We start from the raw sequence: 56,924 nt of genomic DNA, 5'->3' as shown, positions 1-56,924 counted from the left end.
GACCATCGTCCAAGACCTGGAGGAACATATGCATAACATCTGGATGGGCTTTCTCTACTTCATCCAAGAGAATAAGAGAATATGGATTACGGCGGACTTTTTCAGTTAATTGCCCAGCCTCATCATAGCCAACATAACCTGGAGGGGCACCGACCAACTTAGCAACGCTATGTTTTTCCATGTATTCACTCATGTCAAAGCGAATCATGCTGTCAGCAGAACCAAAAAGTTCAATGGCTAGTTGTTTGGAAAGTTCTGTCTTACCGACACCAGTTGGTCCAACAAAGAGGAAACTTCCAATTGGACGATTAGGGGTCCCAAGTCCGACACGATTACGGCGAATAGCCTTGGCAATCTTATCGACAGCATCGTCTTGTCCAATAACATGAGACTTGAGATCCTCGGCTAGATGGATGAGTTGAGATTGTTCTTTCTCTTTCAAATCGCCAACAGGAATGTTGGTTTTCTGCTCGATAATGTGCTCAATGGTTTTCTCACTGATGATAGGAGTATCTTGGTCTGTGACCTTTTTCTTTTGCATTTCCTTATACTTGGCAATCTGGTCGCGGAAATAGGCAGCCTTCTCAAAATCTTCCTCTCGTGTAGCTTGAGATTTGAGATTTTCAGCTTCAATCAAGCGCTGATCAATCACTTTAGGATCTACAAAATTCAAGGTTAAGTTCATCTTAGAACCTGCTTCATCTAGGAGGTCAATGGCCTTGTCAGGTAAGAAGCGATCTTGGATGTAGCGATTGGAAAGAGTTGCAGCTGCTTCAATTGCAGCATCAGTATATTGAACGTGGTGGTAGTCTTCGTATTTCTTTTGAATTCCTTTGAGGATAGTGATTGTTTCTTCTACGGTTGGTTCATCGACCTTAACAGGTTGCATACGACGCTCTAGGGCAGCATCTTTTTCAATGATACGGTATTCATTGAGGGTAGTGGCACCGACCAGTTGCAGTTCCCCACGAGCAAGGGCTGGCTTGAGGATATTTCCTGCGTCCATATTGCCATCGCCCGCAGACCCCGCACCAACAATTTCATGGATTTCATCGATAAAGAGGATAATATCCTCACGTTTGCGAATTTCTTCCATGAGTTTTTGCATGCGTTCTTCAAATTGTCCACGGATACCCGTTCCTTGAACTAAGCTAACTACATCCAAACGGATGACTTGTTTGCCTTGGAGTTTATGTGGAACATCGCCATCAACAATTTTCTGAGCTAGACCTTCGACAACGGCAGTTTTTCCGACACCAGGTTCACCGATAAGAACAGGATTATTCTTGGTTCTACGATTGAGAATCTCGATGACACGGATAATCTCATCGTCGCGTCCAATAACGGGGTCAATATCGCCACGACGAGCAATCTCAGTTACATTGATACCAAATTCTTCTAGCAGGCCTTTTTCTTGGCTAGGAGGCGGAGTTTGGGCAGGTCCACGATTTTGGGAGCCATAACCGCCGTTTCCACCGTAGCCTCCACCTGATTGGGTTGGGGGAGTTGGAGGAGTATTGTTAGAAGGTCTGAAATTGTTTAGGTCGTTGAAGAAATCGCCGAAAGGATCAAAGTCACGATTGTTCAAATCCGTCATACCTTTAAAGAGACTGTTGTTAGGATCAGTCTTGATAATCTTGTAGCAGTTTTGACAGAGGTCAATTTGTTTTTGTTTTCCATTGAGATTGGTGTAAAGATGAATTGTTGAGTCGTTGATTTTACAGTTTTGACAAAGCATACATCTACCTCATTTCTTTCTTTAGGCTGACCTGTTTAAAGGTCAAAAATAGTCAAATTTCTATACTCTCATTATAACAGGATTGGGGTGTAAAGCAAGTAAAAAGATTGCAGCTTTGAGAAGTTGTTACAATGAAAATTTTTGAGAATTTGAGTTATAAAAAAATCCTATTTGTGAGACAAAAAGGATTTTGGTTAGACATGCAGGGGCAATCCCGGCTTGTTTTAGATTAGTAGAGAAGTTCGTAAATCTCCATTGCAATCAAGTCAATGCTGTCAAACGTATAAGTTTCGCGAGCTTCGACATCACGAAGGGTAAAGATTGAGCCGTTTTCTTCGTCGTGGCTGTATGCAACTTCTGCAACAACAACTCCTTCGCGTTCAAAATTACGTTTTAAATTTCCACCGTCTTTTGTCATTGCTTCAAGGCGGTTGATGATTCTAACCAAATGTGATTCCATTTTGATTCTCCTTCATTTCTTATCGTTACTATTTTACCATAAAGGAGGTCAACTTGCCTAGAAAAAACTAAGATTTCTCGCTAATTCTACTAGCTTAAAGGTTTTTTGAATAAATTAGACAAAAGATTTGAATTTTAATACAATACATGTTATAATCATACAGTATTCTATTTTAGAAAGCAGTGTGACTATGAATTTTTCTTTTTTACCTAAGTATTTACCTTATTTTAACTATGGGGCTGTTGTGACGGTTCTCATTTCTATCTGTGTTGTCTTTTTGGGAACTATTTTGGGTGTTGTCTTGGCTTTTGGGCAACGTTCAAAGTTTAAACCGCTTGTTTGGCTCGCCAACTTGTACGTTTGGATTTTCCGTGGGACACCGATGATGGTTCAGATTATGATTGCCTTTGCTCTTATGCATATCAATGCTCCGACTATTCAGGTTGGGATTTTGGGTGTTGATCTTTCTCGTTTGATTCCAGGGATTCTGATTATCTCTATGAACAGTGGTGCTTATGTTTCTGAGACTGTTCGTGCTGGGATTAATGCGGTTCCAAAAGGTCAGCTAGAGGCGGCCTATTCTTTAGGAATTCGTCCTAAAAATGCTATGCGTTATGTGATTTTGCCACAAGCAATCAAAAATATTTTGCCAGCATTGGGGAACGAATTTATCACCATTATCAAGGACAGCTCCCTCTTATCAGCTATCGGTGTTATGGAGTTGTGGAACGGGGCTACAACAGTTTCTACAACAACCTATCTACCTTTAACACCACTTTTATTTGCAGCCTTTTACTACTTGATTATGACCTCTATTTTGACAGTAGCCTTGAAAGCTTTTGAAAAACGTATGGGACAAGGAGATAAGAAATAATGACAGAAACCTTGATAAAAATTGAAAATTTACATAAATCATTTGGAAAGAATGAAGTATTGAAGGGCATCAACCTCGAGATTAAAAGAGGAGAAGTTGTCGTTATCATCGGTCCTTCAGGGAGCGGGAAATCTACCTTGCTTCGCTCTATGAATTTGTTGGAAGAAGCGACCAAGGGGAAGGTTATCTTTGAGGGAGTCGATATTACGGACAAGAAGAATGACCTGTTTGCCATGCGTGAGAAGATGGGCATGGTTTTCCAACAATTTAATCTCTTTCCTAATATGACTGTGATGGAAAATATCACCTTGTCTCCTATCAAGACCAAAGGTGAAAGTAAGGAAGTTGCAGAGAAGAGAGCTCAGGAACTTTTGGAAAAAGTTGGTTTACCAGATAAGGCAACTGCTTATCCACAGAGTTTGTCAGGTGGTCAGCAACAGCGGATTGCCATCGCGCGTGGTTTAGCTATGGAACCAGATGTTTTGCTCTTTGACGAGCCAACTTCAGCCCTGGACCCTGAAATGGTAGGTGAGGTGTTGGCTGTTATGCAAGACTTAGCCAAGTCAGGAATGACCATGGTTATCGTAACACATGAAATGGGATTTGCTCGTGAGGTGGCAGACCGTGTCATCTTTATGGCAGACGGTGTGGTTGTTGAAGATGGAACACCTGAACAGATTTTTGAACAAACCCAAGAACAACGGACTAAAGACTTCTTGAGTAAGGTTTTATAAGTTAGTTTTGTGGAGCTATTTGTAGCTAACTTTACATATAAAGTATAGATTAATGAAAAGCTCGACTAGAGCTTTTTCTTATAGTTTGAAACTATAGGATAGCCTAGGAAAGAAGTGTTAGAGGGGATTAGCAGTTTTTGGTATAATGGAAGATATTTGAAAGAAAAGAGAAGTGATATGACACAGATTATTGATGGGAAGGCTTTAGCGGCCAAATTGCAGGGGCAGTTGGCTGAAAAGACTGCAAGATTAAAGGAAGAAACAGTTCTAGTGCCTGGTTTGGTAGTGATTTTGGTTGGGGACAATCCAGCCAGCCAAGTCTACGTTCGTAACAAGGAGAGGTCAGCCCTTGCGGCTGGATTCCATAGTGAAGTTGTGCGAGTTCCAGATACCATTACTCAAGAGGAATTGTTAGACTTGATTGCCAAATACAATCAAGATTCAGCTTGGCATGGGATATTGGTCCAGTTACCATTACCAAAACATATCGATGAAGAGGCAGTTTTATTAGCCATTGACCCAGAAAAGGATGTGGATGGTTTCCATCCTCTAAACATGGGACGTCTTTGGTCTGGCCATCCAGTTATGATTCCTTCGACACCTGCAGGAATTATGGAAATGTTCCATGAATATGGGATTGACTTGGAAGGTAAAAATGCGGTCGTCATCGGTCGTTCAAACATTGTTGGAAAACCTATGGCTCAACTTCTTTTGGCCAAGAATGCTACAGTGACTTTGACCCATTCACGTACTCATAATCTTGCCAAGGTAGCTGCTAAAGCAGATATTCTTGTAGTAGCAATCGGTCGTTCCAAGTTTGTGACTCCTGACTTTGTCAAACCAGGTGCGGTAGTCATTGACGTTGGGATGAATCGTGATGAAAATGGTAAGCTCTGTGGGGATGTGGATTATGAGGCAGTTGCCCCACTTGCTAGCCATATTACGCCAGTTCCTGGAGGTGTAGGTCCTATGACCATTACTATGCTGATGGAGCAAACTTATCAAGCAGCGATTCGGACATTGGACAAGTACTAGGAAAATGAAATTCGTATTTGACTTGGATGGGACGCTGTCTTTTGACTATATGACCATAGATGAAGAGATTAGGCAGGTTCTTTTAAAGGCTGAAGATTATGGACATGAGGTTGTATTTGCCTCAGCTCGCTCTTATCAGGATTGTTTGGGCTTATTAGGTTTCGAGCTTAGTCAGCGCTTGGTCATAGGTTTGAATGGTGGTGTAGCCTATTATCTGGGAAAAGCTATCTATGAAAGGAATCTCGATGTTAGGATTTATCAGACGCTAGTGGATTATTGCCAGACCTATAATCTCCCTTTCTTTGTAGATGATTGTTTTGACTATAGTGGTCAGATTCTAGAGAAGATTCCATTTATCTCCAGTGTGGATCCCCTAAAGGTAGCTCGTCATCAGAAGCTTGAGGACTTGGGCACTCCGATTAAGTTAGTTGTTTATATGGGAGATCATGAGACTTTGCTTGATGATTTGCTTACTCAGCTAGAAAGATTGGGGCAGGCTCATCTGTCCTATCATGCTCATGAAAAGTGCCTTTATATCAATCCTTTGGATATTCATAAGGCGACAACTGTTGAAAAATTATGTGGAGAGAATGTTATTGCTTTTGGAAATGACCAAAACGACATTGAACTGTTTAAAAGGTCTCTTTATTCAGTTCAGATAGGAGATTTTTCTGGTCTTACTCCATATGCAGATGAAACGTTAGAGATAAAGGAAGCTCCTTCTCCGACAGTAGCAGCCAAAATCTTACAGACTTTTACGGAATTTAAGGGAAAATAGTAGAAAAGGAGGTATGCGCCTCCTTTTTGTTGTATAATAAATGCGAGAGGAAAAAAGATGAAAGTGATTAATCAAACCTTACTAGAAAAAGTCATTATTGAACGTTCTCGTACCAGTCATAAAGGAGACTATGGCCGTCTGCTGTTACTGGGTGGGACTTATCCTTATGGTGGTGCCATCATTATGGCTGCTTTAGCAGCTGTAAAAAGCGGTGCAGGATTGGTGACTGTTGGAACAGATAGGGAAAATATCCCAGCTTTGCACAGTCATTTACCTGAGGCTATGGCCTTTTCTCTTCAAGACCAGCAATTATTAAAAGAGCAATTGGAGAAGGCAGAAGTTGTCTTGCTGGGGCCTGGTTTACGAGACGATACGTTTGGAGAAAATCTTGTAAAACAGGTCTTTGCTAGCTTAAAAAAGAATCAGATTTTGATTGTAGATGGAGGGGCCTTAACCATCCTTGCTAGGACAAGTTTGTCGTTTCCATCTAACCAGCTTATCCTAACTCCCCACCAAAAAGAATGGGAAAAGCTGTCTGGTATTGCTATTGAAAAGCAAAACGAAGATACAACATCTAGTGCCCTGACTTCTTTCCCTCAAGGCATAATTTTGGTGGAGAAAGGTCCAACTACTCGTATTTGGCAAGTTGGCCAGTCTGATTATTACCAGTTACAGGTTGGCGGTCCCTATCAGGCGACTGGTGGTATGGGAGATACACTAGCTGGAATGATTGCAGGATTTGCAGGACAATTTCGACAGGCCAGTCTCTACGAACGTGTAGCAGTAGCAACTCATCTTCATTCGGCCGCAGCCCAAGAACTATCTCAAGAACATTATGTGGTCTTGCCGACGGAAATCAGTAGCCGTCTTCCCAAAATAATGAAAAAAATATCTCAAAAAGGCACCTGATAGTTCGGGCGCCTTTATATCTTTTATAAAAATCCTTTAATCTTTCCAACGAGGCCATCTAGACCTTCAGAACCAGAAATCAACTGCTGAGCTTGAGAGAAGTATTCTCCAAGCTGTTCTTGATTTTCTGCAACAAATGCTTTTGCAGCTTCGAAATCTTTTGTTTCGATTAATTCTTTTACTTGGTTAAACAAATCTAATGGGTTCATCTTATTTCTCCTTTTCTGTACTTAACTATTTAATCATCTTTATGATAAAAAATCAACTGTTGCTGCTTTTGGCTAGGACCTGTTTTTATCTACAAGTTCTCATAACTAAGATTCTAACTACCAAATCAAGGTGGACATAAAAATAAAAATGTTCGGGTTTTTCTAGTGTATCCATGAAATAAAAACGGATACATGTTATAATAAAAGTAGCTCTTTAATGGAGGTGTTTGAGTGGAAAATCTGAAGAAAATGGCAGGTATCAAGGCTGCTGAGTTTGTCAAGGATGGCATGGTAGTCGGACTTGGAACGGGTTCTACTGCCTATTATTTTGTCGAAGAAATCGGTCGTCGTATCAAGGAAGAAGGGTTGCAGATTACAGCTGTAACGACTTCTAGTGTGACTAGTAAACAGGCTGAAGGGCTTAATATCCCACTCAAGTCTATTGACCAAGTAGACTTTGTCGATGTGACAGTCGACGGGGCGGATGAAGTGGATAGTCAGTTTAATGGAATCAAAGGCGGTGGTGGTGCCCTCCTGATGGAGAAGGTTGTTGCAACGCCCTCAAAAGAATATATTTGGGTAGTGGATGAAAGCAAGCTGGTCGAGAAACTAGGTGCTTTTAAATTGCCTGTAGAAGTGGTTCAGTATGGCGCGGAACAGGTCTTTCGTCGTTTTGAACGAGCTGGCTACAAACCAAGTTTCCGTGAAAAAGACGGCCAACGTTTTGTGACCGATATGCAGAATTTTATCATTGACCTTGCCTTGGATGTCATTGAAGATCCAATTGCTTTCGGACAAGAATTGGACCATGTCGTTGGTGTTGTAGAGCACGGCTTATTCAACCAAATGGTGGATAAGGTCATCGTTGCTGGACGAGACGGGGTTCAGATTTTAACTTCAACAAAAGCAAGATAACTAAAATAATAAGGAGATACACTATGTCAAAATTTAATCGTATTCACTTGGTGGTATTAGATTCTGTAGGAATCGGTGCTGCACCAGATGCCAATAACTTTGTCAATGCAGGAGTTCCAGATGGTGCTTCTGACACATTAGGACACATTTCAAAAGCAGTTGGTTTGAATGTCCCAAACATGGCTAAAATTGGTCTGGGAAATATTCCTCGTGAAACTCCTCTTAAGACTGTACCTGCAGAAAGCAATCCAACTGGATATGCAACAAAATTAGAGGAAGTATCCCTTGGTAAGGATACCATGACTGGACACTGGGAAATCATGGGACTCAACATTACTGAGCCTTTCGATACTTTCTGGAATGGATTCCCAGAAGAAATCCTGACAAAAATCGAAGAATTTTCAGGACGTAAGGTCATTCGTGAAGCCAACAAACCTTACTCAGGAACAGCTGTTATCGATGACTTTGGACCACGTCAGATGGAAACTGGGGAGTTGATTATCTATACTTCGGCTGATCCTGTTTTGCAGATTGCTGCCCACGAAGACATCATTCCTTTGGATGAACTATACCGTATCTGTGAATACGCTCGTTCGATAACCCTTGAGCGCCCTGCTCTTCTAGGTCGTATCATTGCCCGTCCTTATGTTGGTGAGCCTGGAAACTTCACTCGTACAGCAAACCGTCGTGACTTAGCCGTTTCTCCATTTGCACCGACTGTTTTGGATAAATTGAATGAAGCTGGTATCGATACTTACGCTGTTGGTAAAATCAATGATATCTTTAACGGTGCTGGTATCAACCATGACATGGGCCACAACAAATCAAACAGCCATGGAATTGATACACTATTGAAGACCATGGGCCTTGCTGAATTTGAAAAAGGATTCTCATTCACAAACTTGGTTGACTTTGATGCCCTTTACGGCCACCGTCGTAATGCTCACGGTTACCGTGATTGTTTGCATGAGTTTGATGAACGCTTGCCTGAAATTATCGCAGCTATGAGAGAGAACGACCTTCTATTGATTACTGCGGACCATGGAAATGATCCAACCTATGCAGGAACAGATCACACTCGTGAATATATTCCATTGTTGGCCTATAGCCCTGCCTTTAAAGGAAATGGTCTCATTCCTGTCGGATATTTTGCAGATATCTCAGCGACTGTTGCCGATAACTTTGATGTGGAAACTGCCATGATTGGGGAAAGTTTCTTAGATAAATTGGTATAAGATGACGCGTTATGCTTTGCTGGTTAGAGGCATCAATGTTGGTGGCAAAAATAAAGTTGTCATGGCGCAACTTCGTCAAGAATTGACAGAGTTGGGACTGGAAAAAGTTGAAAGCTACATCAACAGTGGCAATATTTTCTTTACTTCGACAGACTCAAAATCCCAATTGATTGAAAAGTTAGAGGTTTTCTGTGGAACTCGTTATCCATTTATTCAGAGATTTTCTTTACTGAGTCAGGAAGATTATGAAGAAGAGCTGAAGAATCTGCCAGATTGGTGGACCAAAGATTTGGCACGAAAGGATGTCCTCTTTTACACGGAGGGATTGGATGTGGCTAAAGTCATTGAGACAGTTGAAAGTTTGGAATTGAAAGATGAAATCGTTCATTTTGGAAGACTTGGGATTTTCTGGGGGAAATTCTCTGAGGAATCCTACTATGCAACTGCCTATCATAAGTACTTGCTCAAGATGCCTTTTTATCGCAACATCACTATTCGCAATGCCAAAACTTTTGACAAAATCGGTCAAATGCTAAAAAATAATAAAGGAGAACACAATGACATTTTTAGATAAAATCAAGGAAACAGCTGCTTTCCTGAAAGACAAGGGAATCCAAGCACCTGAGTTTGGTTTAATCCTTGGATCAGGACTTGGAGAATTGGCAGAAGAAATCGAAAATCCAGTTGTAGTAGATTATGCAGACATTCCAAACTGGGGCCGCTCAACAGTAGTCGGACACGCTGGGAAATTGGTATATGGAGAACTTGCAGGTCGCAAGGTCTTGGCTCTTCAAGGTCGTTTCCATTTCTATGAAGGAAATCCTCTTGAAGTCGTGACTTTCCCAGTACGTGTGATGAAAGTTCTTGGATGCGAAGGTGTCATTGTAACCAATGCAGCTGGCGGTATTGGATTTGGTCCTGGTACCTTGATGGCTATCTCAGACCATATCAATATGACGGGGCAAAATCCATTGATGGGTGAAAACTTGGATGATTTTGGTCCTCGTTTCCCAGATATGTCTAAGGCCTACACACCAGAATACCGTGCTACTGCCCATGAAGTGGCTAAGAAACTTGGTATCAAGCTTGACGAAGGTGTTTATATCGGTGTTACTGGTCCGACTTATGAAACCCCAGCAGAAATTCGTGCCTATAAGACACTGGGAGCAGATGCAGTTGGTATGTCGACTGTTCCTGAAGTTATTGTTGCAGCCCACTCTGGCTTGAAAGTTCTCGGTATTTCATGTATTACTAACCATGCTGCAGGCTTCCAAGAAGAACTCAACCACGAAGAAGTTGTAGAAGTGACAGAACGTGTTAAAGGCGACTTCAAAGGCTTGCTTAAAGCGATTCTTGCTGAATTGTAATCATGTTAATTGAATTGAGGAGTATTTTTCGAAAAATCCCTTATAATTTTAGATTATTCATAGCAGTAATTCTTCAAGGAATAGTTTCGGGTTTATCTGGTATAGTTCTCCATTATCTTTTAGAGATGGTGGAGGAGCTAGTTTTTGTTCAGTCAGAGCATCATAGTGGATTTTTGACAGATGGAGTTTCCTCCTCACGGATAGGACTAAGTTTAATAATCGTGGGTCTTAGCTCATCCTTGATCTGGTATTTCTTGCAAAAAGGGTCGAAGATTTATTCCATCAAAGCTCAGATGAAGGATGAGACTTCACAATACAAGCTTCATTTTCTAAAACAGCTATTTCATTCAATTTGGCAGATTATTGCAGTTGGAGGGGGAGCGCCTATTGGCAAAGAAGCTGCACCACGAGAGATTGGGACTCTATTTGCAGGAAAAATTGGAAAAATATGTATACTGTCTATGAAGGATCGTATCTTTCTCCTTGCTTGTGGTGCTGGTGCTGGTTTAGCGGCTGTTTATCAGGTTCCATTAACAAGTGTCTTCTTTGTTTTTGAAACCCTAGGAATTGCTCTATCTATTAAACGATTTGTCTTAGTCGGTTTGACTACCTATGTCTCAACCTATATAGCAGGCTGGGTTATTTCAGATCAGGCTCTCTACCAGATTCCAGCTATCACATGGTCATTAAAGGAAATATGGATTATTCCCTTATTACTTCTTTTCTTAACTCCACTAGCTTGTCTTTTTGGTCGCTTAAGTAAGGCAGCGTCTTCAAACAGAATAAAAGATAAACGAATACTTCTAACATTGCCCTCAGCTTTTCTTTTTCTTGTTGGTCTTGCAAGTTCCTTTCCACATCTACTTGGAAATGGACGGATGATGGCTCAGGAAATTTTAAATGGTAGCAGTGGTCAAACAGTGCTTCTCATGTTTTTCCTAAAAGCAGTGGTCGTTCTTATTATCCTTTGGGCAGGGGCCTATGGTGGTACTCTTACACCATCTTTTGCCTTGGGGATAGCTGGAGCTGCCCTCTTGGGCATGATTCTAGGTTTGGACAGTCAGCCAACCGTTTTACTTTTGGGATCGGTTTGCTTTTTGTCTGTGACCTTGAGGGCGCCCATTTCTGCAACAGGATTAGTTATAGGTTTCACTGGGCTAGGTATAGATTCTCTTCCGTATCTCTTAGTAACAGCTGTTTTAGCCTATGAATTTGCAAAAATGTTAGACCACTTTCCTTGGGCTAGCATACTGAGTCAGAAGTCAAAGAATAAAGTAATTAGGTAGGAAATTCCCATTTCTTCTAGTCAATGATTTGATTTAAAAGATTAAAAAAACTCTCAATTTATTTATAACTGTTTTAAATAAAAATGAAGTAGGCCTATTGGAATCTTGATTGAATCCGATTTTTCCTAGTTATGAAATATAAAAATAAAAAAAAGAAAGGTAGAGCGTGTGTTTTGATTTGAACACGAGCGGAAAACTTTTCTAAAAACTCAGAAGAGAAGGGGAATTCGGGCTTGAATTGAAGCCGGTCTAATCTTCTCGATATCATCAAAATTAAGAAAGAAAGGAATTGAACCCACCCTAAAAGCAGTGGGAAAAAGATAGTTGGTCTAGCGAGCATCGCTCACTGCACCCAACTCCTATTTTCCCTTTGCTTTTTGACGGGTTTGGTATCTTATATTATGTCTATCCATATTGCTGCTCAGCAGGGTGAAATTGCTGATAAAATTCTTCTTCCTGGGGATCCTCTTCGTGCTAAGTTTATTGCGGAGAATTTCCTTGAAGATGCTGTTTGTTTTAACGAAGTACGTAACATGTTTGGTTACACTGGTACTTACAAGGGCCACCGTGTATCAGTCATGGGAACTGGGATGGGGATGCCATCTATTTCGATTTATGCGCGTGAGTTGATTGTTGACTACGGTGTGAAAAAATTGATTCGTGTGGGAACTGCGGGTTCTTTGAATGAAGATGTTCACGTTCGTGAATTGGTTTTGGCGCAGGCAGCGGCAACCAACTCAAACATCGTCCGTAATGACTGGCCACAGTACGATTTCCCACAAATCGCTAGCTTTGATTTGCTGGACAAGGCCTACCATATCGCCAAAGAACTCGGTATGACCACCCACGTTGGGAACGTTTTGTCTTCTGATGTCTTTTACTCAAACTACTTTGAAAAGAACATCGAACTTGGTAAATGGGGAGTCAAGGCTGTGGAAATGGAAGCAGCAGCCCTTTACTATCTGGCAGCCCAACACCATGTTGACGCGCTTGCCATCATGACTATTTCTGATAGTTTGGTCAATCCAGATGAAGACACGACTGCAGAAGAACGTCAAAATACCTTCACTGATATGATGAAGGTTGGTTTGGAAACCTTGATTGCAGAATAATTATAGCCAAAAAGGAAGCCCTTCTTTATGAATTGGAGGACTTCCTTTTCTTATCCAGAAATTGATCTAGTTCTTTCTGATTTCGAATAATAGTGACTTTATGTGAGTATTCTTGGCAAAATTTTTGGTATCTTTCCTTAGCATTATTTGTCCGTCCATCTCTGAGAATCCATCTGATAAACTCCCAATTAAATTGTTCTTGACAACCAGCTGCCATACTTTCTCTCACTTTTCCTCTGTATTTTAAATAGCGCTTAAAGGCTCTTAGCAAACAATTCCAAGAAGAGAAGTTTAAAAAGATGATTTGGTCAGCTTCCTGCATTCTTTCCTCGTAATAGCACCAAGAATAATTCCCATCAATGACCCAAGCTTCCTGTGTTGTGAGAAAGCTTTTCATTTCATCCAACATCCAGTCACGGTCACTGTCTTGCCAACCAGGCTGAAATTGGAGTGTGTCCATGTGAAGTTTTGGGATGGAGTAGTAGAGAGATAACTTTTCAGCTAGCGTTGACTTACCAGCACCAGAATATCCGATAATTGCGATTTTCATTTTCTACCTTTTTCTATTTGAGGACAAAAAAACAGCCTCCATGGACTGTTTCTTATTTAGCAAGTTTAGCTGAAAGACGAGCTTTGTCGCGGCTTGCTTTGTTTTTGTGAATCAAACCTTTAGTTTCTGCTTTATCGATAGCTGAGCTAGCAGCACGGAAAAGTTCTTCAGATGGGTTTGCTTCGAAAGCTTTGATAGCAGTACGCATAGCTGATTTTTGAGCTGAGTTCTTTTCGTTTTGTTTAACGTTCAATTCAGCGCGTTTGATAGCTGATTTAATGTTTGCCAATGTTCTTACCTCCATATTTACTAACTATACCATTATATCTGAAAACTTACGTTTTGACAAGAGAAAATTACTTTTTTAAGTAAATTTCATCGATTTCATGGTTCTTTGTTTTATGCAGAATCACTTCCGCACGATTTCTGGTTGGTTCAATATAATTTTGTAGATTTGTGAGATTGATACTGGTCCAGACCTGATGGGCAAAGGACTCCACTTCCCCAATCGGCATTTGTGTAAAACGATAATAGTAGCTATCAGGGTCGTTTTGGGCTAGGCTCAGCATCTTCAAGAAACGGTCCAGATACCAACTCTCGATGTCATTCACTGCAGCATCAACATAGATGGAAAAGTCGAAGAAGTCGGTGATATAGAGACGTTCGTTTTGTGGATTTTGAAAAACGTTAATCCCTTCGACAATGACAAAGTCAGCTGCTTTGACGTTTTGTTTTTCCTCAGGAACGATGTCGTAGACTTCATGAGAATAGACAGGAATATCTACATCTTGTCCATTTTTGATGTGATCCAGGAAGTTGAGAAGAGCTTCCATATCATAGCTTTCAGGAAATCCCTTGCGATTTAAAATCCCTTGTTCAATCAAGGCCTGGTTGGGATAGAGAAAGCCGTCAGTTGTTACCAACTCAACCGTAGCATCTTTAAGCGTACGGGACAGTAGGATTTGAAGTAGGCGACTAGTTGTTGATTTTCCAACGGCAACACTCCCAGAAACCCCAATGATAAAAGGTTGGGATTTACTTTCACGTTGAAGGAAAATTCCTTTTGAAAAGGCCAAATCATCCTTGGTACGCTTATAAATCTGGATGAGATGGGCTAGGGGTAGATAGACATCGGTAACATCTTGCAGACTAATCTGGTCATTAAAGCTTTTGATGGATTCTAATTCCTCTTCTGTCAAAGGAGGTGTTGTTTTTCGATGTAAAGATTGCCAAGTCTGGCGGCTGATTTTTTCAAAATGTAAAAATTCGTTGGTCATTTGTTTTCCCCTAGATATTTTGTTTATCATACCATAAAAAGCTAAAAAAATAAAGCGGTTTCTTGAATGTGTTAAGTCAATAGTATATAATATAAGTAGATAGAGGATGAACAATTTATTGATGAAGTAGGAGCTACTTTCTCCTGATTTATAAGCTAATAAAGGGGGCTTTGAGGGTTACAACTTATAGGAGGTGTACTATGAAAATCTTAAAACGTTACATATTGGAACTCTGTTTTATTTTAAGTTTTGCACTACCTTTTATAAAAGGGGCGAATGCGGATAATGGTAGACGCTTTGTGGAAATCTATTACGGTTTTACTTTTTTGATGGAACATGCTATTGTAACAGTTGTCTTTCTCTGTTCGCTCTTGATTGCTTTCTTCCTAAAAAAACGGTGGACGAAATGGCTTGCTGCTGGTAGTTATTTCTTTTTAGTTCTATGGATTGCTACAGAGGGTTATTTCTTCCGCATGTCACTAGAAGATTTGATACGACTTTGGACAAGTTTGGAAATCCTGACAAAAACGTATCAGTTGGGCTTTTATCTAAACATCCTGTTGGGAATTTTGTTGATAATAAAGTATTTGAAGGTTAAGCAATAGTCATAAAAATGCACCTGATTATAGATGATAAACTTTTTGTTTTATCCTGACTATGATATTTCTAGTTCTAAATGGCTTATCATTCATCTATAAGTGTTGAAAGAGATTGAAGAAAAGGTTTTACCTACTAGCTTTCTTCAGTCTTTTTCGTTTTATGATCAATTTGTAAACGATTTACAATTTAAGTCAAATTATGGTAAAATAGTTTCATGAGTAAAATGTATTATGCAGAAAATCCTGACGCTGCTCACGACATTCATGAGTTAAGAGTGGACTTGTTGGGAGAAAAAATGACCTTTTTGACGGATGCGGGTGTTTTTAGCAAGAAAATGATTGACTTTGGCAGTCAACTCTTGCTCAAGTGTCTTGAGGTCAACCAAGGAGAGACTGTCTTGGATGTAGGCTGTGGTTACGGACCTTTGGGCTTGTCCTTGGCTAAGGCTTATGGAGTTCAGGCGACCATGGTCGATATCAACAATCGTGCCTTGGATTTGGCGCGACAAAATGCTGAACGAAATAAAATAGAAGCAACGATTTTTCAGTCCAATATCTATGAACAAGTTGAAGGGAAATTTGACCATGTCATTTCCAATCCCCCTATCCGTGCAGGTAAGCAAGTGGTTCATGAAATCATTGAGAAAAGTAAAGATTTCTTGGTAACTGGTGGGGATTTGACTATCGTTATCCAGAAAAAACAAGGGGCTCCAAGTGCCAAGTCCAAGATGGAAGATGTGTTTGGCAATTGTGAAATCGTCAAAAAAGATAAGGGATACTATATCCTTAGAAGTGTGAACGAATGAGAGCAGTTGATTTAATCCAAAAGAAACGAGATGGTCAAGAACTGACTTCGAGTGAAATTGAATGGCTAGTTGAAGGCTATGTATCAGGAACTGTTCCTGATTATCAGATGTCTGCCTTTGCTATGGCTGTTTATTTTAAAGGAATGACGACACGAGAAATTTCTGATCTAACTATGAAGATGGTTCAGACAGGTCAAGAGTTTGATTTATCCGCTATTGAAGGGGTTAAGGTTGACAAGCATTCTACGGGTGGTGTTGGTGATAAGGTAACCTTGATTTTAGCTCCCCTTGTTGCAAGCTTTGGGGTTCCAGTCGCGAAAATGAGTGGTCGTGGTCTCGGCCATACAGGTGGAACAATTGATAAATTGGAGTCCATTAAGGGCTATCAAGTGGAACGCAGTCAAGAGGATTTTATTCGTCAGGTTCAGGATATTGGTGTATCTGTCATTGGGCAATCAGACCAGCTTGTCAAAGCAGATAAGCTTCTCTACGCTCTCCGTGATGTGACAGCAACTGTCGATACGATTCCTTTGATTGCGAGTTCGGTGATGAGCAAGAAAATTGCTGCAGGGGCGGATGCTATTTTGCTAGACGTGACTGTCGGTGAGGGAGCCTTCATGAAGACGGTTGATGAGGCGCGTGAGTTGGCTCAAACTATGGTGGAACTTGGTAAGGCAGTTGGTCGGAAGACGGTAGCAGTGATTACGGATATGAGTCAGCCCTTGGGACGAGCGATTGGAAATCGTCTGGAGATCCTTGAAGCATTGGAGATTTTACAAGGTCAAGGCCGTCAGGATATTACCCACTTCATATGTGAGTTGGCTCAAATTATGCTTGGACTGGCAAATGTAAATAAGACAGTTGAAGAAGTCCGCCAACATCTTGAAAATGGACAAGCGCTTGCTAAGTTTGAGGAGATGGTCCAAGCCCAAGGTGGAGACTTGGAAGACCTCTATCGTCCAGTCAATGTGTCACATGTGGTGGAAATCCCTGCCCAGGAAACGGGTGTCATTTCAGCTCTTCCAGCTATGGAATTTGGACTTTATGCTATGAGACTGGGTGCTGGTCGTGCAGTCAAGTCTGATGCCTTGGACTATGAAACAGGAATTGTTTTTGAAAAGAAAGTTGGAGATTCCGTTCAAAAGGGAGAAATTGTTGCAAAAGTATACACAAATGGAAAAATTTTTCCTCAGCTAGTTACAGATTTTCAAAAATATGTTAAAATAAATGATAGGGTGCAAAGTTTACGAGAAATTATAGAAATTATCTCATAAACCGCAGGAGAATCCGAATATGAAATTAAATAAATATATCGATCATACGCTTTTAAAACAAGATGCAACAGAAAATCAAATCGATTGTTTGTTGTCTGAGGCTAAGGAGTATGATTTTGCCAGTGTTTGCGTTAATCCGACCTGGGTTGAACATGCTAAAAAAGGACTTGAAGGCACAGATGTCAAGGTCTGCACAGTAGTAGGTTTCCCCTTGGGAGCAACAACTTCAGCTGTGAAAGCATTTGAAACAAAAGAAGCTATCCAAAATGGGGCTGATGAGATTGATATGGTGATCAATGTTGGAGCTCTCAAATCAGGTAATCTTGATTTGGTTGAATCGGACATCCGTGCTGTTGTAGAAGCAAGTGGTGACAAGTTAGTGAAAGTCATTATTGAAGCTTGCCTTCTGACAGACCAAGAAAAAGTTGTGGCTTGCCAATTAGCTCAAAAAGCTGGAGCTGACTTCGTAAAAACTTCAACTGGCTTTTCAACTGGTGGCGCTACGGTAGCAGATGTTAAATTAATGCGTGAAACAGTTGGACCTGATATGGGTGTCAAGGCTGCTGGTGGAGCTCGTTCTTATGCAGATGCTCTTGCCTTTGTGGAAGCAGGTGCGACCCGTATTGGGACGTCAGCTGGGGTAGCCATTTTAAAAGGAGAATTGGCAGATGGCGACTACTGAGTTGATTGAACTGGCAATTGAAACCAGTAAACATGCCTATGTCCCCTATTCTCACTTTCCTATCGGAGCAGTTTTAGTAGCCAAAGACGGAAGTGTTTACACGGGAGTGAATATCGAAAATGCTAGCTATCCTTTGACCAATTGCGGTGAGAGAACAGCCATTTTTAAGGCTATATCTGAAGGACAAAGAGAATTTTCAGAATTGATTGTCTATGGACAGACTGAAAAACCAATCTCACCATGTGGTGCTTGTCGCCAAGTAATGGTCGAATTTTTTGAACAAGATCTAAAAGTGACCTTAGTCGCAAAAGATAAATCGACGGTCGAGATGACGGTCGGGGAATTACTTCCATACTCTTTTACAGACTTAAACTAGTCTGAGTCGCTCTCTGAGTGGCACGGTCCTTGTGGCCAACCAATCCATACTTGCAACATCGTTGCACATCTTATTTAGGAGGTTCAGTAATGAACAAGAAACAATGGCTAGGCCTTGGTCTAGTTGCAGTAGCAGCAGTTGGACTTGCTGCATGTGGTAACCGCTCTTCTCGTAACGCAGCTTCATCTTCTGATATGAAGACAAAAGCAGCGATCGTCACTGATACTGGTGGTGTTGATGACAAATCATTCAACCAATCAGCTTGGGAAGGTTTGCAAGACTGGGGTAAAGAACACAATCTTTCAAAAGATAAAGGTTTCACTTACTTCCAATCAACAAGTGAAGCTGACTATGCTAACAACTTGCAACAAGCGGCTGGAAGTTACAACCTAATCTTCGGTGTTGGTTTTGCCCTTCACAATGCAGTTAAAGATGCAGCAGCAGAGCACACTGACTTGAACTATGTCTTGATTGATGATGTGATTAAAGATCAAAAGAATGTTGCGAGCGTAACTTTCGCTGATAATGAGTCAGGTTACCTTGCAGGTGTAGCTGCAGCAAAAACAACTAAGACAAAACAAGTTGGTTTTGTAGGTGGGCAGGAGTCAGAAGTTATCTCTCGTTTTGAAGCAGGATTCAAAGCTGGTGTTGCGTCAGTAGACCCATCTATCAAAGTCCAAGTTGACTACGCTGGTTCATTTGGTGATGCTGCTAAAGGTAAAACAATTGCAGCTGCACAATACGCAGCCGGTGCAGATATTGTTTACCAAGTAGCTGGTGGTACAGGTGCTGGTGTCTTTGCAGAAGCAAAATCACTCAACGAAAGCCGTCCTGAAAATGAAAAAGTTTGGGTTATCGGTGTTGACCGTGACCAAGAAGCAGAAGGTAAATACACTTCTAAAGATGGCAAAGAATCAAACTTTGTTCTTGCATCTACTTTGAAACAAGTTGGTACAACTGTAAAAGATATTTCTAACAAGGCAGAAAAAGGTGAATTCCCTGGCGGTCAAGTGATCGTTTACTCATTGAAAGATAAAGGGGTTGACTTGGTAACAACTAACCTTTCTGAAGAAGGTAAAAAAGCCGTTGAAGATGCAAAAGCTAAAATCCTTGATGGAAGCGTAAAAGTTCCTGCAAAATAATGGATGGAAGTTATTTCTTAGGAAGCGGCCATCGGCCGCTTTTTAAGAGTTGAGACAAAGTCATTTTGTCTCAGTAAAGCTTGCTACTAGACAAACTAGCAAGTTTTATTGAAATAAAATAAGACTCTGAAAGGAAGAGCACATGGCACACGAAAATGTCATTGAGATGCGTGATATTACCAAGGTGTTTGGTGAATTTGTTGCCAACGACAAAATCAACCTGCACCTACGAAAAGGTGAAATTCATGCACTTTTAGGAGAAAATGGGGCTGGTAAGTCCACGCTCATGAACATGTTAGCAGGCCTTCTTGAACCAACCGGTGGTGAAATTGCGGTCAACGGTCAAGTTGTCAACCTCGACTCACCATCTAAAGCAGCTAGCTTGGGAATCGGAATGGTTCACCAGCACTTTATGTTGGTAGAAGCCTTCACAGTGGCTGAAAACATCATTTTAGGTAGTGAATTGACTAAAAATGGTGTGCTAGATATTGCTGGAGCTAGCAAAGAAATCAAGGCTCTTTCTGAACGTTATGGCTTAGCTGTTGACCCTTCTGCCAAGGTGGCAGACATCTCAGTTGGAGCCCAACAACGTGTAGAAATTTTAAAAACCCTTTATCGGGGGGCTGATATCCTTATCTTTGACGAACCAACGGCCGTTTTGACTCCATCAGAAATTGATGAGTTGATGGCTATTATGAAAAATCTTGTCAAAGAAGGGAAATCAATTATCTTGATTACCCACAAGTTGGACGAGATTCGCGCAGTTTCTGACCGCGTTACAGTTATCCGTCGTGGGAAATCAATTGAAACAGTCGAAATTGCAGGAGCTACCAATGCTGATTTGGCAGAAATGATGGTAGGACGTTCCGTTTCCTTTAAAACAGAGAAACAAGCCTCTCAACCAAAAGAAGTGGTCTTGTCTATTAAAGACTTGGTGGTAAATGAAAACCGCGGTGTCCCAGCTGTTAAAAATCTGTCCTTGGATGTTCGTGCTGGAGAGATTGTTGGGATTGCGGGGATTGATGGAAATGGTCAGTCTGAACTGATTCAAGCCATTACAGGTCTTCGCAAGGTTGAATCTGGTAGCATTGAGTTAAAAGGAGATTCAATTGTAGGCTTGCATCCACGACAAATTACAGAGTTGAGTGTGGGGCATGTTCCAGAAGACCGTCACCGTGATGGTTTGATTTTAGAGATGATGATCTCTGAAAATATTGCCCTTCAAACCTACTACAAAGAACCACATAGTAAAAATGGAATTTTGAACTATTCAAATATTACTTCTTATGCTAAAAAGCTAATGGAAGAATTTGATGTTCGTGCTGCCAGTGAATTTGTTCCTGCAGCTGCACTCTCAGGAGGAAATCAACAAAAAGCAATTATTGCTCGTGAAATTGATCGAGATCCTGATCTCCTTATCGTCAGCCAGCCAACTCGTGGGTTGGATGTCGGTGCTATTGAATATATCCACAAACGCTTGATTGAAGAGCGTGATAATGGCAAGGCTGTTCTAGTTGTCAGCTTTGAATTGGATGAGATTTTAAACGTCTCAGACCGTATTGCCGTTATCCACGATGGTAAGATTCAAGGTATTGTATCACCAGAAACAACCAATAAACAAGAACTTGGTGTCTTGATGGCTGGTGGAAACTTGGGAAAGGAGAAGAGTGATGTCTAAAAAATTACAACAAATTTCGGTTCCCTTGATTTCTGTATTCCTAGGAATTTTACTCGGAGCCATTGTCATGTGGATCTTCGGTTATGATGCTATTTGGGGCTACGAAGAATTGTTCTATACAGCCTTTGGTAGTCTGCGTGGGATTGGGGAGATCTTCCGTGCTATGGGACCTCTGGTCTTGATTGGTCTTGGTTTTGCCGTTGCCAGTCGTGCAGGTTTCTTTAACGTCGGGCTTCCTGGTCAGGCTTTGGCAGGTTGGATTCTCAGTGGTTGGTTTGCCCTGTCGCATCCAGATATGCCACGTCCCTTGATGATTCTAGCAACCATCGTGATTGCCTTGATTGCTGGTGGGATTGTCGGAGCGATTCCAGGTATTCTGAGAGCTTATCTAGGGACATCAGAGGTTATCGTAACCATCATGATGAACTACATTGTCTTGTATGTAGGAAATGCCTTTATCCATGCCTTTCCTAAAGACTTCATGCAAAGTACAGATTCGACGATTCGTGTCGGAGCTAATGCAACTTACCAGACACCTTGGTTGGCTGAGTTGACTGGTAATTCGCGGATGAATATCGGTATTTTCTTTGCTCTCATTGCCGTTGCAGTCATTTGGTTCATGCTCAAGAAAACGACTCTTGGTTTTGAAATCCGTGCGGTTGGTCTTAATCCACATGCTTCAGAATATGCTGGTATTTCTGCAAAACGGACTATTATCCTATCAATGATTATTTCAGGTGCTTTGGCAGGTCTTGGTGGAGCTGTTGAAGGACTTGGAACCTTCCAGAACGTCTATGTTCAAGGTGCGTCATTGGCTGTCGGATTTAACGGGATGGCGGTTAGTCTGCTTGCGGCCAACTCACCAGTTGGTATTCTCTTTGCAGCCTTCCTATTTGGTATTCTCCAAGTTGGAGCCCCTGGTATGAATGCGGCGCAGGTACCGTCTGAGCTTGTCAGCATTGTAACAGCGTCTATTATCTTCTTTGTCAGTGTTCATTACCTTATCGAACGCTTTGTCAAACCGAAAAAACAAGTTAAAGGAGGTAAGTAAAGATGTCTATTACAACCTTGCTCACCCTCTTGGTGTCTTCTATGCTGATTTACTCAGCACCCCTCATCTTTACAAGTATTGGCGGTGTTTTCTCTGAACGTGGTGGTGTGGTAAACGTCGGCCTTGAAGGAATTATGGTTATGGGTGCCTTTTCTGGAGTTGTCTTTAACCTTGAATTTGCAGAACAATTTGGAGCAGCAACTCCATGGCTATCCTTGCTTGTAGCAGGATTGGTTGGTGGTGTCTTCTCTATCATCCACGCAGCGGCGACGGTTCATTTCCGTGCAGACCATGTTGTCAGCGGTACGGTATTGAACTTGATGGCGCCTGCCTTGGCTGTTTTCTTAGTGAAAGTTCTTTATAACAAAGGACAAACCGACAACCTAAGTCAAACTTTTGGACGCTTTGACTTCCCAGTCTTGGCAAATATCCCAGTGATTGGTGATATCTTCTTCAAGTCAACTAGTCTACTTGGTTATCTAGCGATTGCCTTCTCGTTCCTTGCTTGGTTTATCCTCTTCAAGACTCGATTTGGTCTTCGTCTCCGCTCTGTCGGTGAACACCCTCAAGCAGCGGACACTTTGGGAATCAATGTATACAAAATGAGATATTTAGGGGTTATTATTTCAGGTTTTCTAGGTGGAATTGGCGGAGCGATTTATGCTCAATCCATCTCAGTTAACTTCTCGGTAACAACTATTGTTGGACCTGGATTTATTGCTCTTGCTGCGATGATCTTCGGAAAATGGAATCCAATCGGAGCCATGCTATCTAGTCTCTTCTTTGGACTTTCACAAAGTTTGGCTGTTATCGGATCTCAATTGCCATTCCTACAAGGAGTGCCTGCGGTTTATCTTCAAATCGCACCTTATGTTTTGACCATTCTTGTCTTGGCAGCCTTCTTTGGAAAAGCAGTTGCACCAAAAGCAGATGGTATCAACTATATCAAATCAAAATAAGCATACAAAAAAAACGTCAGTACAGTTCAAACTGGCGTTTATTTTTTAGAATTTTGATGGGTTAAGTTTAATCCCCAAGGGACAAGATTTTCAGTCTTATTCTGGATACGTGTGATATTATCCTTATGCCGAATGATAATCAAACTAGCCAGTGCTAGGATAATAGCGATGAATAGAGGATCATAATTGCTCAGGATAAAACCAAAAAGTGGAAAGAGTAGAACTCCGATGACAGCCGCGATAGATGCTGTGACACTAGATAGTGAAATCATACTACCAAGATAGAGGGTTCCAAAGAAAACAACTGCAAGGTAGAGACAGAAGACAGGTGCAAATCCGAAAATCACTCCCGCACTGGTTGCGACAGCCTTGCCACCCTTAAATCCTGCAAAGATAGGGAAGGTATGGCCAATAACAGCCAAAAGTCCAAAGATGAGAGGCGAAACACCTTGCAGATGAAAAATAATCGGAAGAAGGGTTGCTAGGGTTCCTTTGAAAAAGTCAATCACAAAGGTTGCCATTCCCGCTTTTTTTCCTAAAATACGGAAGGTATTGGTCGTTCCAGTATTTCCAGAACCATGCTCTCGCAGATTGATTTGAAAGAATACTTGTCCAATCCAGAGACCAGACGGAATCGAACCCAGCAGATAGGCTAGGATTAATAAAACTATTGTAATCATACTCCTATTATATCATGAAATGAAGAAGAAAGGCAGAGAATCTCTTCTGAAATTGTCACACCGGAGAAAGAAAAATTTTGCAAAATCCTTGGAAAACCTGTAGAATAGTAAAGATGAACGAATAGGAGGTTCCTTGTGTCAAAAAAGGAAATCAATATTAATAATTATAATGATGATGCCATTCAGGTGCTAGAAGGGTTGGATGCGGTCCGTAAACGTCCGGGGATGTATATCGGATCGACTGATGGGGCTGGACTCCATCATCTTGTCTGGGAAATCGTCGACAATGCAGTCGATGAGGCCTTGTCTGGATTTGGTGATCGTATCGATGTGACCATCAATAAAGATGGGAGTTTGACTGTGCAAGACCACGGACGTGGGATGCCGACAGGTATGCACGCTATGGGAATCCCAACAGTTGAGGTTATCTTTACTATTCTTCACGCCGGAGGAAAATTCGGTCAAGGAGGATATAAAACTTCTGGTGGTCTCCACGGGGTTGGATCTTCCGTTGTAAACGCCCTATCAAGCTGGTTGGAAGTTGAAATTACTCGTGATGGTGCAGTTTACAAGCAACGTTTTGAAAATGGTGGCAAACCTGTTACGACTTTGAAGAAAATCGGTACAGCGCATAAGTCTAAGACAGGTACCAAGGTTACGTTTATGCCTGATTCGACTATCTTTTCTACGACAGACTTCAAGTACAATACCATTTCAGAGCGCCTCAATGAATCAGCTTTTCTCTTAAAAAATGTGACCTTATCTCTGACGGACAAACGAACAGATGAAGCGATTGAATTCCACTATGAGAATGGGGTACAAGACTTTGTTTCTTATTTGAACGAAGACAAGGAAACCTTGACGCCAGTCCTTTACTTTGAAGGGGAAGACAATGGTTTCCAAGTGGAAGTAGCTCTCCAGTACAATGATGGATTTTCAGATAACATTCTATCCTTTGTCAATAACGTTCGCACCAAAGATGGTGGTACGCACGAGACAGGACTCAAGTCTGCCATTACCAAGGTTATGAACGACTACGCGCGTAAGACAGGCCTCCTCAAGGAAAAAGATAAAAACCTTGAAGGGTCAGACTATCGTGAGGGGCTAGCGGCTGTCCTCTCTATTCTAGTTCCTGAAGAACATTTGCAGTTTGAGGGTCAGACCAAGGACAAACTAGGAAGTCCACTAGCTCGCCCGGTTGTGGATGGAATTGTGGCAGATAAGTTGACCTTCTTCCTTATGGAAAATGGTGAATTGGCTTCTAACCTTATCCGCAAGGCTATCAAGGCGCGTGATGCTCGCGAAGCGGCACGAAAAGCACGTGATGAGAGCCGAAATGGTAAGAAAAACAAGAAAGACAAGGGCTTGTTGTCGGGTAAATTAACACCAGCCCAGTCTAAGAATCCAGCTAAGAACGAGCTCTATCTAGTCGAGGGGGATTCTGCCGGTGGTTCTGCCAAACAAGGTCGTGACCGCAAGTTCCAGGCTATCTTGCCTCTTCGTGGTAAGGTTATCAATACAGCCAAGGCCAAGATGGCGGATATCCTCAAAAATGAAGAGATCAATACCATGATTTATACTATCGGTGCGGGTGTGGGAGCAGATTTCTCCATTGAAGATGCCAACTATGACAAGATCATTATCATGACCGATGCGGATACCGACGGTGCCCATATCCAGACCTTGCTCTTGACCTTTTTCTATCGTTACATGCGTCCCCTAGTTGAGGCAGGACATGTTTATATCGCCCTTCCACCTCTTTACAAGATGTCCAAAGGCAAAGGCAAGAAAGAAGAAGTAGCCTACGCATGGACAGACGGAGAACTTGAAGAACTCCGCAAGCAGTTCGGTAAAGGCGCAACACTCCAACGCTATAAAGGTCTTGGTGAGATGAATGCAGACCAACTCTGGGAAACAACCATGAATCCAGAAACCCGCACTCTTATCCGTGTCACAATCGAAGACCTAGCCCGCGCAGAACGCCGTGTCAATGTCCTCATGGGCGACAAGGTCGAACCACGCCGCAAGTGGATTGAAGATAATGTCAAATTTACGCTGGAAGAAGCGACAGTGTTTTAAGAAGAAACTGTTTGCATAAGAAGATATGGCTTACCAATTTTAAACTAAAGAATTTAGAAAATAAATATCCACATAATAAGGAGTAGTTTATGGATTTTACCGTTCAACCTATAAAAATAAGCGATTTATTATCGAAAAAAACTTATTTAATTCCTAGATACCAAAGAGAGTATTCGTGGAATAGCAAGGAATTGATAGATTTCTGGAATGATATATTAGGTCAATTAACTGAACAAGAAGGAGATATTAAGACAAGTGAGTATTTTTTTGGTACAATCATTTTGATAGGTGATATGATACAACCTAATAAACCAATAGAAATCGTTGATGGTCAACAAAGAATGACAACTTTTACGATCTTTTTATCGGCTTTGTCTGCGTCATTTTTAGATATCAGAGAAACATTGGCTAATAAGGTTTGGGACTATGTGATTGCTGAAAATGATGATGGGGAAGAATTTGTTATTTTAAAAAACGATACAGCAGGAAGTTATTTTGCGGATAAGATACAAAAAAGATTATATGTAAATGATAATGGGAAATTCCAAGATTATTATAAGAATTATCAGCATATTCTTAATCGGGAGAAGAATGAAGATGATCTGACTGATGAGGAACGTTGTATAAAATACGCCTATGAATTTTTTATTGAGAAACTTAGAGAGAATAATTTAAAGGATATATTAGAAAAATATAATCTTTCGCATGAAGAGTTATTGAAGCTATTACGAGATCAACTATTAAATAGTCAAGTCATATATATTTCTTCACAGCAGGAAGAAAGTGTCAATGTTATTTTTGAAAATATAAATTCTAAAGGTAAGAGTTTGTCTTCTTTAGATATGATAAAAAATGAAATTTTTTCTGTAGAGGATAAGATCGTTCCCAAAGATGATGCTAGAGAAACTTGGAAAAATATAACAGATAATTTATCTAAATTTAAAGGACCAATTTCAAAAGAGAAATTTTATAGATATTACTGGATTTCAAGAAATTCAAATAGTACAGAATCAGAATTATATAAAAATTTCAAGAAAAAAATTAATAAAAATGACTACCTAGAGTTTTTACAACAACTTGAAAAATCTTCTGAATTATATGTAAAAGTTTTTAATAAAGACGAAGATTTGTTTAAAAAACATAACTGGTCTGATAAAGATATTAAAAGATTCAATTATTCAATTACTTGTTTGACCGACTACTTCTCTATACAACAATCCCAGTTACTTATTCTTGTACTATGTGAAAGATATAATGTGATTGATCCTAAGAAGCCCAAAATAAAGAAGAAGATTTTAATTGGTTTTATAAAAAGTTTAGAAAACTTTCACTATTTGTATAATGCAATTACTTCAAGTCCAAATAATAAATTAGAAACACGGTATGCCAATACTGCAAGAAAAATCTATAAAGCCAGTAATGAAGAGTTACCAAAAATTCTGGAAGATTTTAAAAAGGAATTATTTGCTTTATTGCCATCAAGGGAGAAATTTGTGGATAATTTTGGTAAGTTGTCTTATCAAAAAGAAACGAGATCTAAAAAGGATAAGAAATCAAACCTTATAACAAAATATTCATTGCGGAGATTTGAAGAAATCGTAGGGGGAAATGAAAGTTTACTGGGATATTCAATAGAACATATTATTCCTGAATCAAAAGATAATCCAGATAAAGTAAATAACATTGGGAATATGATCTTGTTGGAAGAACATCTAAATAATCTCGCCGATGATAAATCAGTTAAGGAGAAAGAGGTTATCTATAAAAATAGTCTGTATAGCAATGTTAAGCTATTTTTAGATACTTTTAAAAAGGATGGTGTTATTCAATTTAATGAAGATGACTTTGCTCAAAGGCGAAAGTACATGGCTGAGTTTTTATACGATCATATTTCTAATGAACTAAAGTAATAGATGATGTAATACATAATTATATGCATGTCAATAAACTAACTGATTAAAAATCACCTGACTAAAAACTTGCTAGCGGTTTATTTTCAAAAAAACGGCTGGCAGAAAAAGGTCAGCTTGGAGGGATTGGCGCAAATTTATCAACAAGAAAGAAGGTAGCCGTGGTTTTAGATAATAAATGGGGATAACCAGTAGCGCGAAACTGGCACGCAAGGAGGAGCGCCTGACTAAGGTCAGAGTCAAGCAACTCTTTGGGAGTGGGCAGTTGTTTGCCTTTGAGGTCGGCACCTTTGTTGGCTTGTCGGCTATCCACGCCCAGCTTTTTGGCGACATCTACGATTTCGCTGTACACATTCGCGACGTCAATATCGGCAAGGACGATTTTTAGTTTGCGCCCCGCATGTTTTTGGAGCAATCGCTGCGCTACATTAACAAGCTCCCTCAGAGAATTTTGACCAGATTGTCGATAAATACGCGGATATGAACATTGCTCATCCTTTCCGAGAGGGGAATGGACGAGCCATGCGGATTTGGCTAGATTGTATGCTGCGTCAGAAGCTGGGTAAAGTGGTAGATTGGAACGCCATTGATAAGGATGAATACCTGAATGCCATGAAGCGTAGTGCAGTGTCGACTGGAGAACTCAAGTATCTCCTCTTGAATAATCAAACTGATGACCTCACTCAGGCCCGTTTCTTTAAAGGTGTGGATGCTTCATATTATTACGAAGGGTAGACAAGGGATTTATGAAGTTCAAGTAAAGGTGACGATCATCTTTTGTAGGTAAACAATCGCTAAAACTATTGGAGGTGCTGGATTGATTACGTTATTAATGATGCCTTTTTTCCTTGTTCTCTTGGCCATTTTTGGAATTATATATGATTTAATGACCAATAAAGGTAGAAAAGAGTGTGCTCGCACAGTATCCTTGTTTATATTGAACATCCTCACTATTGGTATCTGTTTATTAGATCTACCAATGGAAAGTAAACCATACTCAGGAATAGGGTTTATCTTATTATATGCACTTGCCTTCACACCTTTGATGATTGTTTTCTCACTATATACCCTCTATCGGATTGGAAAACATTATAGGTATTTTAAGAGTAAGTTTGCTATAACACTCCTATTCAATGCTATTTTACTTTTCCTTCTTTCATTAGTAAATACTTTTGTATTATGGAGAAGCTTTCAAATATATCATAGAAACGATATGAATTTGTTTTATTTTATTTTAATCGTTTTGGGGATTTGTTCAACTGTCCAATTGATAGTAGGAGAACTTGAGATGAAAAGAATACGAGGCATCCAAAAACAAGAGGAGCAAGACGGCAATGAAAAATAATTCTATAAAAGATATGTGCAGACAACATAGAAGTGAAGCGCAAATGCTAAGATTAATTTTACAAACCGCAAAAAGTCTAAAAGTCGAGGCTGTCGCTATGTCCGGTTCACGAACTGATGCAAAAGCTCCAAAAGATGAATTTCAAGACTATGATGTGGTCTATATTGTGGATGATTTTGATAATCTGACGAGTGACCTTTCTTGGTTGAATCAGTTTGGGAAACGCATTATTGAGCAAGAAGTCAGTCTTGGTAATCGTTGTCTTTATCTCATGCTTTTTGAAGATGGCAATCGTATCGATTTAAGTCTTTGCCCTAAAGAATACATTCAAGAATGGGTGGACAGTGAAGCAGGATTCACTGTTTTAGAAGATCCAGAAAATTTATTTGAACCTTATTTCCCAAATCCAGAGCGTTACTGGATAATCTCAGCTACTGAAATGGATTTTAAAAATTCCTGCAATGAATTTTGGTGGGTGTCAGCTTACGTGGTTAAAGGAATCTGTCGCCATCAAGTCATCTATGCGACGGACCATCTCTATGGAATCTGCCAACAAGAATTGCTCAAGCTTTTAGCTTGGCAAGTGGCAGCAGATAAGGGAATGGTCGATGTTGGCAAGAACTACAAGTACCTCTTTCAGTATTTGCCTGCTGAGAAAGAGAAAGAATTTACAGCCTTGCTTGACTTTTTTGACCAGAAAAGCCTCACCAAGTCTCTTTTGGCTACCATGAACTTTTTCCATAAAGAAGCGCAGGCCTTCTCTCTCAAAACCGGCTTCCAATATGACAAAGTAACTGCTGAGAAGATGATTGAGTATGCTAAGGAGAGACTAGAAACAAATGAAATATTTACAAAATAATAAGATAACAAAATTTTTACTGATTAGTTTTCTCATTTCTTGGGGATTTGGTTGGGGATTGCTCGCTTTTCTGACGCAAATGAGCCTCTTAAGTCTAACAAGTCCACTAGGAGTTTTTCTCCATTTACTAGGAGGTTTCGGTCCAACCATTGCAGCCATTTCTTGTTTGCCTCAAAAATCCATTAAAAGCATAGTCTCTTTTATCTTAGGGGACTCAAAGAAATATATTTTGTTATTTCTTTTACTAATTTTCGTGCAGACAGGTGTCATTGCTTTCTCCTCTAAGGAGCTTAATACGGCTTTTCCACTAGAAAATTTGTTAGTTGTTTTTTTGAGTGCAGTCTGTGTTTATGGTGGCGAAGAAGAATTGGGATGGCGAGGGATCTTGCAACCAACTTTGGAAACTAGATTCTCCTTTTGGATTTCCGGTTTGATAACAGGTTGTATTTGGGCAATATGGCATGTACCTTTATGGTTTGTGATTGGAAGTTCCCAAAGTGGGATGCCTTTTATATTATTCAGTCTATTTGCAATTCATCTCAGTATTCTTCTAGCAGCTGTTTTCAAAAAGACTAAGTCGGTCCTTTTTTGCGCCATTTTTCACGGCCTAATTAATACCCTACTTAGCTTATTTGTTATTAAAATTAATCTTTTATTCATTCTAGGATTAGTAGGATTGCTCTTCTTTTCTCACTACCTACAAAGAAACAGTTAAATTTATAAAATATAGATTTACTTTACAATAAAACACTAAAAAGAGAATTATTATGTCTAACATTCAAAATATGTCCTTGGAGGACATCATGGGAGAGCGCTTTGGTCGCTACTCCAAATACATTATTCAAGACCGGGCTTTGCCAGACATTCGTGATGGCTTGAAGCCGGTTCAGCGCCGCATTCTTTATTCGATGAATAAGGATGGCAATACCTTTGACAAGAGCTACCGCAAGTCGGCCAAGTCTGTCGGTAACATCATGGGGAATTTCCACCCACACGGTGACAGTTCTATCTATGATGCCATGGTTCGTATGTCGCAGGACTGGAAAAACCGTGAGATTCTAGTTGAAATGCACGGTAATAACGGTTCTATGGACGGTGATCCGCCTGCGGCAATGCGTTATACCGAGGCACGTTTGTCTGAAATTGCTGGCTATCTTCTTCAGGATATCGAGAAAAAGACCGTTCCTTTTGCCTGGAACTTTGACGATACCGAGAAAGAACCTACTGTTTTACCTGCAGCCTTTCCAAACCTCTTGGTCAATGGTTCGACTGGGATTTCAGCTGGATATGCTACGGACATTCCACCTCATAATTTGGCCGAAGTTATCGATGCGGCGGTTTACATGATTGACCATCCAACGGCCAAAGTTGAAAAACTCATGGAATTCTTGCCTGGGCCAGATTTCCCTACAGGAGCTATCATCCAAGGTCGTGATGAAATCAAGAAGGCCTATGAAACTGGGAAAGGGCGCGTTGTTGTTCGTTCCAAGACTGAGATTGAAAAGCTAAAAGGCGGTAAGGAACAAATCGTTATTACTGAGATTCCTTATGAAATCAACAAGGCTAATCTAGTCAAGAAAATCGATGATGTTCGTGTTAATAACAAGGTAGCTGGGATTGCTGAGGTTCGTGATGAGTCTGACCGTGACGGTCTTCGTATCGCGATTGAGCTCAAGAAAGACGCGAATACGGAGCTTGTTCTCAACTATCTATTCAAATATACTGACCTACAAATCAATTATAACTTTAATATGGTGGCGATTGAAAATTTCACGCCTCGTCAGGTTGGGATCGTTCCAATCTTGTCTAGCTATATTGCCCACCGTCGTGAAGTAATTTTGGCGCGTTCACGCTTTGACAAGGAAAAGGCTGAGAAACGCCTCCATATCGTTGAAGGTTTGATTCGCGTGATTTCGATTTTGGACGAAGTCATTGCTCTTATCCGTGCTTCTGAGAATAAGGCGGACGCCAAGGAAAACCTCAAGGTTAGCTATGATTTTACAGAAGAGCAGGCTGAGGCTATCGTAACCTTGCAACTGTATCGTTTGACCAATACCGATGTGGTTGTCTTGCAGGAAGAAGAAGCAGAACTTCGTGAAAAGATTGCCATGCTGGCGGCTATTATCGGTGATGAGCGGACTATGTACAATCTCATGAAGAAAGAACTTCGTGAGGTTAAGAAGAAGTTTGCGACTCCGCGTTTGAGTAGCTTAGAAGACACTGCGAAAGTAATCGAGATTGATACAGCTAGTCTGATCGCCGAGGAAGATACCTACGTCAGCGTGACCAAGGCAGGTTACATCAAGCGTACCAGTCCACGTTCCTTTGCGGCATCCACTCTGGAAGAAATTGGCAAACGTGATGATGACCGTTTGATCTTTGTACAAGTTGCCAAGACAACGCAGCATCTTTTGATGTTCACGACTCTTGGAAATGTCATTTATCGACCAATCCATGAATTGGCAGATATTCGCTGGAAGGATATCGGTGAGCATCTGAGCCAAACCATCACAAACTTTGAAACTAACGAAGAAATCCTTTATGTGGAAGTAGTGGATCAGTTTGATGATGCGACAACCTACTTTGCGGCGACTCGTTTCGGTCAAATCAAGCGTGTAGAACGCAAAGAATTCTCTCCATGGCGAACCTACAAGTCTAAGTCTGTCAAGTATGCTAAGCTCAAATACGATACAGACCAGATTGTAGCAGTGGCTCCGATTAAACTAGATGATGTTCTTTTGATTAGCCAAAATGGTTACGCCCTTCGTTTCAATATCGAAGAGGTACCAGTTGTCGGTGCTAAGGCTGCAGGTGTCAAGGCTATGAATTTGAAAGAAGATGATGTCCTCCAATCTGCCTTTATCTGTAACACCTCATCCTTCTATCTCTTGACCCAACGTGGTAGTTTAAAACGTGTTTCTATTGAGGAAATTCCAGCAACCAGCCGTGCCAAACGTGGGTTACAAGTCTTGCGTGAGCTAAAAAATAAACCGCATCGTGTCTTCTTAGCAGGAGCAGTTGCAGAGCAAGGATTTATTGGTGAGCTATTTAGTACTGAAGTGGAAGAAAATGACCAAACGCTACTTGTTCAATCCAACAAAGGAACAATCTATGAAAGCCGATTGCAAGACTTGAACTTGTCAGAACGCACTAGCAACGGAAGCTTCATTTCTGATACGATTTCAGATGAAGAAGTTTTTGACGCTTATTTTAAAGAAGTATTTACAGAAGCAAAATAAGTGAAATGAAGAATCAGTTTTAAGAGCTGGTTCTTTTTTATTGAAGAAATTTTCTGAAAATTACAAAATATACTTGCTATTTTATAAAAATAGTGTAGAATAAAAGAAATAGGTTTTTAGAATAAGGAGTGGGATATGACAGTAACGATTGATTGGGAAAACCTTGGTTTCTCCTATATGAAATTACCTTATCGCTATATTGCTCATTTTAAAAATGGACAATGGGATCAAGGAGAGTTGACAGAGGATGCAACCTTGCATATTTCAGAGTCTTCTCCAAGTCTTCACTATGGTCAACAAGCATTTGAAGGTTTGAAAGCTTATCGTACTAAGGATGGCAGTATTCAACTGTTCCGTCCTGATGAAAATGCCAAACGTCTGCAACGTACATGTGACCGTCTCTTGATGCCACAAGTTCCGACAGAAATGTTTGTAGAAGCTTGTAAGACAGTTGTTCGTGCGAATGAAGAATACGTACCACCATACGGAACAGGTGGAACCCTATATCTTCGCCCTCTTTTGATTGGTGTCGGAGATATTATTGGGGTTAAACCAGCAGAGGAATACATTTTCGCCATCTTTGCTATGCCAGTTGGAAATTACTTTAAGGGTGGTTTGGTTCCAACCAACTTCTTGATTCAGGATGAATACGACCGTGCTGCTCCAAATGGTACAGGTGCGGCTAAGGTTGGTGGGAACTATGCTGCCAGTCTCTTACCAGGGAAATTGGCCAAGTCACGTCATTTCTCAGATGTTATCTATCTAGACCCATCAACTCATACAAAGATTGAAGAAGTCGGATCAGCTAACTTCTTTGGAATTACTGCTGATAATGAATTTGTAACACCATTGAGTCCATCTATCTTGCCATCTATTACCAAGTACTCTTTGCTTTATTTGGCAGAACACCGCTTGGGCTTGACTCCTATTGAGGGGGATGTCCCGATTGATAACCTTGACCGTTTTGTAGAGGCAGGTGCCTGTGGTACAGCAGCGGTTATTTCTCCAATTGGAGGTATTCAACACGGTGATGATTTCCATGTTTTCTATAGTGAAACAGAAGTAGGTCCTGTGACTCGTAAACTCTATGATGAATTGACAGGAATTCAGTTTGGCGATATTGAAGCGCCAGAAGGTTGGATTGTAAAAGTAGATTAAAATTAACTAAAGGAGATTTTTTATGAAATCGAAAAAGTGGCTCTTAACAGCAGGAGTAGTCCTGAGCACAACAGCTCTTTTAGTGGCTTGTGGAAAAGCTGATAAAGAAGCAGATGCACCGACAACATTTTCATATGTCTATGCAGTAGATCCAGCGTCTTTGGACTATAGTGTAGCGACTCGTACATCTACAACAGATGTCATCGGGAATGTGGTTGATGGATTGATGGAAAATGACCAATACGGAAATGTTATTCCTTCCTTGGCTGAAGATTGGTCTGTGTCCAAAGATGGTTTGACTTATACCTATAAACTTCGTAAAGGAGTTAAATGGTACACTTCTGAGGGTGAAGAATATGCAGAAGTAACAGCCCATGACTTTGTAACAGGACTAAAACACGTAGCTGACGGTAAGTCAGACGGTGTCTCTCTCATCCAAAATTCAATCAAGGGCTTGGATGCCTACATGACTGGTGAGACTAATGATTTCTCTACAGTTGGTATCAAGGCTTTGGACGATTACACAGTTGAATATACCCTAAACAAACCAGAAAGCTTCTGGAACTCTAAAGTCACCACAGCAACGATGTTGCCTGTAAATGAAGAGTTTTTGAAGGCATCAGGTAAAGATTATGGAGCAGTTACTCCAGCAGGAATTCTCTACAATGGTCCTTATATCTTGAAGACCTTGACGTCTAAATCGTTGATCGAATATGAGAAAAATCCAAATTACTGGGATAAAGAAAAGGTAAAAATCGAAAAGATTAAATTGACTTACTACGATGGTTCTGATCAGGAATCGTTGATTCGTAGCTTCTCTTCTGGTGCCTATACGACAGCCCGTCTCTTCCCAAGTAGCTCAAACTTTGCTTCTACTTTGGAACAATACGGAGATAAAATCACTTATAGCCCACAGGACTCAAGTAGTTATTACTTCACCTTTAACGTAAATCGTCAGTCATATAATAAAACTGCGAAAACAAGTGAAGAACAAAAGACTTCTACAAAAGAAGCTATGCTTAATAAGGACTTCCGTCAGGCTATCAACTTTGCCTTCAACCGCCATTCTTATGCTGCCCAGCTAAATGGTGAAGACGGTGCGGACAAGATTATTCGTAACAGTCTCGTTCCAGATAACTTTGTGCAAGCAGGTGGTAAAAACTTTGGTCAAATCGCTCAAGCAGAGTTGGTGAACTATGGTGACCAATGGAAAGGTGTTGAGCTAGTTGACGGTAAGGATTCTATCTACAACCCTGACAAGGCTAAAGTTGCGTTCGAAAAAGCTAAGAAAGACTTGGAATCTAAAGGGGTAACTTTCCCAATTCACTTGGATGTCCCAGTTGAACAAACAGATACCATCGCCGTTCAACAAAGCAACTCTTTCAAACAGTCTATCGAATCAACTCTTGGTGCTGAAAATGTTGTCATCGATGTTCTTCAAATGACAGATAATGAAAAGGAAACAATCACTTCTCAAGCGCGTGTTCCTTCTCAAAAAGACTATGATTTGAACAGTACAGGATGGGCTCCAAGCTATCAAGACCCAGCATCTTACTTGAATATCATGGATCCTAAATCAGGTTCTGCTATGAAACACCTTGGTATTATTAAAGGGAAAGATAAGGATGTCGTAGCGAAACTTGGTTTGGACCAATATAAGAAATTATTGGATGATGCAGATTCAGAAACTACAAATCTTGAAGAACGCTATGAAAAATATGCCAAGGCTCAAGCTTGGTTGACAGATAGTTCATTATTGATGCCGACAGCCTCATCTGGTGGTTCTCCAGTTGTAAGTAATGTCGTGCCATTCTCAAAACCATACTCACAAGTTGGTATTAAAGGTGACCCATATATCTTTAAAGGAATGAAATTGCAAAAAGATATTGTTACAACAAAAGAATATGAAGAAGCACTGAAAAAATGGCAAAAAGAAAAATTGGAATCAAATGGTAAGTACCAAAAAGAACTAGAAAAACACATTAAATAAAGCATAAAACTCTATATCAGACAAGCCTGATATAGAGTTTTTTCTTGCTAGTTTTAGGATTTTCTTGTAAAATAGAAAAAGTGAAGAGAGGTATGAAATGAGTAAGAAAGATAAAAAAATTGAAATTCAAGTAGCAGATGCCAAGGTTAATGTAGGAAAAGACAGTTTTGAAGGCTATACCTTGACCATTGGTAAAAAAGTTATCGGAGAAATTGCCGAATTAGATGGACAATTTGCCATTATAAAGAATGGGAATGTCGATAGTTTTTATAAAAAATTGGAAAAAGCTGTGGAAATTTTGATTGAAAATTATAATTTAGCAAAATAAGTCTTGTTTTTTTGAAATTTTCATGATATAATGGTCCATGTTGATTGTAGGAGAGATAGCGAAGAGGCTAAACGCGGCGGACTGTAAATCCGCTCCTTCGGGTTCGGGGGTTCGAATCCCTCTCTCTCCATTTCATCAATGGGGTATAGCCAAGCGGTAAGGCAAGGGACTTTGACTCCCTCATGCGTTGGTTCGAATCCAGCTACCCCAGTTCTTAGGTAATAATCAAGATAAAAATCAAAATATCTTAGGGTATTTTATTTTTATAATTGAAAGACGTGAACGATATGAACATGTCCTTGCGGGTGCTTAGGAAAAAAATTATAAGTATGTCAAGTTTAAGAAGAACTTGATTGTTGGAGGATTTTTTAGATGAACGAATTTGAAGATTTGCTAAATAGCGTTAGCCAAGTTGAGACTGGTGATGTTGTTAGTGCTGAAGTATTGACAGTTGATGCGACTCAAGCTAACGTTGCAATCTCTGGAACTGGTGTTGAAGGTGTCTTGACTCTTCGCGAATTGACAAATGATCGCGATGCAGATATCAATGACTTTGTTAAAGTAGGAGAAGTATTGGATGTTCTTGTACTTCGTCAAGTAGTTGGTAAAGATACTGATACAGTTACATACCTTGTATCTAAAAAACGCCTTGAAGCTCGCAAAGCATGGGACAAACTTGTTGGTCGCGAAGAAGAAGTTGTTACGGTTAAAGGAACTCGTGCCGTTAAAGGTGGACTTTCAGTAGAATTTGAAGGTGTTCGTGGATTTATCCCAGCTTCAATGTTGGATACTCGTTTCGTACGTAACACTGAGCGTTTTGTAGGTCAAGAATTTGATGCTAAAATCAAAGAAGTTGACGCTAAAGAAAACCGCTTCATCCTTTCACGTCGTGAAGTTGTTGAAGCAGCTACAGCAGCAGCTCGCGCTGAAGTATTCGGTAAATTGGCTGTTGGTGATGTAGTAACTGGTAAAGTTGCACGTATCACAAGCTTTGGTGCTTTCATCGACCTTGGTGGTGTTGACGGATTGGTTCACTTGACTGAATTGTCACATGAACGTAACGTATCACCAAAATCAGTTGTAACTGTTGGTGAAGAAATTGAAGTGAAAATCCTTGATCTTAACGAAGAAGAAGGACGTGTATCACTTTCACTTAAAGCAACAACACCTGGACCATGGGATGGCGTTGAGCAAAAATTGGCTAAAGGTGATGTAGTAGAAGGAACAGTTAAACGTTTGACTGACTTCGGTGCATTTGTTGAAGTATTGCCAGGTATCGATGGACTTGTTCACGTATCACAAATTTCACACAAACGTATTGAAAATCCAAAAGAAGCTCTTAAAGTTGGTCAAGAAGTTCAAGTTAAAGTTCTTGAAGTTAACGCAGATGCAGAGCGCGTATCACTTTCTATCAAAGCTCTTGAAGAGCGTCCAGCTCAAGAAGAAGGACAAAAAGAAGAAAAACGTGCTGCTCGTCCACGTCGTCCAAAACGTCAAGAAAAACGTGATTTCGAACTTCCAGAAACACAAACAGGATTCTCAATGGCTGACTTGTTCGGTGATATCGAACTTTAATCAAATTGAAAATTCATAAAATCCTTTGTTTACTTAACAAGGGATTTTTCTTTTGTCTGTAAGTCTTTTTTGATATAATAGTTCTATGTTAGAATCAGAAAAACAATCACGTTATCAAATGTTAAATGAGGAGCTCTCTTTTTTATTGGATGGTGAAACCAATGTCTTGGCTAATCTTTCCAACGCCAGTGCTCTTCTAAAATCACGCTTTCCTAATACCGTATTTTCAGGCTTTTATCTGTTCGATGGAAAGGAATTGGTTTTAGGTCCCTTCCAAGGAGGTGTTTCCTGCATTCGTATTGCACTGGGAAAAGGTGTTTGTGGTGAGGCAGCTCATTTTCAGGAAACTGTTCTGGTTGGTGATGTAACAACTTATCCCAACTATATTTCTTGTGATAGTAGCGCTAAAAGTGAAATTGTTGTTCCGATGGTTAAGAATGGTCAATTACTTGGAGTTCTGGATCTTGATTCTTCAGAGATTGATGATTATGATGCTATGGATCGAGATTATTTGGAACAATTTGTCGCTATTTTGCTTGAAAAGACAGAATGGGACTTTACAATGTTTAAGGAGAAAGCCTAATGTATCAAGCACTTTATCGAAAATATAGAAGTCAAAACTTCTCCCAGTTGGTTGGACAGGAAGTTGTGGCTAAGACTCTTAAACAAGCAGTAGAGCAAGAGAAAATAAGTCATGCCTATCTTTTTTCTGGTCCACGTGGAACGGGAAAAACCAGTGTAGCCAAGATTTTTGCCAAAGCTATGAACTGTCCAAATCAAGTGGGTGGTGAACCTTGTAATAACTGCTATATTTGTCAAGCAGTGACAGATGGTAGTTTAGAAGATGTCATTGAAATGGATGCTGCCTCTAATAACGGGGTGGATGAAATCCGTGAAATTCGTGATAAATCTACCTATGCGCCTAGCCTTGCCCGCTATAAGGTCTATATCATAGATGAGGTTCACATGCTGTCTATAGGGGCTTTTAATGCCCTCCTAAAAACGCTGGAAGAGCCAACACAGAATGTAGTCTTTATTTTGGCCACTACTGAATTGCACAAGATTCCTGCCACTATTCTATCCCGTGTGCAACGTTTTGAATTTAAATCGATTAAGACACAGGATATTAAGGAACATATCCGCTATATCTTAGAAAAAGAAAATATCAGTTCTGAACCAGAGGCTGTGGAAATCATTGCCAGACGGGCTGAAGGTGGAATGCGAGATGCCTTGTCTATTTTGGATCAAGCCTTGAGTTTGACACAGGGAAACGAGCTGACGACTGCCATCTCTGAAGAAATTACTGGTACCATTAGTCTATCAGCCTTGGATAATTATGTGGCTGCCTTATCTCAACAGGATGTTCCCAAGGCTTTGTCTTGCTTGAATCTTCTTTTTGACAATGGTAAGAGTATGACTCGTTTTGTGACGGATCTTTTGCACTATTTAAGAGACTTGTTAATTGTCCAAACAGGTGGAGAAAACACTCATCATAGTCCAGTCTTTGTAGAGAATTTGTCATTTCCTCAAGAAAATTTGTTTGAAATGATTCGCTTGGCGACAGTGAGTTTAGGGGATATTAAGTCTAGTTTGCAGCCCAAGATTTATGCTGAGATGATGACCATCCGTTTGGCGGAGATTAAGCCTGAAGCAGCTCTTTCTGGGGCAGTTGAACATGAAATTGATTCGCTGAGACAGGAAGTTGCCCGTCTCAAACAAGAACTCGCAAATGTGGGAACTGTACCCAAGCCAACCAGTCCAGCTCCAAGTCGCCCAGCAGCGGGCAAGACAATCTATCGTGTGGATCGCAATAAAGTTCAATCAATCCTACAAGAGGCCGTTGAAAATCCTGATTTAGCACGTCAGAATCTGATTCGCTTGCAGAATGCCTGGGGAGAGGTAATTGAAAGTCTTGGAGGTCCTGATAAGGCTCTGCTAGTTGGTTCTCAACCGGTTGCGGCCAATGAACACCATGCTATTCTTGCCTTTGAATCTAACTTCAATGCTGGTCAAACCATGAAACGAGACAATCTCAACACAATGTTTGGTAACATCCTCAGTCAGGCAGCAGGTTTTTCACCCGAAATTTTAGCCATTTCCATGGAGGAATGGAAAGAAGTTCGCGCAGCCTTTTCAGCCAAAGCCAAATCTTCTCAAACTGAAAAAGAAGCAGAAGAAAGCCTGATTCCAGAAGGATTTGAATTTTTAGCTGATAAAGTGAAGGTAGAGGAAGACTAAAGAAAGATTTCATGATACAATAAGTTTATGAATAGACAACAATTTATTATCATAGCGCTGTTTACAGCTGCTGAGACCTATTTTTTCAATGAAGCTTGGATGACTGGTCGTTATATTATGGCAGCCTTTTGGGCCATTTTGCTCTTTAGAAATTTCCGAGTTAGTTACTTGATGGGTAAGATTGTAGACGTCATTGACCAGCATTTAAAAGGAAAAGACTAGTCCTCAGCTTCTAGACAAAATCAAAGCCTTTTAGGCTTTTTTTTGTTATACTATAAAAGTATATTTATTGACCTTTTACCGTATTTTCTAGGGAAATCAAGTATGTTTCCAGTAAGAACTGTAAAGGTTTTGAAAAAGAAAGGAACTATCATGTCAGTATTAGAGATCAAAGATCTTCACGTTGAGATTGAAGGAAAAGAAATTTTAAAAGGGGTTAATCTGACCCTGAAAACAGGAGAAATCGCCGCTATCATGGGACCAAATGGTACTGGTAAATCGACTCTTTCTGCCGCTATCATGGGAAATCCAAACTATGAAGTTACCAAAGGTGAAGTCTTGTTTGATGGCGTAAACATCCTTGAGTTGGAAGTGGACGAGCGTGCGCGTATGGGACTTTTCCTTGCTATGCAATACCCATCAGAAATTCCTGGTATTACTAACGCTGAGTTTCTTCGTGCAGCCATGAATGCTGGTAAAGAAGATGATGAAAAAATTTCAGTTCGTGAGTTTATCACTAAATTGGATGAGAAGATGGAATTACTCAACATGAAAGAAGAAATGGCTGAGCGTTACCTCAACGAAGGTTTCTCTGGTGGTGAGAAAAAACGCAATGAGATTCTTCAACTTTTGATGTTGGAACCAACTTTTGCCCTTTTGGACGAGATTGACTCTGGTCTTGATATTGATGCCCTTAAAGTTGTTTCTAAAGGTGTTAATGCTATGCGTGGTGAAGGATTTGGTGCTATGATTATCACTCACTACCAACGTCTTTTGAACTATATCACACCAGATGTGGTACACGTTATGATGGAAGGTCGTGTTGTTCTTTCTGGTGGCCCAGAATTGGCTGCGCGTTTGGAACGTGAAGGATACGCAAAACTAGCTGAAGAACTTGGCTACGACTACAAGGAAGAATTGTAATTCCCTCGTATCTTTTAGGAGAAGTAAATGACTAAAGAAAATATTAAACTTTTTTCAGAAATGCATGCTGAACCAAGCTGGTTGGCTGACCTCCGTCAAAAAGCTTTTGACAAGATTGAGACTTTGGAATTACCAGTTATTGAGCGTGTCAAATTCCACCGTTGGAATCTGGGTGATGGAACGATTACAGAAAGTGAGCCATCAGCAAATGTTCCTGACTTCACAGCTTTAGATAATCATTTAAAGTTGGTGCAAGTTGGAACTCAAACTGTTTTTGAGCAAATTCCAGTTGAGTTGGCTGAACAGGGTGTCGTCTTTACAGACTTCCACTCAGCTTTAGAAGAAATTCCAGAGCTTATTGAGGAATTATTCATGTCATCTGTTAAGTATGACGATGACAAGTTGGCAGCCTACCATACAGCTTATTTCAACAGTGGTGCTGTTCTCTACATTCCTGATAATGTTGAAATTAAGGAACCAATCGAAGGAATTTTCTATCAAGACAGCGATAACGATGTGCCGTTTAACAAGCATATTATGATTATCGCTGGTAAAAATTCTAAGATTAGTTATCTGGAACGTTTAGAGTCACGCGGTGAAGGAAGTGCCAAAGCAACTGCTAATATCACAGTAGAAGTAATTGCACGTTCTGGAGCTCAAGTGAAGTTTGCTGCTATCGACCGTCTAGGTGAAAACGTCACTGCTTACATTAGCCGTCGTGGTAAATTAGGCAACGATGCAAGCATTGACTGGGCAATCGGTGTCATGAACGAAGGGAATGTAGTTGCTGATTTTGATAGTGACTTGATTGGTAACGGTAGCCATGCGGACCTTAAAGTCGTAGCTCTTTCAAGTGGCCGTCAGGTACAAGGGATTGATACCCGAGTAACTAACTATGGTTGCAACTCAATCGGAAATATCCTTCAACATGGGGTTATTCTTGAAAAAGCAACTTTAACTTTCAATGGTATTGGCCACATTATCAAGGGTGCCAAGGGAGCAGATGCGCAACAAGAGAGCCGTGTTCTCATGCTTTCAGACCAAGCGCGTTCAGATGCCAATCCAATTCTTTTGATTGATGAAAATGACGTAACTGCAGGACACGCGGCTTCTATCGGTCAGGTAGATCCAGAAGATATGTATTACCTCATGAGCCGTGGCTTGGATAAGTCAACTGCAGAACGTTTGGTTGTCCGCGGTTTCCTTGGATCTGTTATTGTTGAGATACCAGTCAAAGAAGTTCGTGATGAAATGATTGCAACTATCGAAGAAAAATTGTCAAAACGCTAAGGGGTAGCCTATGTTAGATGTAGAAGTGATTCGCAAGGATTTTCCAATTTTAGACCAGATTGTTAATGATGAACCATTAGTCTATTTGGACAATGCTGCGACGACACAAAAACCACTGGCAGTTCTGGAGACGATTAACCGCTACTATGAGAACGACAATGCCAATGTTCATCGTGGGGTCCATACCTTGGCTGAGCGAGCAACAGCTTCTTATGAGGCGGCTCGTGAAACCATTCGTAAGTTTATCAATGCAAGGTCTACAAAGGAAGTTCTCTTTACTAGAGGAACGACAACCAGTCTGAACTGGGTAGCGCGCTTTGCAGAGGAAGCCTTGACTGAGGGAGACCAGGTTTTGATTTCTGTCATGGAACACCATTCCAACATCATTCCTTGGCAGGAAGCCTGCCGTAAAACTGGGGCAGAACTTGTTTATGTCTATCTCAATAATGGAGCTCTGGATATGGATGATTTTCGAACTAAATTGACTGATAAAGTCAAGTTTGTCTCCCTTGCTCACGCCTCAAATGTTCTTGGTGTAGTCAATCCGATCAAAGAAATCACCCAATTAGCCCATCAAGTTGGAGCCATCATGGTGGTGGATGGTGCTCAATCTACGCCTCATATGAAGATTGATGTCCGGGACTTGGATGTGGACTTCTTTGCCTTTTCAGGTCACAAGATGGCTGGTCCAACTGGTATTGGTGTTCTTTATGGTAAAGAAAAGTATCTGGAACAAATGTCACCAGTAGAATTTGGTGGTGAGATGATTGATTTTGTCTATGAGCAATCTGCTAGTTGGAAGGAATTGCCTTGGAAATTTGAGGCTGGAACACCAAATATGGCAGGTGCTATCGGACTGGCAGCAGCAGTGGATTATCTTGAAAAGATTGGTATGGATGCGATTGAAGCCCATGAACAGGAACTGATTGCATACGTCTATCCAAAACTGCAGGCGATTGAAGGATTGACTATTTACGGTTCGCAGGACTTGGCTCATCGTTCAGGTGTTATTGCCTTTAACCTAGGTGACCTTCATCCTCACGACCTTGCGACTGCTCTGGATTATGAAGGAGTGGCAGTTCGTGCGGGTCACCATTGTGCGCAACCTTTGCTCCAGTATTTGGATGTCCCAGCAACAGCTCGCGCAAGTTTTTATATTTACAATACCAAGGCAGATTGCGACAAGCTAGTCGATGCCTTACAAAAGACAAAGGAGTTTTTCAATGGCACTTTCTAAACTAGATAGCCTTTATATGGCAGTGGTAGCAGACCATTCGAAAAATCCACATCACCAAGGGAAGTTGGAAGATGCTGAGCAAATCAGTCTCAACAATCCGACCTGTGGAGATGTCATCAACCTCTCAGTCAAGTTTGATGCAGAGGGCCGTTTGGAAGATATTGCTTTTCTAAACTCAGGTTGTACCATCTCGACTGCCTCTGCAAGCATGATGACAGATGCAGTTTTAGGAAAAACCAAACAAGAAATTTTAGAGCTTGCGACTATTTTTTCTGAAATGGTTCAAGGCCAAAAAGATGACAGACAAGATAGTCTTGGAGACGCAGCCTTCTTATCAGGTGTTGCCAAATTTCCTCAACGTATCAAGTGTGCAACCCTAGCTTGGAACGCCCTGAAGAAAACAATTGAAAATCAAGAAAATCAGTAAGACAAGTTTCTTTTGTCTTATGAATCAGTAGAAATGAAGAATGAAAGAAAGGATATTATGGCTGAAGAAAGAGTAGAACCAAAACCAATTGACCTTGGTGAATATAAATTTGGTTTCCATGATGATGTAGAGCCTGTCCTATCGACAGGAAAAGGATTGAATGAAGATGTCATTCGTGAACTATCAGCTGCTAAGGGAGAACCTGAGTGGATGCTAGAATTCCGTTTGAAGTCTTATGAAACCTTCAAGAAAATGCCCATGCAAACTTGGGGAGCAGACTTGTCAGAGATTGATTTTGATGACTTGATCTACTACCAAAAACCATCTGACAAACCAGCTCGTTCATGGGATGAAGTTCCTGAAAAAATCAAAGAAACCTTTGAACGTATCGGTATTCCAGAAGCTGAACGTGCTTATCTAGCAGGTGCCTCTGCCCAGTATGAGTCAGAAGTGGTTTACCATAACATGAAGGAAGAGTTCCAGAAATTGGGGATTATCTTTACAGATACGGATTCTGCCCTCAAGGAATACCCAGACTTGTTTAAGCAATACTTTGCCAAGTTGGTACCACCGACTGATAACAAGTTGGCAGCTCTTAACTCGGCAGTGTGGTCAGGTGGAACCTTTATCTACGTACCAAAAGGGGTCAAGGTAGATATTCCTCTTCAAACTTACTTCCGTATCAACAACGAAAATACTGGTCAGTTTGAACGTACCTTGATTATCGTTGATGAAGGAGCAAGTGTCCATTATGTAGAAGGATGTACAGCGCCAACTTATTCAAGTAACAGCTTGCATGCTGCCATTGTAGAAATCTTTGCCTTGGATGGAGCTTATATGCGTTATACGACTATCCAAAACTGGTCTGATAACGTCTATAACTTGGTAACGAAACGTGCTAAAGCTCAAAAGGATGCCACTGTTGAGTGGATTGATGGAAACTTGGGTGCAAAAACAACCATGAAATACCCATCTGTTTACCTTGATGGAGAAGGGGCGCGTGGTACCATGCTCTCTATCGCTTTTGCCAATGCAGGGCAACACCAAGATACGGGTGCTAAGATGATCCACAATGCTCCACATACCAGCTCGTCTATTGTGTCTAAATCCATCGCTAAAGGCGGAGGAAAGGTTGACTACCGTGGACAGGTAACCTTTAACAAAAACTCTAAGAAGTCTGTTTCTCACATCGAGTGTGATACCATTATCATGGATGACTTATCAGCATCAGATACTATTCCGTTTAATGAAATTCACAACTCACAAGTCGCTTTGGAACACGAAGCTAAGGTATCTAAGATTTCAGAAGAGCAACTCTATTACCTCATGTGCCGTGGATTGTCAGAATCTGAAGCAACTGAGATGATTGTTATGGGATTTGTAGAACCATTTACAAAAGAGCTTCCAATGGAATATGCTGTTGAGCTGAACCGCTTGATCAGCTATGAAATGGAAGGATCAGTTGGGTAAAATTTGTTTTTATACTCTTCGAAAATCTCTTCAAACCACGTCAGCTTTATCTACAACCTCAAAGCGGTGCTTTGAGCAACCTGCGGCTAGCTTCCTAGTTTGTTCTTTGATTTTTATTGAGTATTAAATTTACTCAAAATCAAGGATTTTGAAGATGAACTTGTAATAAAAAAATCGCGGTTTAAAATCGCGATTTTTTTATAATTTTTCGTTGATGAAGCGGATAAACTGATTCCACCAAACTTTTAAGAAGAAGGCTTTTTCAACTTTCTTTTCTGCTACCATTTCAAAACTAGGACGCTCTGTGGTAATGTAACCTTGACCAATCAAGTCTGAGTCTTCATAAGTCAAATGTCCAACCACTGTTCCGGCTTCAAGTGGTGCTGGAATTGCCTTAGAATCAGGTGTGAATTGAATAGATTGGGAAGCTTGACTCCCAACACGTTCAATTAGAGTGATATCATCTTTGGCAACAGCAGTGACAGTATCTTCTTTTCCATCTTGTACAGGGGCTTTGCTATCTTGATAAGCATCACCTTTCTGAACGATTTTACGAAGTGTGAATGTAGAAGAGATATAATCCATTAGTGAAGATGTAGCTGTGAAGCGAGCGTAAGGATTATTGTCTTGATGATCTGCATTCAAAACAACTGTGATAACCCTCATCCCTTTTTCGACAGTAGTACCAACAAAAGATTCTCCAGCTTTGTCTGTTGTTCCTGTCTTAAGGCCATCAAAACCACCGCGATAAGCAGGCATGCCTTCTAACATGTAGTTGGTAGAAGTGATTGTCATCCCAGCAAAAGTAGATGAAGGTTTTTTAGTGATTTCTAAGACTTGTGGGTATTTTTTGATGAGGTTGCGAGCAACGATAGCGACATCATAAGCACTGAGCTTATTTTCATCATCTTTTTTAGAGCCCGGGTAAATGTTATCCCCTAGAGTCTCATTGTTAAGACCTGTTGTATTAACAACAGTGGCATCCTGAATTCCCCATTCCAAGAGTTTTGCCCGCATCATATCGACGAAATCTTTTTCTGAGCCAGCAATTTTCTCAGCTAGGGCGATAGCTGCACTGTTGGCACTAGATACCAGTGTTGCTTCAAGTAGCTGTTCAACGGTATAATTACGAGCTTCCATAGGAACGTTACTTGCTTCAGAATTTGTCGTTAATTTGTATGGATAATCAGAGATATCTACCGGAGTTGATAGTGTAATACTGCCGTTTTCCAAGGCTTCATAGACAAGATAAACAGTAATTAACTTTGTGATTGAAGCAATTTCAACTGGCTGGGTTGCATCTTTCTCATAGAGAATTTTACCAGTATTTGCCTCAACGGCAATTGCATGTTTAGCAGCAATATTAAAATCTTGAGCAGCAACAGTAGATGCTGAGCCAATAACGGAAAGGCTTAAAAGAGTTAAAATTATTTTTTTCATAGTAAGTTTATTCTATCATAAAGAAAAAAATATTCCCAGTTTCATGATATAAGAAAGAAGCTTTTTTGAAAGTGTGGTAAAATAGATGAATGGAGGTACCTCATGTTTCGTAAGAATAAATTATTTTTTTGGACCAGTGAGATTTTACTATTAACCATTATCTTTTATTTATGGAGAGAGATGGGAGCGATTATTACACCTTTTGTAAGCGTCGCAAACACTATAATGATTCCCTTTCTTTTAGGTGGTTTTTTATATTACTTGACCAATCCTATTGTAAATTTTTTACAAAAGTATTTCAAAATTAACCGTATCATTGGTATTCTACTAACCTTGTGTGCCTTGGTCTGGGGTATAGTTATTGGGGTCGTTTATCTTTTACCGATTTTGATTAATCAGCTGACAAGTTTGATTGCTACAAGTCAGACAATCTACAGTCGTCTGCAAGATTTGATTATCGATTTATCCACTTATCCAGCCTTTCAAAATTTAGATATTCAAGCGACTATTCAACAGTTAAATCTCTCTTATGTAGATATTCTACAGAATATCCTAAATAGTGTAACGAATAGTGTTGGAAGTGTCTTATCTGCGCTCTTTAGTACTGTTTTGATTATTATCATGACACCTGTATTTTTAATTTATTTTTTGTTAGATGGCCACAAATTCTTGCCGATGCTTGAGCGTACTGTTTTAAAGCGAGATAAGTTGCATATTACAGGTCTTTTAAAAAATTTGAATGCTACAATCGCTCGATATATTAGTGGAGTTGCCATTGATGCGATTATTATTGGTTGTTTGGCTTTTATCGGATATAGCGTAATCGGTTTGAAATACGCTTTGGTCTTCGCTATCTTTTCAGGATTAGCCAATCTCATTCCTTATGTAGGCCCAAGTATTGGTCTGATTCCGATGATTATCGCAAATGTCTTTACTGATCCCCATAGAATGCTGATTGCAGTTATTTATATGCTGATTATTCAACAAGTGGATGGAAATATCCTCTACCCTCGAATCGTTGGTGGAGTGATGAAAGTCCATCCAATTACGATTTTAGTATTACTTTTGTTATCAAGTAATATCTATGGTGTCATTGGTATGATTGTTGCAGTACCAACCTATTCTATCTTAAAAGAAATTTCTAAGTTTTTATCACGTTTGTATGAAAATCATAAAATAATGAAAGAACGAGAAAGACAATTAGCTAAGTAAAAGTCAGGATATTCCTGATTTTTCTTTTTCATTAAAGAAGTGATGGGAGTAGAAATACCGTTTAGATTAGCAGATTAAGAATAATTCACAAAAACTTTGTAAAACACTTGCAATTTAGCTGAAATTTGATAAAATAGTAAGGAAAGTTAGACTGTATTGCCTACTGTCTATCTATAAAATATATTTTATTGGAGGCTTTTACTCAAATGGCAAAAGAAAAATACGATCGTAGTAAACCACACGTTAACATTGGTACTATCGGACACGTTGACCACGGTAAAACTACCCTAACTGCAGCTATCACAACTGTTTTGGCACGTCGCTTGCCTTCATCAGTTAACCAACCTAAAGACTATGCGTCTATCGATGCTGCTCCAGAAGAACGCGAACGCGGTATCACTATCAACACTGCGCACGTTGAGTACGAAACTGAAAAACGTCACTACGCTCACATCGACGCTCCAGGACACGCGGACTACGTTAAAAACATGATCACTGGTGCCGCTCAAATGGACGGAGCTATCCTTGTAGTAGCTTCAACTGACGGACCAATGCCACAAACTCGTGAGCACATCCTTCTTTCACGTCAGGTTGGTGTTAAACACCTTATCGTCTTCATGAACAAAGTTGACTTGGTTGACGACGAAGAATTGCTTGAATTGGTTGAAATGGAAATCCGTGACCTATTGTCAGAATACGACTTCCCAGGTGACGATCTTCCAGTTATCCAAGGTTCAGCTCTTAAAGCTCTTGAAGGTGACACTAAATACGAAGACATCGTTATGGAATTGATGAACACAGTTGATGAGTACATCCCAGAACCAGAACGTGACACTGACAAACCATTGCTTCTTCCAGTCGAAGATGTATTCTCAATCACTGGACGTGGTACAGTTGCTTCAGGACGTATCGACCGTGGTATCGTTAAAGTCAACGACGAAATCGAAATCGTTGGTATCAAAGAAGAAACTCAAAAAGCAGTTGTTACTGGTGTTGAAATGTTCCGTAAACAACTTGACGAAGGTCTTGCCGGAGATAACGTAGGTGTCCTTCTTCGTGGTGTTCAACGTGATGAAATCGAACGTGGACAAGTTATCGCTAAACCAGGTTCAATCAACCCACACACTAAATTCAAAGGTGAAGTCTACATCCTTACTAAAGAAGAAGGTGGACGTCACACTCCATTCTTCAACAACTACCGTCCACAATTCTACTTCCGTACTACTGACGTTACAGGTTCAATCGAACTTCCAGCAGGTACTGAAATGGTAATGCCTGGTGATAACGTGACAATCGACGTTGAGTTGATCCACCCAATCGCCGTAGAACAAGGTACTACATTCTCTATCCGTGAGGGTGGACGTACTGTTGGTTCAGGTATGGTTACAGAAATCGAAGCTTAATTCGATTTAGTTCCCAGAAGAACAATTATTTAAGTCAGACACTAAAAGAATCTTGCTTTGCAAGGTTCTTTTTTTAAAAAAATAAAAAGATAGACCTGATAAAGTCCAGATCCATCTAATAAGTTATTTTCAAGTGACTAGTTCGCTCCAAACACTAACATTCGATATAGTAGAGGTTTCACCAGCTGGAACCCATTTGTTAGTTCCTAAGTATCTAACTTCTAGTTTACGAACATTTACTATGTAAGATGCTTTTAGCCTGATGTAACCATAAGTGTAGGGTGGTACGTTATGGGATACTGAGTGATTTAAACTAAGTCAAAATCCAGACTCAGGAGCAGAAAAGCTAACAGCTGCACTTAAAGTTAGGGTAGCTCCAGCTTTTCCACCATAAGCAGTTGAACTTAGAGATCCTGATGTAGCGCTGCTCTTATAAGAGTGAGAGGAGCTAGTTCTATAGTCTGCAACACCAGTTGCATTAGAACGAGTCTGATACGTAGATTTAGACTCTAAATAGGCGTCTCTAAGTTCAGTCGTATAAAATGACAATAACTCTCCTGTGTTGATATCTTTTACAACACGATTAGATACAATTTCATAATTTGTGCAAGGATAGACATCAGCAAAAACCGTAGATGTTGTGACTAAGAAAAATAGATTTGATAGAACAGAGAAAAACAATAATTTCAATTTAATCATAAAAAAATGTCTATTCTTCATGATCAAAAGATTATTTTTTCAATCCTTTGAAAGTCATAATGCAACCCGAAAGGATACTGAGAGTTCCTATAGGTCTCCAATATAGCTGCCAAAAGAATAAATTTATTCTTCCTTTCAGTGTCTCATCGGGTCCAGCATAATAGGGGTTGATGTGAAATAATAAAAAACCAAAACATAAAACTATGATTCCGGTTAAGAATAAAATGTCCTTATTTACTTTCCTCATAAAATCTCCTTTTATTTAATTTTAAGCGTTTTCTATTATTAGTATACGTCAAAAAAATAAAAAAACAAGTCTATTTATTTATTAATTTATATGGTATAATAAAATAGTTGGAGAGTTTTTTTACTACGAATCTTATGTAGTTTTACAAAAAAGAGGCTAGATAAAAACTCAATTTTAGGAGAAAATGAAGTAAAATTTCCCACAATAAAACGCATAATATCAAGGTTCAATACCTGATATTATGCGTTTTTGATTTTAAAGACTTTTTGCCCAGCCTCAATGAGGGCTTTATTTTACATAGAGTTCTTGATTTTTTAGGACAATTTCTCGTACACTTGCAAACTTCTTAAGTTTTTTGATTTCTTCTGGATGAGTGACGAGAGTGATAACATAGCCGTCTTTACCCATACGGCCAGTACGTCCAGCACGGTGAGTGTAGGTTTCAATATCTCTAGGAACATCAAAGTTTACGACGCATTCTAGGCTATCGATATCAATTCCACGAGCCAAAAGGTCAGTTGCAAGGAGTAGGGTTAGTTGCTTATCTTTAAATTTTTCTAAGATGACTTTTCTAAATTTGACATTAACATCACTAGCGAGGGAAACAGCCAAGATATCACGATACTGTAATTTTTCTTCTGCACTTCCAAGGTCTGATAGGCTGTTAAAGAAGACCAGACCACGGAAATCCTCAACATGAGCCAGTTTTCGTAGCATATCCACTCGGTGACGTTGATCTACCTGCATATAGAAATGTTGGATGTTGTCCAATTTTTGGTCAGAAAGATCAATGGTACGTGTGTTAGGCGCAATCTTTTCTTGGTCAAACTTGGTCGTCGCACTCATGTAGATGAGTTGGTGGTCACGCGGTGCGTAGTGAGTGATTTTCTCAACAAAATGAATTTGAGAATCATCAAGCAATTGGTCAAATTCATCCAGGATGATGGTTTCTACGTTCATCATCTTGATTTTTTTCAATTTAATCAGTTCAAAGATACGGCCAGGGGTTCCAATCAGAATTTCTGGTCCTTTTTTTAGGCGTTCAATCTGTCGTTTCTGACTCGAACCTGATAAGAAGAGTTGGGCAGTTAAGCCGATAGCTTCAGCCCAAGTCTTAGTTACCTCAAAAATCTGTCCTGCAAGTTCAGTATTAGGTGCCAGAATAAGTAATTGTTGGGCTTTTTTCTTTTGTAGTCTGAGAAGACTTGGTAGAAGGTAAGCTAGGGTCTTACCAGTTCCTGTTGGGCTCACTCCTAGGAGATTTTCTCCAGCAAGAATGGGCCCAAATAGTTGAGTTTGAATGGGGGTGAATTCTTGAAAACCGAGTTGGTCACTCAGTTCTTGCCATTCAGTAGGTAGTTTGGTTTTCATTTTTCTGCCTCGAATCTAATGCCAGCAGTCTGGCGCATAGTATATAGTAGCTCATGAACTGAACTTGCATCTTCCAGCCAAGTTTGGTAGAGATTTAGATCTGGTTGCTGGATCATGTGTGCAAATGCAGCGACTTCCTCAGTCATCGTATGAGGAGCCTGTTGGATAGGGAGTTGGACTTGATTGCCTTGATGGTCGGTAAAAATAGCCGAGCTGACATGTTCGATGGTGTTGAGCGTCAGGGTTCCATCTGTCGTATAAATCTCGCAAGCGAGATTGGAAGTGATGTTTTTCCCGGCCTTGATATGAACTTGAAAGTCAGGATAGAAGAGAATTCCGTCTCCATTTAGGTCAATGCTATTGTCAAGCTGTTGAGCCTGATAGGTTGCGTCCTGAGCCTTTCCAAAGAGGCGAACGGCAGCGTAGAGAGGATAAATCCCCAAATCCATAAGCGCTCCACCAGCAAAACGATCTGAAAAGACATTTGGTGTCTCCCCAGCCAACAAGTTAGGCATTTTGGAAGAATACTTGGCATAGTTGAAATCTGCTCCCAAAATTTGTTTGTCTGCTAAAAAGTTTTTGATGATAGTGAAAGCTTTTTCATGGTAGTTCCGTGCCGCTTCGAATATAAAACAGTGATTTTTCTCAGCGGTATGTCTCAAATCTAGCCATTCTTGTGGCTGAGTGACGGCTGGCTTTTCAAGAATGACATGTTTACCTGCAGACAATGTAGCTTTTGCCTGAGCAAAATGCAAGGAGTTTGGGCTAGCAATATAGACCACATCAAAGGAGTTCTTGAAGAAGTCCTCTACTTTATCAAAGAGTTGGATATTCTGGTAGCGAGAAGCAAAGGTTGCTGCAGTTTCTAGTTTTCTAGAATAGACTGCGACCAGCTTGTATTCTCCACTGGAATGGGCTGCTTCTATGAAGTGGTGGCTAATAGCCCCTGTTCCGATGACACCTAATTTAAGCATAGTTACTCCTTTTCCGATTTCAAATCCTTCTTTCATTATAACATAGATAGACGGGACTATCCAACAGAGGGTAAAAAATTTCAAATAAGCTACTAGGTCTTTTCCAAAGAAAGTGGTACAATAATGAGATGAGTAAATGAAATGGGAGGGAAAATGAGGTTATTACCTATAAGAAAAATATCACGTCAGTCTAAGAGGCTAGCGCTTTTTTTGACTTTTTGTGCAGGTTATGTAGATGCCTATACGTTTATTGTGCGAGGGAATACTCTTGTAGCTGGACAAACTGGGAATGTCGTCTTTCTTTCAGTAGGTCTGATTCAACACAATGTGTCAGATGCCAGTGCCAAAGTAATGACCTTACTAGCTTTTATGATGGGGGTCTTTTTATTAACTGTTTATAAGGAAAAATTGAGAATTGTGAAAAAGCCCATTCTGTCATTGATTCCTTTGGCAATCTTATCAATCATTATTGGTTTTGTGCCGCAAACTGTAGATAATATCTATCTAGTACCGCCATTAGCCTTTTGTATGGGCTTGGTGACAACTGCTTTTGGTGAGGTTTCGGGTATTGCCTACAATAATGCCTTTATGACAGGGAATATCAAACGAACCATGCTGGCTTTTGGAGATTATTTTCGGACCAAGCACACTCCTTTTTTACGTGAAGGGATTATCTTTGTTAGCCTACTTAGTAGTTTTGTCCTTGGCGTTGTCTTTTCATCTTATTTGACGATTTTCTATCATGAAAAGACCATTCTTGGTGTTCCTATTATGATGAGTATTTTTTACCTCAGCATGCTTTTTGCCTCTTGGCAGAAAAAAGTAAAAGAAAAAGCTTCATTTTAGGTGTTATTACTTGTAAGAAAATAGGAGATATGCTATACTTGAAGAGTTGACTATGCACGATCCTGTGCAACCGCACGAACATCGTTGCTTGATTATTCAAGTTTAAGTGGTTCGTCCCACGATGCTAGGCGAGTCTTCACAAAAAAACCGGGGAAACCCATAAAAATCATAGGAGGTGCATAATGAGCACATACGCAATTATCAAAACTGGCGGAAAACAAGTTAAAGTTGAAGTTGGTCAAGCAGTTTACGTTGAAAAATTGAACGTTGAAGCTGGTCAAGAAGTTACTTTTAACGAAGTTGTTCTTGTTGGTGGTGAAAACACTGTTGTCGGAACTCCACTTGTTGCTGGAGCTACTGTAGTTGGAACTGTTGAAAAACAAGGAAAACAAAAGAAAGTTGTTACTTACAAGTACAAACCTAAAAAAGGTAGCCACCGTAAACAAGGTCACCGTCAACCATATACAAAAGTTGTCATCAACGCAATCAACGCTTAATTTTAAGGAGAACACATGATACAGGCAGTCTTTGAGAGAGCCGAAGATGGCGAGCTGAGGAGTGCGGAAATTACTGGACACGCCGAGAGTGGCGAATACGGCTTAGATGTCGTGTGTGCATCGGTTTCTACGCTTGCCATTAACTTTATCAATTCTATTGAGAAATTTGCAGGCTATGAACCAATCCTAGAATTAAACGAAGATGAAGGTGGCTATCTGATGGTTGAAATTCCAAAAGATCTTCCTTCACACCAGAGAGAAATGACCCAGTTATTCTTTGAATCATTTTTCTTAGGTATGGCAAACTTATCGGAGAACTCTTCAGAGTTCGTCCAAACCAGAGTTATCACAGAAAACTAACACGGAGGAAAACATTATGTTAAAAATGACTCTTAACAACTTGCAACTTTTCGCCCACAAAAAAGGTGGAGGTTCTACATCAAACGGACGTGATTCACAAGCGAAACGTCTTGGAGCTAAGGCAGCTGACGGACAAACTGTAACAGGTGGATCAATCCTTTACCGTCAACGTGGTACACACATCTACCCAGGTGTAAACGTTGGACGTGGTGGAGACGATACTTTGTTCGCTAAAGTTGAAGGCGTAGTACGCTTTGAACGTAAAGGACGCGATAAAAAACAAGTTTCTGTTTACCCAATCGCTAAATAAAAAGGTCCAGTGAACCTTTTTATTCCGAGCCTTGAAATATAAAGGCGAGGAAGCTAGAAGTAGCATAAACTAAGGCTTTCCGAGTTTTCGGAGAGCCTGTTTTTTGTTTTGGTACCCATATTTTAAAATCCTATATAAGAAGCGAACTTGTCGGCTACTTTGTCTGTTGTTGAAAAATTATAATCTAGTAGAATTTTTACAGTAATGAATGTTATAAGGGAATAAGATATTGTAAAAATTGCTACGATTTGATATAATAATTTTATCTTAGTAAGCTAGCAGAAATATGGAAAGGATGTAAACCTGTATGAAAAAAATTATCACCATAATAGTCTGTTCAATCTCTTTTCTTGTTCTATCTGCTTGTGTCAGTAAGAAAAAACTTATTCTTCCTGAACCTGAAAGTATTTCTGTAATTTCTCTGCAGAAAAAAACCTCTGAAGATGTTAAAACTATCGACAAGAGAGAAGAAATTTCAAAATTGATTGAGGAGATACAGAAACAGTCCAAATCTACCTCTTTGGAGAGTGTAAATGATCAACCGACAAATGTTAAAGATTACATCATTATCAAGTTTTATCATCAGAATGAAGAAAAGGATAGTGTAGTCTATCTATATACTAAGAAGAAAAGACAGTATATTGAGCAACCTTATGCTGGTATTTGGCAAGTAAATCCAGATATAGCCAATAGGATTGAAGAGATTTTTTCTAGTTGATTTATAGGGAAAAAGAAAATTTTAGAGTCTTTTCTTGAATCATATTATAAACGGTAAATCAAAAAGATTTGCTGTTTTTATTTGTTTGAACCAAAATGAGGACTGAAAAAAGACATTATTCTAATTCTTGGATTGGGATGTTAGAGTCTTCATTGAGTCTTGAAAATTTCCATACTTTTTTCCTTTTTGGAAAACTTCTAAAATATGGTATAATGAAAAGATAAAGAAGTTGGGGGTAGAAGATGAATATTCAACAATTACGCTATGTTGTTGCCATCGCGAATAGCGGTACTTTCCGTGAAGCTGCTGAAAAGATGTATGTCAGCCAGCCAAGTCTGTCTATTTCTGTTCGTGATTTGGAAAAAGAGTTGGGCTTTAAGATTTTCCGTCGGACCAGCTCAGGGACTTTCTTGACTCGTCGTGGTATGGAATTCTATGAAAAAGCGCAAGAATTGGTTAAAGGATTTGATATTTTTCAAAATCAGTATGCCAATCCTGAGGAAGAAAAAGATGAATTTTCAATTGCTAGTCAGCACTATGACTTCTTGCCACCAACCATTACGGCCTTTTCAGAGCGCTATCCTGACTATAAAAACTTCCGTATTTTTGAATCAACTACTGTTCAAATATTAGATGAAGTTGCTCAAGGGCATAGTGAGATTGGGATTATCTACCTTAACAATCAAAATAAAAAAGGGATCATGCAACGGGTTGAAAAGCTAGGTCTGGAGGTCATTGAATTGATTCCCTTTCATACCCATATTTATCTTCGTGAGGGGCATCCTTTGGCTCAGAAAGAGGAATTGGTCATGGAGGATTTAGCAGATCTACCA

The 56,924-nt window shown here is 40.1% G+C and carries 57 protein-coding genes, 2 tRNA genes, 2 pseudogenes and 1 other annotated feature (2 of these 62 only partly in view); of the genes and pseudogenes, 49 read left to right on the top strand and 12 right to left on the bottom strand.

Annotated elements, in window-relative coordinates:
* On the bottom strand, positions 1-1,738 hold the 5' portion of the coding sequence (locus tag RN80_RS07550) for an ATP-dependent Clp protease ATP-binding subunit (RefSeq protein WP_049515692.1). The gene continues 521 nt to the left of window position 1, outside the view; 1,738 of the gene's 2,259 nt are visible here — the first part of the coding sequence; the start codon lies at positions 1,736-1,738; its stop codon lies beyond the left edge, outside the window.
* Positions 1,739-1,967: 229 nt separating this feature from the next.
* Positions 1,968-2,198: a DUF1797 family protein gene (locus RN80_RS07545; RefSeq protein WP_049515694.1), complete on the bottom strand. Its 231-nt coding sequence runs from the start codon at positions 2,196-2,198 to the stop codon at positions 1,968-1,970.
* A gap of 190 nt (positions 2,199-2,388) precedes the next feature.
* Here RN80_RS07545 and RN80_RS07540 point away from each other — a divergent pair, with 190 nt between their 5' ends.
* The 5 genes from RN80_RS07540 (at position 2,389) to RN80_RS07520 (ending at position 6,528) form a co-directional block, all read left to right on the top strand.
* Positions 2,389-3,072: an amino acid ABC transporter permease gene (locus RN80_RS07540; protein ID WP_001011642.1), complete on the top strand. Its 684-nt coding sequence runs from the start codon at positions 2,389-2,391 to the stop codon at positions 3,070-3,072.
* Complete coding sequence (locus RN80_RS07535; protein WP_000140957.1) at positions 3,072-3,806, top strand: amino acid ABC transporter ATP-binding protein; 735 nt, start codon at positions 3,072-3,074, stop codon at positions 3,804-3,806. The genes RN80_RS07540 and RN80_RS07535 overlap by 1 nt, the downstream gene beginning before the upstream one ends.
* A 177-nt stretch (positions 3,807-3,983) precedes the next feature.
* Positions 3,984-4,841: a bifunctional methylenetetrahydrofolate dehydrogenase/methenyltetrahydrofolate cyclohydrolase gene (locus RN80_RS07530; protein ID WP_060628521.1), complete on the top strand. Its 858-nt coding sequence runs from the start codon at positions 3,984-3,986 to the stop codon at positions 4,839-4,841.
* A 4-nt stretch (positions 4,842-4,845) separates the two neighbouring features.
* A complete protein-coding gene (locus RN80_RS07525) occupies positions 4,846-5,619 on the top strand; it encodes an HAD hydrolase family protein (protein ID WP_060628520.1) in 774 nt (257 codons plus the stop codon).
* Positions 5,620-5,676: 57 nt separating this feature from the next.
* The gene (locus RN80_RS07520) at positions 5,677-6,528 is read left to right on the top strand and encodes an NAD(P)H-hydrate dehydratase (RefSeq protein WP_060628519.1); all 852 of its coding nucleotides are present in this window, start codon (positions 5,677-5,679) and stop codon (positions 6,526-6,528) included.
* A 23-nt stretch (positions 6,529-6,551) separates the two neighbouring features.
* On the opposite strand, the gene RN80_RS07515 is transcribed toward RN80_RS07520, so the two are convergent.
* A complete protein-coding gene (locus RN80_RS07515) occupies positions 6,552-6,737 on the bottom strand; it encodes a hypothetical protein (RefSeq protein ID WP_060628518.1) in 186 nt (61 codons plus the stop codon).
* Positions 6,738-6,968: 231 nt separating this feature from the next.
* Between RN80_RS07515 and rpiA the strand changes: the two genes are divergently transcribed.
* The 6 genes from rpiA to deoD all read left to right on the top strand — a co-directional run bounded on the left by rpiA (position 6,969) and on the right by deoD (position 12,652).
* On the top strand, positions 6,969-7,652 hold the full coding sequence (gene rpiA, locus RN80_RS07510) for a ribose-5-phosphate isomerase RpiA (protein ID WP_060628517.1): 684 nt from the start codon (positions 6,969-6,971) through the stop codon (positions 7,650-7,652).
* A 23-nt stretch (positions 7,653-7,675) separates the two neighbouring features.
* Positions 7,676-8,887 (top strand): phosphopentomutase, encoded by a 1,212-nt coding sequence (locus RN80_RS07505; protein WP_060628516.1) that lies wholly within the window; start codon positions 7,676-7,678, stop codon positions 8,885-8,887.
* Between the two features lies 1 nt (position 8,888).
* Positions 8,889-9,461: a DUF1697 domain-containing protein gene (locus RN80_RS07500; RefSeq protein ID WP_060628515.1), complete on the top strand. Its 573-nt coding sequence runs from the start codon at positions 8,889-8,891 to the stop codon at positions 9,459-9,461.
* The gene (locus tag RN80_RS07495) at positions 9,445-10,254 is read left to right on the top strand and encodes a purine-nucleoside phosphorylase (protein WP_060628514.1); all 810 of its coding nucleotides are present in this window, start codon (positions 9,445-9,447) and stop codon (positions 10,252-10,254) included. Before RN80_RS07500 ends, RN80_RS07495 begins: the two co-directional genes overlap by 17 nt.
* Positions 10,255-10,256: 2 nt before the next feature.
* Positions 10,257-11,540, top strand: coding sequence for a chloride channel protein (locus tag RN80_RS07490; RefSeq protein WP_060628513.1), 1,284 nt, complete (start codon positions 10,257-10,259; stop codon positions 11,538-11,540).
* A gap of 401 nt (positions 11,541-11,941) precedes the next feature.
* Positions 11,942-12,652 carry a purine-nucleoside phosphorylase gene (deoD, locus tag RN80_RS07485; protein WP_000022097.1) on the top strand — a complete coding sequence of 237 codons (711 nt, stop codon included), beginning with the start codon at positions 11,942-11,944 and terminating at the stop codon, positions 12,650-12,652.
* Between the two features lie 25 nt (positions 12,653-12,677).
* Here the strand turns inward: deoD and RN80_RS07480 are convergent, their stop codons facing one another.
* From RN80_RS07480 to coaA, 3 genes are all read right to left on the bottom strand, one after another.
* Complete coding sequence (locus RN80_RS07480; RefSeq protein ID WP_060628512.1) at positions 12,678-13,202, bottom strand: DNA topology modulation protein; 525 nt, start codon at positions 13,200-13,202, stop codon at positions 12,678-12,680.
* 52 nt (positions 13,203-13,254) lie between these two features.
* Positions 13,255-13,491, bottom strand: coding sequence for a 30S ribosomal protein S20 (gene rpsT, locus RN80_RS07475; protein ID WP_001274000.1), 237 nt, complete (start codon positions 13,489-13,491; stop codon positions 13,255-13,257).
* A 67-nt stretch (positions 13,492-13,558) separates the two neighbouring features.
* Entirely contained in the window at positions 13,559-14,479 is a 921-nt protein-coding gene (coaA, locus tag RN80_RS07470) for a type I pantothenate kinase (RefSeq protein ID WP_060628511.1), read from the bottom strand.
* Positions 14,480-14,679: 200 nt separating this feature from the next.
* Here coaA and RN80_RS07465 point away from each other — a divergent pair, with 200 nt between their 5' ends.
* The 9 genes from RN80_RS07465 to RN80_RS07425 all read left to right on the top strand — a co-directional run bounded on the left by RN80_RS07465 (position 14,680) and on the right by RN80_RS07425 (position 23,046).
* Complete coding sequence (locus tag RN80_RS07465) at positions 14,680-15,084, top strand: hypothetical protein (RefSeq protein WP_060628510.1); 405 nt, start codon at positions 14,680-14,682, stop codon at positions 15,082-15,084.
* 209 nt (positions 15,085-15,293) lie between these two features.
* Positions 15,294-15,884: a class I SAM-dependent methyltransferase gene (locus RN80_RS07460; RefSeq protein ID WP_080998525.1), complete on the top strand. Its 591-nt coding sequence runs from the start codon at positions 15,294-15,296 to the stop codon at positions 15,882-15,884.
* Complete coding sequence (locus tag RN80_RS07455; protein WP_060628508.1) at positions 15,881-17,158, top strand: pyrimidine-nucleoside phosphorylase; 1,278 nt, start codon at positions 15,881-15,883, stop codon at positions 17,156-17,158. The genes RN80_RS07460 and RN80_RS07455 overlap by 4 nt, the downstream gene beginning before the upstream one ends.
* Positions 17,159-17,177: 19 nt before the next feature.
* Positions 17,178-17,840, top strand: coding sequence for a deoxyribose-phosphate aldolase (gene deoC / locus RN80_RS07450; RefSeq protein WP_060628507.1), 663 nt, complete (start codon positions 17,178-17,180; stop codon positions 17,838-17,840).
* Positions 17,827-18,216, top strand: a complete 390-nt coding sequence (locus RN80_RS07445) for a cytidine deaminase (RefSeq protein WP_000246088.1) — start codon at positions 17,827-17,829, stop codon at positions 18,214-18,216. Before deoC ends, RN80_RS07445 begins: the two co-directional genes overlap by 14 nt.
* A gap of 89 nt (positions 18,217-18,305) precedes the next feature.
* A complete protein-coding gene (locus RN80_RS07440; RefSeq protein ID WP_060628506.1) occupies positions 18,306-19,358 on the top strand; it encodes a BMP family lipoprotein in 1,053 nt (350 codons plus the stop codon).
* Positions 19,359-19,500: 142 nt separating this feature from the next.
* The gene (locus RN80_RS07435) at positions 19,501-21,036 is read left to right on the top strand and encodes an ABC transporter ATP-binding protein (RefSeq protein WP_060628505.1); all 1,536 of its coding nucleotides are present in this window, start codon (positions 19,501-19,503) and stop codon (positions 21,034-21,036) included.
* Positions 21,029-22,087 carry an ABC transporter permease gene (locus RN80_RS07430; protein ID WP_060628504.1) on the top strand — a complete coding sequence of 353 codons (1,059 nt, stop codon included), beginning with the start codon at positions 21,029-21,031 and terminating at the stop codon, positions 22,085-22,087. The genes RN80_RS07435 and RN80_RS07430 overlap by 8 nt, the downstream gene beginning before the upstream one ends.
* A gap of 2 nt (positions 22,088-22,089) precedes the next feature.
* Positions 22,090-23,046: an ABC transporter permease gene (locus tag RN80_RS07425; protein WP_020902936.1), complete on the top strand. Its 957-nt coding sequence runs from the start codon at positions 22,090-22,092 to the stop codon at positions 23,044-23,046.
* 38 nt (positions 23,047-23,084) lie between these two features.
* Here the strand turns inward: RN80_RS07425 and plsY are convergent, their stop codons facing one another.
* A complete protein-coding gene (gene plsY, locus RN80_RS07420; RefSeq protein ID WP_049513679.1) occupies positions 23,085-23,726 on the bottom strand; it encodes a glycerol-3-phosphate 1-O-acyltransferase PlsY in 642 nt (213 codons plus the stop codon).
* Between the two features lie 135 nt (positions 23,727-23,861).
* Here plsY and parE point away from each other — a divergent pair, with 135 nt between their 5' ends.
* The 21 genes and pseudogenes from parE to sufB all read left to right on the top strand — a co-directional run bounded on the left by parE (position 23,862) and on the right by sufB (position 46,014).
* Entirely contained in the window at positions 23,862-25,805 is a 1,944-nt protein-coding gene (gene parE, locus RN80_RS07415; RefSeq protein WP_060628503.1) for a DNA topoisomerase IV subunit B, read from the top strand.
* A gap of 89 nt (positions 25,806-25,894) precedes the next feature.
* Positions 25,895-27,715 (top strand): DUF262 domain-containing protein, encoded by a 1,821-nt coding sequence (locus RN80_RS07410; protein ID WP_060628502.1) that lies wholly within the window; start codon positions 25,895-25,897, stop codon positions 27,713-27,715.
* 161 nt (positions 27,716-27,876) lie between these two features.
* Positions 27,877-28,450, top strand: a pseudogene (gene fic / locus RN80_RS09980) (protein adenylyltransferase Fic).
* A gap of 97 nt (positions 28,451-28,547) precedes the next feature.
* The gene (locus tag RN80_RS07395) at positions 28,548-29,060 is read left to right on the top strand and encodes a hypothetical protein (RefSeq protein ID WP_049496459.1); all 513 of its coding nucleotides are present in this window, start codon (positions 28,548-28,550) and stop codon (positions 29,058-29,060) included.
* Positions 29,050-29,919, top strand: a complete 870-nt coding sequence (locus tag RN80_RS07390; RefSeq protein WP_060628501.1) for an aminoglycoside 6-adenylyltransferase — start codon at positions 29,050-29,052, stop codon at positions 29,917-29,919. The genes RN80_RS07395 and RN80_RS07390 overlap by 11 nt, the downstream gene beginning before the upstream one ends.
* The gene (locus RN80_RS07385) at positions 29,900-30,634 is read left to right on the top strand and encodes a CPBP family intramembrane glutamic endopeptidase (RefSeq protein ID WP_060628500.1); all 735 of its coding nucleotides are present in this window, start codon (positions 29,900-29,902) and stop codon (positions 30,632-30,634) included. The genes RN80_RS07390 and RN80_RS07385 overlap by 20 nt, the downstream gene beginning before the upstream one ends.
* Before the next feature lie 52 nt (positions 30,635-30,686).
* On the top strand, positions 30,687-33,158 hold the full coding sequence (gene parC, locus RN80_RS07380) for a DNA topoisomerase IV subunit A (RefSeq protein ID WP_080998524.1): 2,472 nt from the start codon (positions 30,687-30,689) through the stop codon (positions 33,156-33,158).
* Positions 33,159-33,293: 135 nt separating this feature from the next.
* Complete coding sequence (locus tag RN80_RS07375) at positions 33,294-34,316, top strand: branched-chain amino acid aminotransferase (protein WP_060628499.1); 1,023 nt, start codon at positions 33,294-33,296, stop codon at positions 34,314-34,316.
* Positions 34,317-34,338: 22 nt separating this feature from the next.
* On the top strand, positions 34,339-36,306 hold the full coding sequence (locus tag RN80_RS07370) for a peptide ABC transporter substrate-binding protein (RefSeq protein ID WP_060628498.1): 1,968 nt from the start codon (positions 34,339-34,341) through the stop codon (positions 36,304-36,306).
* 97 nt (positions 36,307-36,403) lie between these two features.
* Positions 36,404-36,634: a DUF2969 domain-containing protein gene (locus tag RN80_RS07365; RefSeq protein ID WP_000037113.1), complete on the top strand. Its 231-nt coding sequence runs from the start codon at positions 36,404-36,406 to the stop codon at positions 36,632-36,634.
* 49 nt (positions 36,635-36,683) lie between these two features.
* Positions 36,684-36,764 (top strand) — tRNA-Tyr (locus RN80_RS07360).
* 9 nt (positions 36,765-36,773) lie between these two features.
* Positions 36,774-36,845: transfer RNA gene (locus RN80_RS07355), tRNA-Gln, on the top strand.
* A 161-nt stretch (positions 36,846-37,006) separates the two neighbouring features.
* Positions 37,007-38,209: a 30S ribosomal protein S1 gene (gene rpsA / locus RN80_RS07350; protein ID WP_001001631.1), complete on the top strand. Its 1,203-nt coding sequence runs from the start codon at positions 37,007-37,009 to the stop codon at positions 38,207-38,209.
* An 85-nt stretch (positions 38,210-38,294) separates the two neighbouring features.
* The gene (locus RN80_RS07345; protein WP_060628497.1) at positions 38,295-38,792 is read left to right on the top strand and encodes a GAF domain-containing protein; all 498 of its coding nucleotides are present in this window, start codon (positions 38,295-38,297) and stop codon (positions 38,790-38,792) included.
* Entirely contained in the window at positions 38,792-40,447 is a 1,656-nt protein-coding gene (gene dnaX / locus RN80_RS07340) for a DNA polymerase III subunit gamma/tau (protein ID WP_060628496.1), read from the top strand. The genes RN80_RS07345 and dnaX overlap by 1 nt, the downstream gene beginning before the upstream one ends.
* Before the next feature lie 27 nt (positions 40,448-40,474).
* Positions 40,475-40,669, top strand: a complete 195-nt coding sequence (locus RN80_RS07335; protein ID WP_001081602.1) for a DUF3272 domain-containing protein — start codon at positions 40,475-40,477, stop codon at positions 40,667-40,669.
* Positions 40,670-40,819: 150 nt separating this feature from the next.
* Positions 40,820-41,590: a Fe-S cluster assembly ATPase SufC gene (gene sufC / locus RN80_RS07330; RefSeq protein ID WP_000114489.1), complete on the top strand. Its 771-nt coding sequence runs from the start codon at positions 40,820-40,822 to the stop codon at positions 41,588-41,590.
* Between the two features lie 27 nt (positions 41,591-41,617).
* Positions 41,618-42,880, top strand: coding sequence for a Fe-S cluster assembly protein SufD (sufD, locus tag RN80_RS07325; protein WP_049532180.1), 1,263 nt, complete (start codon positions 41,618-41,620; stop codon positions 42,878-42,880).
* Between the two features lie 10 nt (positions 42,881-42,890).
* Complete coding sequence (locus tag RN80_RS07320; RefSeq protein WP_060628495.1) at positions 42,891-44,117, top strand: cysteine desulfurase; 1,227 nt, start codon at positions 42,891-42,893, stop codon at positions 44,115-44,117.
* Positions 44,104-44,544, top strand: a complete 441-nt coding sequence (sufU, locus tag RN80_RS07315) for a Fe-S cluster assembly sulfur transfer protein SufU (protein ID WP_060628494.1) — start codon at positions 44,104-44,106, stop codon at positions 44,542-44,544. The genes RN80_RS07320 and sufU overlap by 14 nt, the downstream gene beginning before the upstream one ends.
* A gap of 57 nt (positions 44,545-44,601) precedes the next feature.
* Positions 44,602-46,014: a Fe-S cluster assembly protein SufB gene (gene sufB, locus RN80_RS07310; protein WP_060628493.1), complete on the top strand. Its 1,413-nt coding sequence runs from the start codon at positions 44,602-44,604 to the stop codon at positions 46,012-46,014.
* A 198-nt stretch (positions 46,015-46,212) separates the two neighbouring features.
* Here sufB and pbp3 read toward each other — a convergent pair whose 3' ends face one another.
* Positions 46,213-47,454, bottom strand: coding sequence for a D-alanyl-D-alanine carboxypeptidase PBP3 (gene pbp3 / locus RN80_RS07300; protein WP_060628492.1), 1,242 nt, complete (start codon positions 47,452-47,454; stop codon positions 46,213-46,215).
* Positions 47,455-47,556: 102 nt separating this feature from the next.
* On the opposite strand from pbp3, the gene RN80_RS07295 reads away from it, so the two are divergent.
* Together RN80_RS07295 and tuf are read left to right on the top strand one after the other, a co-directional pair.
* Positions 47,557-48,666, top strand: a complete 1,110-nt coding sequence (locus RN80_RS07295) for an AI-2E family transporter (protein ID WP_045611429.1) — start codon at positions 47,557-47,559, stop codon at positions 48,664-48,666.
* A 206-nt stretch (positions 48,667-48,872) separates the two neighbouring features.
* On the top strand, positions 48,873-50,069 hold the full coding sequence (gene tuf / locus RN80_RS07290) for an elongation factor Tu (RefSeq protein ID WP_001040726.1): 1,197 nt from the start codon (positions 48,873-48,875) through the stop codon (positions 50,067-50,069).
* A gap of 318 nt (positions 50,070-50,387) precedes the next feature.
* Here tuf and RN80_RS07285 read toward each other — a convergent pair whose 3' ends face one another.
* From RN80_RS07285 to RN80_RS07270, 3 genes are all read right to left on the bottom strand, one after another.
* A complete protein-coding gene (locus RN80_RS07285; protein WP_223330095.1) occupies positions 50,388-50,768 on the bottom strand; it encodes a hypothetical protein in 381 nt (126 codons plus the stop codon).
* A 535-nt stretch (positions 50,769-51,303) separates the two neighbouring features.
* Positions 51,304-52,386, bottom strand: a complete 1,083-nt coding sequence (locus tag RN80_RS07275) for a DEAD/DEAH box helicase (protein WP_060628491.1) — start codon at positions 52,384-52,386, stop codon at positions 51,304-51,306.
* The gene (locus tag RN80_RS07270; RefSeq protein ID WP_060628490.1) at positions 52,383-53,360 is read right to left on the bottom strand and encodes a Gfo/Idh/MocA family protein; all 978 of its coding nucleotides are present in this window, start codon (positions 53,358-53,360) and stop codon (positions 52,383-52,385) included. The genes RN80_RS07275 and RN80_RS07270 overlap by 4 nt, the downstream gene beginning before the upstream one ends.
* A gap of 141 nt (positions 53,361-53,501) precedes the next feature.
* Between RN80_RS07270 and RN80_RS07265 the strand changes: the two genes are divergently transcribed.
* The 5 genes from RN80_RS07265 (at position 53,502) to RN80_RS07245 (ending at position 56,091) form a co-directional block, all read left to right on the top strand.
* Positions 53,502-54,206, top strand: coding sequence for a YoaK family protein (locus RN80_RS07265; protein ID WP_080998523.1), 705 nt, complete (start codon positions 53,502-53,504; stop codon positions 54,204-54,206).
* Between the two features lie 58 nt (positions 54,207-54,264).
* Positions 54,265-54,352: a sequence feature (ribosomal protein L21 leader region), on the top strand.
* A gap of 36 nt (positions 54,353-54,388) precedes the next feature.
* Positions 54,389-54,703 (top strand): 50S ribosomal protein L21, encoded by a 315-nt coding sequence (gene rplU / locus RN80_RS07260; RefSeq protein ID WP_000109141.1) that lies wholly within the window; start codon positions 54,389-54,391, stop codon positions 54,701-54,703.
* Positions 54,704-54,718: 15 nt separating this feature from the next.
* Positions 54,719-55,063 carry a ribosomal-processing cysteine protease Prp gene (locus RN80_RS07255; protein WP_000613699.1) on the top strand — a complete coding sequence of 115 codons (345 nt, stop codon included), beginning with the start codon at positions 54,719-54,721 and terminating at the stop codon, positions 55,061-55,063.
* 16 nt (positions 55,064-55,079) lie between these two features.
* Positions 55,080-55,373 (top strand): 50S ribosomal protein L27, encoded by a 294-nt coding sequence (gene rpmA, locus RN80_RS07250; protein ID WP_000916509.1) that lies wholly within the window; start codon positions 55,080-55,082, stop codon positions 55,371-55,373.
* Between the two features lie 307 nt (positions 55,374-55,680).
* Positions 55,681-56,091: a DUF5301 domain-containing protein gene (locus tag RN80_RS07245; protein ID WP_060628488.1), complete on the top strand. Its 411-nt coding sequence runs from the start codon at positions 55,681-55,683 to the stop codon at positions 56,089-56,091.
* A gap of 175 nt (positions 56,092-56,266) precedes the next feature.
* Here the strand turns inward: RN80_RS07245 and RN80_RS10140 are convergent.
* Positions 56,267-56,341, bottom strand: a pseudogene (locus RN80_RS10140) (AraC family transcriptional regulator); the annotation flags it as partial.
* On the opposite strand from RN80_RS10140, the gene RN80_RS07240 reads away from it, so the two are divergent.
* Positions 56,334-56,924, top strand: partial view of a LysR family transcriptional regulator gene (locus RN80_RS07240; protein ID WP_001025692.1) — the 5' portion only. Its footprint extends 318 nt past the window's final position; the window shows 591 of its 909 coding nt (coding positions 1-591); its start codon is at positions 56,334-56,336; its stop codon lies beyond the right edge, outside the window. The pseudogene RN80_RS10140 and the gene RN80_RS07240 sit on opposite strands and share 8 nt — an antisense overlap.

The organism is Streptococcus mitis (assembly GCF_001281025.1).
Classification (GTDB): domain Bacteria; phylum Bacillota; class Bacilli; order Lactobacillales; family Streptococcaceae; genus Streptococcus; species Streptococcus mitis_AK.
Note: the sequence above shows the minus strand (reverse complement) of the source record. Positions and strands in the feature narration are given on the sequence as shown.

What these genes read in the sequence shown, in the direction of transcription:
- RN80_RS07545 (WP_049515694.1), bottom strand. Translation starts at nt 2,198, where the DNA reads ATGGAATCACATTTGGTTAGAATCATCAACCGCCTTGAAGCAATGACA.
- RN80_RS07540 (WP_001011642.1), top strand. Translation starts at nt 2,389, where the DNA reads ATGAATTTTTCTTTTTTACCTAAGTATTTACCTTATTTTAACTATGGG.
- RN80_RS07535 (WP_000140957.1), top strand. Translation starts at nt 3,072, where the DNA reads ATGACAGAAACCTTGATAAAAATTGAAAATTTACATAAATCATTTGGA.
- RN80_RS07530 (WP_060628521.1), top strand. Translation starts at nt 3,984, where the DNA reads ATGACACAGATTATTGATGGGAAGGCTTTAGCGGCCAAATTGCAGGGG.
- RN80_RS07525 (WP_060628520.1), top strand. Translation starts at nt 4,846, where the DNA reads ATGAAATTCGTATTTGACTTGGATGGGACGCTGTCTTTTGACTATATG.
- RN80_RS07520 (WP_060628519.1), top strand. Translation starts at nt 5,677, where the DNA reads ATGAAAGTGATTAATCAAACCTTACTAGAAAAAGTCATTATTGAACGT.
- RN80_RS07515 (WP_060628518.1), bottom strand. Translation starts at nt 6,737, where the DNA reads ATGAACCCATTAGATTTGTTTAACCAAGTAAAAGAATTAATCGAAACA.
- RN80_RS07505 (WP_060628516.1), top strand. Translation starts at nt 7,676, where the DNA reads ATGTCAAAATTTAATCGTATTCACTTGGTGGTATTAGATTCTGTAGGA.
- RN80_RS07500 (WP_060628515.1), top strand. Translation starts at nt 8,889, where the DNA reads ATGACGCGTTATGCTTTGCTGGTTAGAGGCATCAATGTTGGTGGCAAA.
- RN80_RS07495 (WP_060628514.1), top strand. Translation starts at nt 9,445, where the DNA reads ATGACATTTTTAGATAAAATCAAGGAAACAGCTGCTTTCCTGAAAGAC.
- RN80_RS07490 (WP_060628513.1), top strand. Translation starts at nt 10,257, where the DNA reads ATGTTAATTGAATTGAGGAGTATTTTTCGAAAAATCCCTTATAATTTT.
- deoD (WP_000022097.1), top strand. Translation starts at nt 11,942, where the DNA reads ATGTCTATCCATATTGCTGCTCAGCAGGGTGAAATTGCTGATAAAATT.
- RN80_RS07480 (WP_060628512.1), bottom strand. Translation starts at nt 13,202, where the DNA reads ATGAAAATCGCAATTATCGGATATTCTGGTGCTGGTAAGTCAACGCTA.
- coaA (WP_060628511.1), bottom strand. Translation starts at nt 14,479, where the DNA reads ATGACCAACGAATTTTTACATTTTGAAAAAATCAGCCGCCAGACTTGG.
- RN80_RS07465 (WP_060628510.1), top strand. Translation starts at nt 14,680, where the DNA reads ATGAAAATCTTAAAACGTTACATATTGGAACTCTGTTTTATTTTAAGT.
- RN80_RS07460 (WP_080998525.1), top strand. Translation starts at nt 15,294, where the DNA reads ATGAGTAAAATGTATTATGCAGAAAATCCTGACGCTGCTCACGACATT.
- RN80_RS07455 (WP_060628508.1), top strand. Translation starts at nt 15,881, where the DNA reads ATGAGAGCAGTTGATTTAATCCAAAAGAAACGAGATGGTCAAGAACTG.
- deoC (WP_060628507.1), top strand. Translation starts at nt 17,178, where the DNA reads ATGAAATTAAATAAATATATCGATCATACGCTTTTAAAACAAGATGCA.
- RN80_RS07445 (WP_000246088.1), top strand. Translation starts at nt 17,827, where the DNA reads ATGGCGACTACTGAGTTGATTGAACTGGCAATTGAAACCAGTAAACAT.
- RN80_RS07440 (WP_060628506.1), top strand. Translation starts at nt 18,306, where the DNA reads ATGAACAAGAAACAATGGCTAGGCCTTGGTCTAGTTGCAGTAGCAGCA.
- RN80_RS07435 (WP_060628505.1), top strand. Translation starts at nt 19,501, where the DNA reads ATGGCACACGAAAATGTCATTGAGATGCGTGATATTACCAAGGTGTTT.
- RN80_RS07430 (WP_060628504.1), top strand. Translation starts at nt 21,029, where the DNA reads ATGTCTAAAAAATTACAACAAATTTCGGTTCCCTTGATTTCTGTATTC.
- RN80_RS07425 (WP_020902936.1), top strand. Translation starts at nt 22,090, where the DNA reads ATGTCTATTACAACCTTGCTCACCCTCTTGGTGTCTTCTATGCTGATT.
- plsY (WP_049513679.1), bottom strand. Translation starts at nt 23,726, where the DNA reads ATGATTACAATAGTTTTATTAATCCTAGCCTATCTGCTGGGTTCGATT.
- RN80_RS07410 (WP_060628502.1), top strand. Translation starts at nt 25,895, where the DNA reads ATGGATTTTACCGTTCAACCTATAAAAATAAGCGATTTATTATCGAAA.
- RN80_RS07395 (WP_049496459.1), top strand. Translation starts at nt 28,548, where the DNA reads ATGATGCCTTTTTTCCTTGTTCTCTTGGCCATTTTTGGAATTATATAT.
- RN80_RS07390 (WP_060628501.1), top strand. Translation starts at nt 29,050, where the DNA reads ATGAAAAATAATTCTATAAAAGATATGTGCAGACAACATAGAAGTGAA.
- RN80_RS07385 (WP_060628500.1), top strand. Translation starts at nt 29,900, where the DNA reads ATGAAATATTTACAAAATAATAAGATAACAAAATTTTTACTGATTAGT.
- parC (WP_080998524.1), top strand. Translation starts at nt 30,687, where the DNA reads ATGTCTAACATTCAAAATATGTCCTTGGAGGACATCATGGGAGAGCGC.
- RN80_RS07375 (WP_060628499.1), top strand. Translation starts at nt 33,294, where the DNA reads ATGACAGTAACGATTGATTGGGAAAACCTTGGTTTCTCCTATATGAAA.
- RN80_RS07370 (WP_060628498.1), top strand. Translation starts at nt 34,339, where the DNA reads ATGAAATCGAAAAAGTGGCTCTTAACAGCAGGAGTAGTCCTGAGCACA.
- RN80_RS07365 (WP_000037113.1), top strand. Translation starts at nt 36,404, where the DNA reads ATGAGTAAGAAAGATAAAAAAATTGAAATTCAAGTAGCAGATGCCAAG.
- rpsA (WP_001001631.1), top strand. Translation starts at nt 37,007, where the DNA reads ATGAACGAATTTGAAGATTTGCTAAATAGCGTTAGCCAAGTTGAGACT.
- RN80_RS07345 (WP_060628497.1), top strand. Translation starts at nt 38,295, where the DNA reads ATGTTAGAATCAGAAAAACAATCACGTTATCAAATGTTAAATGAGGAG.
- dnaX (WP_060628496.1), top strand. Translation starts at nt 38,792, where the DNA reads ATGTATCAAGCACTTTATCGAAAATATAGAAGTCAAAACTTCTCCCAG.
- RN80_RS07335 (WP_001081602.1), top strand. Translation starts at nt 40,475, where the DNA reads ATGAATAGACAACAATTTATTATCATAGCGCTGTTTACAGCTGCTGAG.
- sufC (WP_000114489.1), top strand. Translation starts at nt 40,820, where the DNA reads ATGTCAGTATTAGAGATCAAAGATCTTCACGTTGAGATTGAAGGAAAA.
- sufD (WP_049532180.1), top strand. Translation starts at nt 41,618, where the DNA reads ATGACTAAAGAAAATATTAAACTTTTTTCAGAAATGCATGCTGAACCA.
- RN80_RS07320 (WP_060628495.1), top strand. Translation starts at nt 42,891, where the DNA reads ATGTTAGATGTAGAAGTGATTCGCAAGGATTTTCCAATTTTAGACCAG.
- sufU (WP_060628494.1), top strand. Translation starts at nt 44,104, where the DNA reads ATGGCACTTTCTAAACTAGATAGCCTTTATATGGCAGTGGTAGCAGAC.
- sufB (WP_060628493.1), top strand. Translation starts at nt 44,602, where the DNA reads ATGGCTGAAGAAAGAGTAGAACCAAAACCAATTGACCTTGGTGAATAT.
- pbp3 (WP_060628492.1), bottom strand. Translation starts at nt 47,454, where the DNA reads ATGAAAAAAATAATTTTAACTCTTTTAAGCCTTTCCGTTATTGGCTCA.
- RN80_RS07295 (WP_045611429.1), top strand. Translation starts at nt 47,557, where the DNA reads ATGTTTCGTAAGAATAAATTATTTTTTTGGACCAGTGAGATTTTACTA.
- tuf (WP_001040726.1), top strand. Translation starts at nt 48,873, where the DNA reads ATGGCAAAAGAAAAATACGATCGTAGTAAACCACACGTTAACATTGGT.
- RN80_RS07285 (WP_223330095.1), bottom strand. Translation starts at nt 50,768, where the DNA reads ATGATTAAATTGAAATTATTGTTTTTCTCTGTTCTATCAAATCTATTT.
- RN80_RS07275 (WP_060628491.1), bottom strand. Translation starts at nt 52,386, where the DNA reads ATGAAAACCAAACTACCTACTGAATGGCAAGAACTGAGTGACCAACTC.
- RN80_RS07270 (WP_060628490.1), bottom strand. Translation starts at nt 53,360, where the DNA reads ATGCTTAAATTAGGTGTCATCGGAACAGGGGCTATTAGCCACCACTTC.
- RN80_RS07265 (WP_080998523.1), top strand. Translation starts at nt 53,502, where the DNA reads ATGGGAGGGAAAATGAGGTTATTACCTATAAGAAAAATATCACGTCAG.
- rplU (WP_000109141.1), top strand. Translation starts at nt 54,389, where the DNA reads ATGAGCACATACGCAATTATCAAAACTGGCGGAAAACAAGTTAAAGTT.
- RN80_RS07255 (WP_000613699.1), top strand. Translation starts at nt 54,719, where the DNA reads ATGATACAGGCAGTCTTTGAGAGAGCCGAAGATGGCGAGCTGAGGAGT.
- rpmA (WP_000916509.1), top strand. Translation starts at nt 55,080, where the DNA reads ATGTTAAAAATGACTCTTAACAACTTGCAACTTTTCGCCCACAAAAAA.
- RN80_RS07245 (WP_060628488.1), top strand. Translation starts at nt 55,681, where the DNA reads ATGAAAAAAATTATCACCATAATAGTCTGTTCAATCTCTTTTCTTGTT.